This is a genomic window from Duganella alba, from assembly GCF_009674495.1.
Taxonomy (GTDB): domain Bacteria; phylum Pseudomonadota; class Gammaproteobacteria; order Burkholderiales; family Burkholderiaceae_D; genus Rugamonas; species Rugamonas alba.
The window spans coordinates 113,182-168,485 of sequence record NZ_WKJN01000010.1 but is presented as its reverse complement, the minus strand read 5'-3'; the positions used below and the strand labels follow the sequence as shown (position 1 = coordinate 168,485).

Annotated in this window: 55 protein-coding genes (2 of these 55 only partly in view); 31 read left to right on the top strand and 24 right to left on the bottom strand. The window is 63.8% G+C overall.

Annotated features, from left to right (window positions below):
- Positions 1-611, top strand: partial view of a tRNA (guanosine(46)-N7)-methyltransferase TrmB gene (trmB, locus tag GJ695_RS12725; protein WP_154365309.1) — the 3' portion only. The gene continues 70 nt to the left of window position 1, outside the view; only the last 611 of its 681 coding nucleotides appear in the window; the start codon falls outside the window, past its left edge; its stop codon occupies positions 609-611.
- Between the two features lie 80 nt (positions 612-691).
- Here the strand turns inward: trmB and GJ695_RS12720 are convergent, their stop codons facing one another.
- The 3 genes from GJ695_RS12720 to GJ695_RS12710 are packed head-to-tail and all read right to left on the bottom strand — an operon-like array spanning position 692 to position 3,393.
- A complete protein-coding gene (locus GJ695_RS12720; protein WP_154365236.1) occupies positions 692-1,075 on the bottom strand; it encodes a hypothetical protein in 384 nt (127 codons plus the stop codon).
- Positions 1,072-1,581, bottom strand: coding sequence for a hypothetical protein (locus GJ695_RS12715; protein ID WP_154365234.1), 510 nt, complete (start codon positions 1,579-1,581; stop codon positions 1,072-1,074). Before GJ695_RS12715 ends, GJ695_RS12720 begins: the two co-directional genes overlap by 4 nt.
- 30 nt (positions 1,582-1,611) lie before the next feature.
- Positions 1,612-3,393 carry an amidohydrolase gene (locus GJ695_RS12710; RefSeq protein ID WP_154365232.1) on the bottom strand — a complete coding sequence of 594 codons (1,782 nt, stop codon included), beginning with the start codon at positions 3,391-3,393 and terminating at the stop codon, positions 1,612-1,614.
- 108 nt (positions 3,394-3,501) lie between these two features.
- Here GJ695_RS12710 and GJ695_RS30090 point away from each other — a divergent pair, with 108 nt between their 5' ends.
- Positions 3,502-4,317: an FKBP-type peptidyl-prolyl cis-trans isomerase gene (locus GJ695_RS30090; RefSeq protein ID WP_154365230.1), complete on the top strand. Its 816-nt coding sequence runs from the start codon at positions 3,502-3,504 to the stop codon at positions 4,315-4,317.
- Here GJ695_RS30090 and GJ695_RS12700 read toward each other — a convergent pair.
- A complete protein-coding gene (locus GJ695_RS12700; protein WP_154365228.1) occupies positions 4,311-5,213 on the bottom strand; it encodes a DMT family transporter in 903 nt (300 codons plus the stop codon). The genes GJ695_RS30090 and GJ695_RS12700 overlap by 7 nt on opposite strands.
- A 100-nt stretch (positions 5,214-5,313) precedes the next feature.
- On the opposite strand from GJ695_RS12700, the gene GJ695_RS12695 reads away from it, so the two are divergent.
- From GJ695_RS12695 to GJ695_RS12685, 3 genes are all read left to right on the top strand, one after another.
- Entirely contained in the window at positions 5,314-6,240 is a 927-nt protein-coding gene (locus GJ695_RS12695; protein WP_154365226.1) for a helix-turn-helix domain-containing protein, read from the top strand.
- Positions 6,241-6,327: 87 nt separating this feature from the next.
- Positions 6,328-6,717 (top strand): BPSL0067 family protein, encoded by a 390-nt coding sequence (locus GJ695_RS12690; RefSeq protein ID WP_154365224.1) that lies wholly within the window; start codon positions 6,328-6,330, stop codon positions 6,715-6,717.
- Positions 6,718-6,719: 2 nt separating this feature from the next.
- Positions 6,720-7,163, top strand: coding sequence for an STY0301 family protein (locus GJ695_RS12685; protein ID WP_154365222.1), 444 nt, complete (start codon positions 6,720-6,722; stop codon positions 7,161-7,163).
- Here GJ695_RS12685 and recQ read toward each other — a convergent pair whose 3' ends face one another.
- From recQ to GJ695_RS12660, 5 genes are all read right to left on the bottom strand, one after another.
- Positions 7,164-8,984 (bottom strand): DNA helicase RecQ, encoded by a 1,821-nt coding sequence (recQ, locus tag GJ695_RS12680; RefSeq protein ID WP_154365220.1) that lies wholly within the window; start codon positions 8,982-8,984, stop codon positions 7,164-7,166. It abuts the gene before it with no gap.
- Positions 8,985-9,012: 28 nt separating this feature from the next.
- Positions 9,013-9,849, bottom strand: a complete 837-nt coding sequence (locus GJ695_RS12675) for an undecaprenyl-diphosphate phosphatase (protein ID WP_154365218.1) — start codon at positions 9,847-9,849, stop codon at positions 9,013-9,015.
- A gap of 209 nt (positions 9,850-10,058) precedes the next feature.
- Positions 10,059-12,446 (bottom strand): TonB-dependent receptor, encoded by a 2,388-nt coding sequence (locus GJ695_RS12670; protein ID WP_154365216.1) that lies wholly within the window; start codon positions 12,444-12,446, stop codon positions 10,059-10,061.
- A 110-nt stretch (positions 12,447-12,556) separates the two neighbouring features.
- The gene (locus GJ695_RS12665) at positions 12,557-14,749 is read right to left on the bottom strand and encodes a glycoside hydrolase family 88 protein (RefSeq protein WP_154365214.1); all 2,193 of its coding nucleotides are present in this window, start codon (positions 14,747-14,749) and stop codon (positions 12,557-12,559) included.
- 31 nt (positions 14,750-14,780) lie between these two features.
- Entirely contained in the window at positions 14,781-15,602 is an 822-nt protein-coding gene (locus GJ695_RS12660; RefSeq protein ID WP_154365212.1) for an NAD-dependent epimerase/dehydratase family protein, read from the bottom strand.
- 170 nt (positions 15,603-15,772) lie between these two features.
- Here GJ695_RS12660 and GJ695_RS12655 point away from each other — a divergent pair, with 170 nt between their 5' ends.
- The 4 genes from GJ695_RS12655 to GJ695_RS12640 are packed head-to-tail and all read left to right on the top strand — an operon-like array spanning position 15,773 to position 22,184.
- Positions 15,773-17,656 carry a hypothetical protein gene (locus GJ695_RS12655; RefSeq protein WP_154365210.1) on the top strand — a complete coding sequence of 628 codons (1,884 nt, stop codon included), beginning with the start codon at positions 15,773-15,775 and terminating at the stop codon, positions 17,654-17,656.
- Between the two features lie 9 nt (positions 17,657-17,665).
- A complete protein-coding gene (locus GJ695_RS12650) occupies positions 17,666-18,046 on the top strand; it encodes a 5-carboxymethyl-2-hydroxymuconate isomerase (protein ID WP_154365208.1) in 381 nt (126 codons plus the stop codon).
- Positions 18,047-18,066: 20 nt separating this feature from the next.
- Positions 18,067-19,968 carry a glycoside hydrolase family 2 protein gene (locus GJ695_RS12645; RefSeq protein ID WP_154365206.1) on the top strand — a complete coding sequence of 634 codons (1,902 nt, stop codon included), beginning with the start codon at positions 18,067-18,069 and terminating at the stop codon, positions 19,966-19,968.
- Positions 19,965-22,184: a glycoside hydrolase family 3 N-terminal domain-containing protein gene (locus tag GJ695_RS12640; RefSeq protein ID WP_154365205.1), complete on the top strand. Its 2,220-nt coding sequence runs from the start codon at positions 19,965-19,967 to the stop codon at positions 22,182-22,184. Before GJ695_RS12645 ends, GJ695_RS12640 begins: the two co-directional genes overlap by 4 nt.
- Here the strand turns inward: GJ695_RS12640 and GJ695_RS12635 are convergent.
- Entirely contained in the window at positions 22,181-22,879 is a 699-nt protein-coding gene (locus tag GJ695_RS12635; protein WP_166455121.1) for a substrate-binding periplasmic protein, read from the bottom strand. The two genes, GJ695_RS12640 and GJ695_RS12635, sit on opposite strands and share 4 nt — an antisense overlap.
- A gap of 5 nt (positions 22,880-22,884) precedes the next feature.
- The gene (locus tag GJ695_RS12630) at positions 22,885-23,781 is read right to left on the bottom strand and encodes a LysR substrate-binding domain-containing protein (protein WP_154365200.1); all 897 of its coding nucleotides are present in this window, start codon (positions 23,779-23,781) and stop codon (positions 22,885-22,887) included.
- Between the two features lie 123 nt (positions 23,782-23,904).
- Here GJ695_RS12630 and GJ695_RS30390 point away from each other — a divergent pair, with 123 nt between their 5' ends.
- Positions 23,905-24,027: a hypothetical protein gene (locus tag GJ695_RS30390; RefSeq protein WP_267874264.1), complete on the top strand. Its 123-nt coding sequence runs from the start codon at positions 23,905-23,907 to the stop codon at positions 24,025-24,027.
- 6 nt (positions 24,028-24,033) lie between these two features.
- Here the strand turns inward: GJ695_RS30390 and GJ695_RS12625 are convergent, their stop codons facing one another.
- The 3 genes from GJ695_RS12625 to GJ695_RS12615 are packed head-to-tail and all read right to left on the bottom strand — an operon-like array spanning position 24,034 to position 25,785.
- The gene (locus GJ695_RS12625) at positions 24,034-24,309 is read right to left on the bottom strand and encodes a YkgJ family cysteine cluster protein (RefSeq protein WP_154365199.1); all 276 of its coding nucleotides are present in this window, start codon (positions 24,307-24,309) and stop codon (positions 24,034-24,036) included.
- A gap of 12 nt (positions 24,310-24,321) precedes the next feature.
- Positions 24,322-25,032, bottom strand: a complete 711-nt coding sequence (locus tag GJ695_RS12620) for a pirin family protein (RefSeq protein ID WP_154365197.1) — start codon at positions 25,030-25,032, stop codon at positions 24,322-24,324.
- Between the two features lie 3 nt (positions 25,033-25,035).
- Positions 25,036-25,785: an SDR family oxidoreductase gene (locus GJ695_RS12615; RefSeq protein WP_154365195.1), complete on the bottom strand. Its 750-nt coding sequence runs from the start codon at positions 25,783-25,785 to the stop codon at positions 25,036-25,038.
- Between the two features lie 111 nt (positions 25,786-25,896).
- On the opposite strand from GJ695_RS12615, the gene GJ695_RS12610 reads away from it, so the two are divergent.
- Complete coding sequence (locus GJ695_RS12610) at positions 25,897-26,820, top strand: LysR family transcriptional regulator (protein WP_166455134.1); 924 nt, start codon at positions 25,897-25,899, stop codon at positions 26,818-26,820.
- Here the strand turns inward: GJ695_RS12610 and GJ695_RS12605 are convergent.
- Genes GJ695_RS12605 through GJ695_RS12595 form a run of 3 tightly spaced genes read right to left on the bottom strand, consistent with a single transcriptional unit; the run spans position 26,762 to position 29,535 of the window.
- Positions 26,762-27,577 (bottom strand): alpha/beta fold hydrolase, encoded by an 816-nt coding sequence (locus GJ695_RS12605; RefSeq protein ID WP_154365191.1) that lies wholly within the window; start codon positions 27,575-27,577, stop codon positions 26,762-26,764. The two genes, GJ695_RS12610 and GJ695_RS12605, sit on opposite strands and share 59 nt — an antisense overlap.
- Complete coding sequence (locus tag GJ695_RS12600; RefSeq protein ID WP_154365189.1) at positions 27,574-28,590, bottom strand: M14 family zinc carboxypeptidase; 1,017 nt, start codon at positions 28,588-28,590, stop codon at positions 27,574-27,576. Before GJ695_RS12600 ends, GJ695_RS12605 begins: the two co-directional genes overlap by 4 nt.
- 45 nt (positions 28,591-28,635) lie before the next feature.
- Positions 28,636-29,535 carry a LysR family transcriptional regulator gene (locus GJ695_RS12595; protein WP_154365187.1) on the bottom strand — a complete coding sequence of 300 codons (900 nt, stop codon included), beginning with the start codon at positions 29,533-29,535 and terminating at the stop codon, positions 28,636-28,638.
- 102 nt (positions 29,536-29,637) lie between these two features.
- Between GJ695_RS12595 and GJ695_RS12590 the strand changes: the two genes are divergently transcribed.
- Genes GJ695_RS12590 through dkgB form a run of 3 tightly spaced genes read left to right on the top strand, consistent with a single transcriptional unit; the run spans position 29,638 to position 31,865 of the window.
- Entirely contained in the window at positions 29,638-30,654 is a 1,017-nt protein-coding gene (locus GJ695_RS12590) for an aldo/keto reductase (protein WP_154365185.1), read from the top strand.
- Positions 30,655-30,657: 3 nt separating this feature from the next.
- Complete coding sequence (locus GJ695_RS12585) at positions 30,658-31,065, top strand: SRPBCC family protein (protein WP_154365183.1); 408 nt, start codon at positions 30,658-30,660, stop codon at positions 31,063-31,065.
- On the top strand, positions 31,062-31,865 hold the full coding sequence (dkgB, locus tag GJ695_RS12580; protein WP_154365181.1) for a 2,5-didehydrogluconate reductase DkgB: 804 nt from the start codon (positions 31,062-31,064) through the stop codon (positions 31,863-31,865). The genes GJ695_RS12585 and dkgB overlap by 4 nt, the downstream gene beginning before the upstream one ends.
- Here dkgB and GJ695_RS12575 read toward each other — a convergent pair.
- On the bottom strand, positions 31,862-32,779 hold the full coding sequence (locus tag GJ695_RS12575; protein ID WP_154365179.1) for a LysR family transcriptional regulator: 918 nt from the start codon (positions 32,777-32,779) through the stop codon (positions 31,862-31,864). The genes dkgB and GJ695_RS12575 overlap by 4 nt on opposite strands.
- A 93-nt stretch (positions 32,780-32,872) precedes the next feature.
- Here GJ695_RS12575 and GJ695_RS12570 point away from each other — a divergent pair, with 93 nt between their 5' ends.
- Positions 32,873-33,307: an ester cyclase gene (locus GJ695_RS12570; RefSeq protein ID WP_154365177.1), complete on the top strand. Its 435-nt coding sequence runs from the start codon at positions 32,873-32,875 to the stop codon at positions 33,305-33,307.
- A 22-nt stretch (positions 33,308-33,329) separates the two neighbouring features.
- On the opposite strand, the gene GJ695_RS12565 is transcribed toward GJ695_RS12570, so the two are convergent.
- Positions 33,330-35,309 carry a glycoside hydrolase family 97 protein gene (locus GJ695_RS12565; RefSeq protein ID WP_154365175.1) on the bottom strand — a complete coding sequence of 660 codons (1,980 nt, stop codon included), beginning with the start codon at positions 35,307-35,309 and terminating at the stop codon, positions 33,330-33,332.
- A gap of 106 nt (positions 35,310-35,415) precedes the next feature.
- Positions 35,416-36,252 carry a hypothetical protein gene (locus tag GJ695_RS12560; RefSeq protein WP_154365173.1) on the bottom strand — a complete coding sequence of 279 codons (837 nt, stop codon included), beginning with the start codon at positions 36,250-36,252 and terminating at the stop codon, positions 35,416-35,418.
- A gap of 53 nt (positions 36,253-36,305) precedes the next feature.
- On the opposite strand from GJ695_RS12560, the gene GJ695_RS12555 reads away from it, so the two are divergent.
- Positions 36,306-37,430 carry a serine hydrolase domain-containing protein gene (locus tag GJ695_RS12555; protein WP_208023388.1) on the top strand — a complete coding sequence of 375 codons (1,125 nt, stop codon included), beginning with the start codon at positions 36,306-36,308 and terminating at the stop codon, positions 37,428-37,430.
- 23 nt (positions 37,431-37,453) lie between these two features.
- Here GJ695_RS12555 and GJ695_RS12550 read toward each other — a convergent pair whose 3' ends face one another.
- Entirely contained in the window at positions 37,454-38,350 is an 897-nt protein-coding gene (locus tag GJ695_RS12550) for a LysR family transcriptional regulator (protein ID WP_154365170.1), read from the bottom strand.
- A 95-nt stretch (positions 38,351-38,445) separates the two neighbouring features.
- Between GJ695_RS12550 and GJ695_RS12545 the strand changes: the two genes are divergently transcribed.
- From GJ695_RS12545 to GJ695_RS12515, 7 genes are all read left to right on the top strand, one after another.
- Positions 38,446-39,321: a hypothetical protein gene (locus tag GJ695_RS12545; RefSeq protein WP_154365169.1), complete on the top strand. Its 876-nt coding sequence runs from the start codon at positions 38,446-38,448 to the stop codon at positions 39,319-39,321.
- A 95-nt stretch (positions 39,322-39,416) separates the two neighbouring features.
- Positions 39,417-40,061, top strand: a complete 645-nt coding sequence (locus tag GJ695_RS12540; protein WP_154365167.1) for a TetR/AcrR family transcriptional regulator — start codon at positions 39,417-39,419, stop codon at positions 40,059-40,061.
- A gap of 168 nt (positions 40,062-40,229) precedes the next feature.
- The gene (locus tag GJ695_RS12535; RefSeq protein WP_154365165.1) at positions 40,230-40,883 is read left to right on the top strand and encodes a protein-L-isoaspartate O-methyltransferase family protein; all 654 of its coding nucleotides are present in this window, start codon (positions 40,230-40,232) and stop codon (positions 40,881-40,883) included.
- Positions 40,884-40,892: 9 nt separating this feature from the next.
- Positions 40,893-41,216 carry a rhodanese-like domain-containing protein gene (locus GJ695_RS12530; RefSeq protein ID WP_154365163.1) on the top strand — a complete coding sequence of 108 codons (324 nt, stop codon included), beginning with the start codon at positions 40,893-40,895 and terminating at the stop codon, positions 41,214-41,216.
- An 87-nt stretch (positions 41,217-41,303) separates the two neighbouring features.
- Entirely contained in the window at positions 41,304-42,647 is a 1,344-nt protein-coding gene (locus GJ695_RS12525; protein WP_154365161.1) for a TolC family outer membrane protein, read from the top strand.
- Between the two features lie 144 nt (positions 42,648-42,791).
- Positions 42,792-43,526, top strand: a complete 735-nt coding sequence (locus GJ695_RS12520) for an SDR family oxidoreductase (protein WP_154365159.1) — start codon at positions 42,792-42,794, stop codon at positions 43,524-43,526.
- 11 nt (positions 43,527-43,537) lie between these two features.
- Positions 43,538-44,434, top strand: coding sequence for an SDR family oxidoreductase (locus tag GJ695_RS12515; protein ID WP_154365157.1), 897 nt, complete (start codon positions 43,538-43,540; stop codon positions 44,432-44,434).
- Here the strand turns inward: GJ695_RS12515 and gloA are convergent.
- From gloA to GJ695_RS12500, 3 genes are read right to left on the bottom strand one after another with little or no spacing between them, the layout of a single operon-like run.
- Positions 44,431-44,838: a lactoylglutathione lyase gene (gene gloA / locus GJ695_RS12510; RefSeq protein WP_154359362.1), complete on the bottom strand. Its 408-nt coding sequence runs from the start codon at positions 44,836-44,838 to the stop codon at positions 44,431-44,433. The genes GJ695_RS12515 and gloA overlap by 4 nt on opposite strands.
- A gap of 38 nt (positions 44,839-44,876) precedes the next feature.
- Entirely contained in the window at positions 44,877-46,202 is a 1,326-nt protein-coding gene (locus GJ695_RS12505; RefSeq protein WP_154365155.1) for a PQQ-dependent sugar dehydrogenase, read from the bottom strand.
- Between the two features lie 19 nt (positions 46,203-46,221).
- Positions 46,222-46,458 (bottom strand): hypothetical protein, encoded by a 237-nt coding sequence (locus tag GJ695_RS12500; RefSeq protein ID WP_154365153.1) that lies wholly within the window; start codon positions 46,456-46,458, stop codon positions 46,222-46,224.
- A gap of 132 nt (positions 46,459-46,590) precedes the next feature.
- On the opposite strand from GJ695_RS12500, the gene GJ695_RS12495 reads away from it, so the two are divergent.
- The 8 genes from GJ695_RS12495 to dnaJ form a co-directional block, all read left to right on the top strand.
- Positions 46,591-47,631: a DUF3667 domain-containing protein gene (locus GJ695_RS12495; protein WP_154365152.1), complete on the top strand. Its 1,041-nt coding sequence runs from the start codon at positions 46,591-46,593 to the stop codon at positions 47,629-47,631.
- 129 nt (positions 47,632-47,760) lie between these two features.
- Complete coding sequence (locus GJ695_RS12490) at positions 47,761-48,669, top strand: NAD kinase (RefSeq protein WP_154365150.1); 909 nt, start codon at positions 47,761-47,763, stop codon at positions 48,667-48,669.
- A 17-nt stretch (positions 48,670-48,686) separates the two neighbouring features.
- Positions 48,687-50,339 (top strand): DNA repair protein RecN, encoded by a 1,653-nt coding sequence (recN, locus tag GJ695_RS12485; RefSeq protein WP_154365148.1) that lies wholly within the window; start codon positions 48,687-48,689, stop codon positions 50,337-50,339.
- Between the two features lie 67 nt (positions 50,340-50,406).
- Positions 50,407-50,643 carry a hypothetical protein gene (locus GJ695_RS12480; RefSeq protein ID WP_154365146.1) on the top strand — a complete coding sequence of 79 codons (237 nt, stop codon included), beginning with the start codon at positions 50,407-50,409 and terminating at the stop codon, positions 50,641-50,643.
- 44 nt (positions 50,644-50,687) lie between these two features.
- Entirely contained in the window at positions 50,688-51,797 is a 1,110-nt protein-coding gene (gene hemH / locus GJ695_RS12475; RefSeq protein WP_154365144.1) for a ferrochelatase, read from the top strand.
- A 211-nt stretch (positions 51,798-52,008) separates the two neighbouring features.
- On the top strand, positions 52,009-52,560 hold the full coding sequence (gene grpE, locus GJ695_RS12470; RefSeq protein WP_154359369.1) for a nucleotide exchange factor GrpE: 552 nt from the start codon (positions 52,009-52,011) through the stop codon (positions 52,558-52,560).
- A gap of 76 nt (positions 52,561-52,636) precedes the next feature.
- Positions 52,637-54,583 carry a molecular chaperone DnaK gene (gene dnaK, locus GJ695_RS12465; protein WP_154365142.1) on the top strand — a complete coding sequence of 649 codons (1,947 nt, stop codon included), beginning with the start codon at positions 52,637-52,639 and terminating at the stop codon, positions 54,581-54,583.
- A gap of 116 nt (positions 54,584-54,699) precedes the next feature.
- Positions 54,700-55,304, top strand: partial view of a molecular chaperone DnaJ gene (gene dnaJ / locus GJ695_RS12460; RefSeq protein ID WP_154365141.1) — the 5' portion only. Its footprint extends 517 nt past the window's final position; 605 of the gene's 1,122 nt are visible here — the first part of the coding sequence; it begins with the start codon at positions 54,700-54,702; its stop codon lies beyond the right edge, outside the window.

The window sequence follows — 55,304 nt, the reverse complement described above, 5'->3', positions numbered from 1 at the left end:
AGGCACGCTCGCTGGAAGAACTGGGTCCGAAGTTCCTGATCGAGTACAGCAAGGCGCCGCTGGACTATGAACAGACCTTCGGCCGCAAGGCGCCGGTGGTGCTGGAAATCGGCTTCGGCATGGGCGGCACCACGGCGCACATCGCCGGCGTGATGCCGGAGAAGGATTTCATCGGCGTGGAAGTGCATACGCCGGGTGTGGGCAGCCTGCTGAAGCTGATCGGCGAGCAGGAGCTGACCAACCTGAAGGCGATCCAGCACGATGCGGTGGAAGTGCTGAACCATATGATTCCGGATGGCTCGCTGCATGGCGTGCATATCTACTTCCCGGACCCGTGGCACAAGGCGCGCCATAACAAGCGCCGCTTGATTCAGTCGCCGTTCGTCAAGCATCTGGTGCAGAAGCTGGAAGTGGGCGGTTATCTCCACCTGGCCACCGACTGGGAAGACTATGCGGTGCAGATGCTGGAAGTGTTGAGCGCGGAAGAGGGCTTGCAGAATACCGCCGACGGCTACGCGCCGCAGCCGGCCTATCGTCCGCTGACCAAGTTTGAGAACCGCGGCCTGAAGCTGGGGCATGGGGTGTGGGATCTGGTCTTCACCAAGAAGTAGTTGGCGCTTACCCCAGTGCGCCGCAGTGCGGGGCTAAACGGTTTCCGCGTGCAGTGTAGGGAGCTGAATCGAAGCCGCCTTCAGGGGTTCCTGAGCAGGACCCCGTTGAAGCGCTTTATTGTCTCATCCGGCGTCGCCAAGGTGCACCACAGGCGACGGTCGTCGTAGATCACTTCCGAAAATTTCCCCGTTCGTTCGCGTCCCGGCAGGTCGACCCAGGCCAGCATGCAGGCCGGCTGTTCGTTCGCCTTCAGCAGCACCAGCTGACGCTTGGCCGGCGTGTTGCGCAGCTCATACGGAATGTTGGCCGCCTTCAGCGCGACAGTCACCTTGGCGATGGCGTCGCCCTGCGGCACGCCTTGCTTGGTGTAGTGATGCGGCGCGCGGTCGTTGTAGTGCACGATCAGCGGCGGCTCGGCGGCAGCCGCCGTGAGCGAGATCAGCGCGGCCGCAAGCAGTTTCATTTTTCCAGCGGCTCCAGGTCCAGCACCACCACATACGACAGGCGCTTGCCTTGCCACAGCGTGCCGCCGCGTACTTGCGCATCGACTGTGCTCAACTGGCCGCTGGCTTCCTTCTTGCGCAGCAGTTCGCGGAACTTGAGCGATGCCTTCTGCGACAGATAGCCCACCATGCGGCCTTCGATGAAGACGGCGACCGCCTCGTTCTCATAGGCGTTGCGGTCGTCCGGCATCAGCGTCGCCACATACGGCGCGGCGGCGGCGTTGTCGCCATGCTCGCCGGCCAGCGCGCGCAGCGTCGGCTGGTAGCGCGATTCGTTCATCACCTCCACCATGAAGCGGCCGCCGTCGGACCAGTGCAGCACCGGCGCGCTGTCCGGCAGCACTGGCTCATACGGCACGCCGGACGGCAGCGGCAAGGCCTTCGGCTTGTTCGGATTGGTCTTGATGATGGCATAGACCACCGCCGCCGTGGCGACGATGATCAGCAGGGAAATGAAGAGCTGCATGGCGTGCTTAGTTAAACAAAGGCCGTCATCTTACCGCATGCCCTTGGACTGGTAGACGATTTTCCCGCCCACCACCGTTTGCAGTACCTTGATGTTGGCGATGTCCTCGGCCGGTATGGTGAAGAAGTTGCGGTCCAAAACAATCATGTCGGCCAGCTTGCCCACTTCCAGCGAGCCGGTCTGCGTTTCCTGGCGCAGCGTGTAGGCGGCGTTCAGCGTGATGGCGCGCAGCACCTCGGCGCGCGGCATGCCCGGTTGCGCGGTCAGGCGGCCGGCGTATTCCTTGCCGGCGTCCGGCGCGGCGGTGCGGGTCACGCCGACCTTCAGCGCGAACCATTCGTCCAGCGGATCGACCGGCCAGTCGCTGCCATAGGCGATACGCGCGCCGGCGTTGAGCAGCAGTACCTGCGGTTCGACGGTGGCGTAGCGCTGCGGTCCCATGTAGTCCTTCAATGCGCCCAGCGTGTCGGGCGCCGGCTTCGCCCACTGGAACGACAGCACCGGCGTCACATCCAGTTGTGCAAAGCGCGGGTAGTCGGCCGGATCGACGATTTCGTCGTGCGCCAGCGCCGGCCGCACGCGCTTTCCTTCCGGCGTGGCGCGCAGGGCTTCGATGGCGTCCAGCGATTCGCGCACGGCGCGGTCGCCATCGACGTGGATGTGCGGATCGATGTGTGCGTGCGCCAGTTCCTTGAGCGTGGTGCGCAAGGCGTCTTGCGAGAAGTAGCTGGCCGGTCCGGTGTTGGCGCCCGGCTGCCAGTCCGGTTTCTCCGGCGTGCCTTTGTTGACAAGGTAGGGTTCCAGCATGGCGCCGGTGAAGGCGGGCGCCGAGATCACGCCGTCCATGAACAGCTTGGCGTGCCGCACCTGCATCGACGGCGCCACCCTGGTCGGTCCCTGGTCGAACTGTTTCTGCTGTTTGAGCAGCTCGGCCACCGCGCTTTGCGGCGTCGCGCCTTTATCCAGATCGATCAGCACCGCGAAGTGCGCGCGTGCCGTCAGCTTGCCCTGCTTTTGCAGGTCGGTGAAGGCCGTCATGGTTTCCGGATCGGTGTAGGCGTCGAGGAAACTGGTGATGCCTTGCTGGCGCATCGCCGCCAGTGCGGCCTTGGAGGCCGCCAGGTTCTCGGCCACCGTCAGCGGCGGCAGCAGGTTCATCGCCATGTCCTGCGCAGCGTCTTCCAGCAGGCCGGTAACGTTGCCCTTGTCGTCGCGGGTGATCTTGCCGCCGGCGGGATCGGGCGTGTCGCGCTCCACCTTCGCTACCTTGACGCCCTTGGAGTTCAGCAGCGACGAGTGGCCGAAGGACGAGCGGACGATGATCGGCCGGTCGGTCTTGAGCGCATCGAGCATGGCGGCGGTGGTTTCCACGCCGTCCGGCAGCATCCCTTGCTGGAACCAGTTGACCACCACCAGCCAGCGGTCGGCGCCGGATTTCTTGTCGCGGTCGAGGCAGGCCTGGATGCGCGACTGGAACTGCGGCACCGTCAGCGATTCGTAATTCAGGCTGCAATTGAGCAGGCGGCTGCCGCCCGATTGCGGATGCATATGGCCGTCGATCAGGCCGGGCATCAGCATGCGGGCCTGCAGGTCAATGACTTCGGTCTTCTTGCCGGTGAGGGCCTTGGCGCCGTCGTTGTCGCCGACGTAGACGATGCGGCCGCCGCGCACGGCCAGCGCCTGCTGCACGCTGTCCCTGGCGTCCACCGTGTAGACGTAGCCGTTGCGGTAGACCGTGTCGGCCGGCTTGTCGGCAGCGTGGGCAACCGACAACAACAGGGCGAATGCTGCAAAACTGCCGATTCTGGTCATGCGACTCTCCAAGATACAAACAATTACAAATTTTCAGCGCGCGTTTACATTCCTTGCGGTATTGTCTGGCGTCTTGATATTTTGCCACCTTATAAGGATAAACGCGCCATGAAATTGAAGTCGTCTTTGATCGCCGCCTGTGTTGTTTTGTCGACTCTCACCGCTTGCGGCGGCGGCGGCGGTTCTTCCGGCTCGAATGGCAGCGTGACCACGCCTGCCGATAATCCAGGCAGCTTCAGTCAGACCGATAGCGCGGTGGGCACCGGCATGCTGGCCAGCACCACCAATATCGTCGGCATCCGCTACTCCGCCTGGCTGTATAGCGCATCGGCGGCGGACCACAAGGGCGCCAAGATCGACACCAACCTGACCAGCGCCACGCCGTATGTGTTCACGCTGGGTGGCGGTGTTGTGATCAAGGGCCTGGAGCAGGGCGTGACCGGCATGAAGGTCGGCGGCCAGCGCACGTTGATCATTCCGGCCAGCCTGGCGCTGGGCGCGAGCGGTTCGACGACGGTGCCGCCTAACGCCGGCATGGTGTTCGACGTGCAGCTGACGGACGTGCAGGCGCTGGCCGAAGCACCGGCCTTCGGCGTTACCGATACCGTGGTCGGCACCGGCGCCACCGCCGCCGTCGGCGCCACCGCGAACGTCAAGTACAGCGCCTACCTGTACAGCAGCGTCGCCACTGACCACAAGGGCATCCTGGTCGACACCAACGCCACCGCGACCACCAACTTCTCGTTCAAACTCGGCGCCGGCAATGTGATCAAGGGCTTCGACCAGGGCGTGACGGGCATGAAGGTGGGCGGCAAGCGCAGCATCATCATGCCGTCCACGCTGGCCTATGGTTCAACCGGTTCGGGCGCCATCCCTGCCAATTCGGGCATGGTCTTCGCCATCGAGCTGATCTCGATTCAGTAAGTCTTCACCGGAATGGCGCGGCGCAGCGGCGGCAGGAACGCCAGCAGGTTGCCCGCCAGGACCAGCGCCAGGCCCGCCAGGGCCAGCGCTGTCCAGTGATAGCCTTCGTAGACGGTTGAAATGGTCAGCGCGACGATGGGGAACAATACCGTGGAATAGGCCGCGCGGTCCGGACCGATGCGGCCTACCAGCATCAGGTAGGCGGTGAAGCCGATCACCGAACCCGGTATCGCCAGATACAGCAGGGCGCCCAGATAGCGCGGCGCCGGATCGAGCGCGAACGGCATGCCCAATGCCAGCGCGGCCACGCCCAGCGTGGTGGAGCCGATCAGCATAGCCCAGGTATTGGTCAGCCATGGCGTCAGGCCCAGGCCCATGGCCTGCATGCGGCTCGACAGCAGATTCCCACATGAGAAGCACAAGGTGCCGCCCAGCGTCAGCGCCAGGCCCCACAGCGTATGGCTGTCGTGCCAGTGGCCGGCCATCTGCGGCGCGAACAGCAGCACGATGCCGCCCAGGCCGAACAGCGCGCCGACCATCACCTGCGGCTTGATCGGTTTGCCGAGGAAGAGACGGCCGTTGATGGCGTTCCACAGCGGCGCGGTGGAGAATACCACCGCTTCGAGGCCGCTGGTGATCCACTGGCTGGCGTAGTAGAAGCACAGGAAGTTCACGCAGAACAGCGCGATGCCCTGGGCGAACAGGTAGGGCCAGGCTTTGCGCGGCGGCCACCATGGCTTGCGCGCGATGAGCAGGAAGGCCAGCAGCACGGCGGCGGCGATCCAGAAGCGGTAGGCGATCGACACGGGCGCGGGAACCACGCCCAGTTGAAAGCTGATGGCGATCCAGGTGGTGCCCCAGATCAGGACGGTGAGGAGGTAGAGGAAGATATTCATGCCGCCAGCATGCCGTCCGCACGGCGCGGCGACTTGTCTGAAATTGCGCATATCGCGGCGGCGGCCGGCGGCGCGGCAGGCGCCGTGCTAGACTTTATCCATGTCTTCCCGCGCCCACAACCTGCCTGCCACGCTGCTGTCCTCCCTGCCGGACGGGCAGTTGTCACATTCCGTCTTCAAGACCATGTCGGAGACCGATGCGCAGCTGGAGCGCTTCGCCTGGCTGGGTGACGAGCTGGCGGTGGCCATCTGGCGGCGCGACACGCCGGTGGCGGAAACCAGCTACAACCGGCCGGGCCACCACACCTTGTCCTATTATCTAGATGGCGGCCACCGCACCGAGCGTTCCGAACTGCCCGGCCTGTACGGCGCGCCCAAGCGCCTGTGCACCTTGCCGGATTGGCACGAGTCCAGCTGGACGGTGCGCGGCGCCATGCATTTCATGCATGTCTACTTTTTGCCCGAGCACTTCACGCGCCGCGCCGTGGTGGAGCTGGACCGCGAGCCGCGCGAGCTGACGCTGTCCGACCGCACCTACTTTGAACATGAGCGCATCGGCCACCTGTGCGCGTCGCTGGCCGGCATGTCGTGGGAAGGCGCGGACGCGCAGCTGCGCGCCAACGAAATTACGCACGACGCGCTGAGTCATCTGCTGCATGCGCAGTCGGTGCCGCAGCATCAGGGCCGGGTGCGCGGCGGCCTGGCGCCGGCGGTGCGCCGCAAGCTGGCCGATTACATCGAAGCGCATCTGGCGAAGAGCATCACGCTGGGCATGTTGGCCGAGCTGGCGTGTCTGTCGGAGTATCACCTGGTGCGGATGTTCAAGGTGTCGTTCGGCATGCCGCCGTCGACCTGGATCGCCGCACGCCGCATCGAGCGCGCGCGCATGCTGCTGAAAACCAGCGACCAGCCCTTGCAGCAAATCGCCGACGCCTGCGGCTACGCGGACCTGAGCCACTTCAGCCACCGCTTCCGCGACGCCGTCGGCGCCCCGCCAAGCCGCTACCGCAGCATCGTCACCGCTTAGTCGCTCCCGCGCTGAGCCTGATCAAATTCCTCTCGCCCGCAATGGGCGATAGTTTGCCTTCGCTTGCGCATTCAATGGGGAGTTTTCATGTCTTACGTCTATTCCAAAGTCGATGATCTTGAAGGTGAAAAGAAAGTAGGAACGCACCAATGCGTTGCATTGGTCCAGCACTATACCAATGCAGGTCCTGCCAGCGGGTGGCGCCAGGGTGAGGCTGTATTTGGCAATCATTTGATCAGAAAGGGCACGGCGATTGCGACCTTTAACAAGGGGCGTTATCCCAATCAAAAACATGGGAATCATGCCGCATTTTTTGTACGACAAGCAGTGGATGGCATTTATGTCATGGACCAATGGAAGGACGGGAGAAAAACCAGCATCTCAGAGCGTTTCCTTGAGTCTTTAGGGAAGAACAAAGATGGAAGCTTCAAAGATCCAAGCAATAACGCCGATGCTTTTTATGTGATTGAGCATTGATTATGAAAACCAATCCGCGATATGACTTATACGGAATCCTGGTTGCGTTGGCTTTTATGCCGGCGCTGACAATGGGTGCCGAATCGGCGTCATTAGTTTGCCCGGATGTCGTCAGTGCTGCCGCCATCACGGTCGCTTCGTCGGATTGGGCCGCCAGACCGTCCGGAAATTTCAGGTTGAGTTCTGCCGGTTTTAGCAATGGTCCGCCGGAGAAGCGTGCGGATCTCAAGCCTGCTTCCGTGGAGCGCAAAGGCGCGCAAACCGTTGAAACCTGGCGGTTCGACGTTGAATTCAGGGATGGCCTGTGGCTGGTGTGCGGCTATGGCGGAGCGGCTGGCGAGATCACGCTGGCGAAACAGATATTGCCGCAATACGCCACCTGCTCGGTGAGCTACAAGCCAAGCTCCAAAGTCGGCGCGCGGACGATCAATATCGCCTGCCGCTGACTATTCCAGCTCGCTGATCAGGTTGACGATTTCGTCGCCGTAGGAGGCCAGCTTTTTCTCGCCGACGCCGGAGATGCCGCGCAGGTCGTCCAGCGCCGTCGGGCGGGCCTTGGCGATTTCGCGCAGCGTGGCGTCGTTGAAGATGATGTAGGCGGCGACGTTGTGTTCGCGCGCCGTGCCCATGCGCCACGAGCGCAGGCGGTCGAAGATGCGCTGCTCCTCGCCCGACAGATCGCTTTCGACGTAACCCTTGGCCGCGCGGCTCGGCTTGGCCTTGACCGGTTTCTGGTACTGGCGCAGCTGCACCTTCTGGCCGCCCTTGAGCACCGGACGCGCGGCGTCGGTCAGCTTCAGCGAGCTGTATTGTTCATGGTCGACCGTCAACAGGCCGAGCGCGATCACCTGGCGCAGGATGGCGCGCCATTCCTGTTCGCTGCGATCGGCGCCGATGCCGAACACCGACAGGGAATCGTGGTGCCAGGTCTTGATCCGTTCCGTTTCCTGCCCGCGCAGCACGTCGATCACGTGGCCGGCGGCGAAGCGCTGGTCGACGCGGTACACGGTCGACAGAATCTTCTGCACCGGCACCGTGCCGTCGAAGGACACCGGCGGAATCAGACAGGTATCGCAATTGCCGCACGGGCCGGCCTGCTCGCCGAAGTAGTCCAGCAGGCGCACGCGCCGGCAGCTCAGGGTCTCGCACAGGCCCAGCATCGCATCGAGCTTGTTGCCCAGCACGCGCTTGAAGGTTTCGTCGGCCTCGGATTCGTCGATCATCCGCCGTTGCAGCACCACGTCCTGCAGGCCGTAGGCCATCCAGGCGTCGGCCGGACCGCCGTCACGGCCGGCGCGGCCGGTCTCCTGGTAATAGCCTTCGATACTTTTCGGCAGATCCAGGTGGCAGACGAAGCGCACGTCCGGCTTGTCGATGCCCATGCCGAAGGCGATGGTGGCGCACATGACGATGTTCTCTTCGCGCAGGAACTTGGCCTGGTTGGCCGCGCGCTTGGCGTGGTCCATGCCGGCGTGGTAGGCCAGCGCACGCACGCCGTTCTCGTTGAGGAATTCGGCCGTCTCTTCGACCTTCTTGCGCGACAGGCAGTAGACGATGCCGCAGTCGCCGCCATGTTCGGCGGTGATGAAGTCCAGCAGCTGCTTGCGGCCATTGCCCTTTTCCACGATCGAATAGCGGATGTTGGGGCGGTCGAAGGAGGAGACGAATTGCGCCGCGTCGCCCAGTTGCAGGCGGTGGACGATCTCGGCGCGGGTCTGCGGATCGGCGGTGGCGGTCAGCGCGATGCGCGGCACGTTGGGGAACTGCTCGTGCAGGATCGACAGCTTGATGTACTCGGGCCGGAAGTCGTGGCCCCATTGCGACACGCAGTGCGCCTCGTCGATGGCGAACAGCGCGATGTTCGAGTTCTGGAACAGGTTCAGGCAGCGTTCCGTCATCAAGCGTTCGGGCGCCACGTAGACCAGGTCGATCTCGCCGGTGCGCACCAGGCGCTCGATGCGGCTGGCCTCTTCATAGGTTTGCGTGGAATTCAGGAAGGCCGCGCGCACGCCGACTTCCTCCAGCGCGTCGACCTGGTCCTGCATCAGCGCGATCAGCGGCGACACCACCACGCCGACGCCGTCGCGCAGCAGCGCCGGAATCTGATAGCACAGCGACTTGCCGCCGCCGGTGGGCATCAGGACCAGCGCGTCCCCGCCGCCGGCGACATGGCCGACAATCTCCCCCTGCTGTCCGCGGAAGGCCGGATAGCCAAACACAGTTTGCAGCAAATGAAGTGCGCGTTCGTTGTTGTCCTGATGAATCATGATACTGCTACTGCTTTACGGAAAAGTGTTATTCGGCCCAGACGATGGCGCCAGTATACGCGGTCACGAGCACCAGCAGGCCAAAAGCGATGCGATACCACGCAAATACCGTAAAGGTGTGCGAGCTGATATAGCGCAGCAGCCAGCGCACGCACAGGAAAGCCGAGATGAACGCCGATACGGTGCCGATGGTAAACAGCGGCAGGTCGGCGGCCGACAGCAGCGCGCGTTCCTTGTACAGCGAGTAGATGGTGGCGCCCATCAGGGTCGGAATCGCCAGGAAGAACGAGAATTCGGTGGCGACCTGGCGCGACAGGCCGAAGATCATGCTGCCCATGATGGTGGCGCCGGAGCGGCTGGTGCCGGGGATCAGGGCAAAGGCCTGGGCGATGCCGATTTTCAGCGCATCGAGCGGCTTGAGGTCGTCGACCGAGGTGATGCGGGCCGAAGTTGGCTTGTCCTTGGCGCGTTTTTCCACCCACAGGATGATGAAGCCGCCGATGATGAAGGCCAGCGCCACCGGCACCGGCGCGAACAGCACGCGCTTGATGGCCTTGTCGAACAGCACGCCGAGCACGGCGGCCGGGATGAAGGCGATCACCACGTTGGTGGCGAAGCGTTGTTGTTTTGGATCACCGAGACCGGTCAGCACGGCGATGATGCGGGCGCGGAACTCCCAGATCACGGCCAGCATGGCGCCGGCCTGGATGACGATCTCGAACACTTTCATTTTTTCTTCCATGCCGTGGAAACCCAGCAGGTGCTCAGTCAGGATCAGGTGACCTGTGGAGGAAATCGGCAAAAACTCCGTAAAACCTTCAACCAGGCCCATGATGAGGGCTTTCAGCGCGAGTACGATGTCCATGAATTAAGTATTTACACGTGGAAGATTGAGAAAAAGGAACGGCAAGCAGGGCGCCGGGGTCGAAGCTTACCATGCCGGACACGCAATTTTGCCAATGTGACTCAAGCGTAATCGACCCTCCCTTAACGCTGAATGAAAAAAAAGCCCCCGCAGCAAGCTGCGAGGGCGAAATAGCGACCGGTAGAGCGGAGTCGCGAGGGAGATGCTCTTTAGAACGTTACGTCGAGGCGGGCGCCGAAGTAGCGTTGGAAGTCGCGCGGCGGCATCCATTCGGTGGTGTTGACCGCCACCGGCGTGTTCGGCGCTTTCGGGCTCCAGGTGCCGTTGGCGATGGCGTTGTTCAGGCCGGTCGCGTAGCGCTTGTCGAACAGGTTGTTGACCAGGAAGCTGACCTTGTAGCGGTCCTGCTTGTCCTTGACGCCAAAACTCAGGTTGGTGATGCTGTAGGCGCCCTGGATGGTGCCCGGGTCCTGGTTCAGCGAGAACTGCGTGCGGCTCTGGTAGCGCGTCGAGCCAGAGACAAAGCCGTTGAAGCTGTACGAAGGCAGCATCAAATCATATTGACCGCCCAGGTTGACCTTGACCTTGGGCGCGTTCGGCAGGGTCTTGCCGGCCAGGTTCTGCACGAAGGTGTTGTTGAACTTGGGATTCTGCGCGCAGCCCGGTCCCGGCACGCCGGCGGTGCCGGCAGCGTTGATGACGTTGTAGCACGGACCGTTCTCGAACGACTGGATCGTGGCTTCCGTATAAGCGAAGCTGCCGTTGAGCTGCAGTTCGCGCGTCACGCGGACGTTGCCTTCGACTTCCAGACCCTGGGTGCGCAGGCCGCCGATGCTGTTCAGGCCGGTGCGGAAGGTGCCGTCGTCGTCAAAGAAGCTCGACGATTGCTGGAAGTGCTTGAAGTTCGTCCGGAACAGCGCCACGCTGAACATCGCGCGGTTGTCCCACAGGCTCTGCTTCCAGCCCAGCTCGTAGCTCTTGGCGGTTTCCGGCGCTACCGCCGGCAGGGCGGCGGTAGCGGCCGTGAAGCCCGAGGTCAGGTCGTAGGCCTTGCCCTTGTGGCCGGTCGAGGCCATCGCGTACACCATGCCGTCCTTGCTCAGGCGGTGTTCCAGGCCCAGCTTCCAGGTGCTGCTCTTGTCGGTGTCGGACTTGGTGTAGAACTCGGTGGTGGCGTGCGCCTGCGGCGGCACCGTGTAGCGGCGGAAGTTGTAGCCGGTGTCCTCGTCGTTGTAGCGGGCGCCGACGATCAGGCTGGTGTCCGGACGGAAGTCCCACGAGCCCTGGCCGTAGATGGCCTTGCTGGTGTTCCAGGCGTCGGCGCCATAGGCGGTGCCGTAGGCCTGGATCAGCGGCGCCTTGGTCAGCTCGCGCGTCAGGTCGTTCTTGCCGTACCACAGGCCGGCCACGTAGCGCAGCGCGCCCTTGTCCGGCGAGGTCAGGCGGAATTCCTGGGTGGTCGATTTGACGTCGAAGAAGCCGTACTGGTACAGGCCGCCATGCATGCCGGTCGGCTGGCCGTTCGGCAGCAGCAGGAACGGCAGGATATCGACGTCGGTGTTGTCGTTGTCCTGGTAGTCGTCCATATGGTACTTGCTGTACGACGAGATCGAGCTCAGCGTGTGGCCGGCCAGTGGGCTCTTGTCGTCGAAGGCCCAGTCCAGCTTGACGCCGGTGCCGGCGTCGTGGAACTTGCCGCCGGTCGGGTAGTCGTTGCGCACGTCGCGGTTGTCCGGGCTGATGGTGATGCCGGACAGCACCACTGACGGCGGCAGCTGCGGCGCATTGCGGTACAGCGCGCCCGGCGACATCGAGGTGAAGGCGGTCGAGCAGCAGAATTTTTCGGTGCGGTTGTAGTGCGGCGTCAGCGTCAGGGTCAGTTCCTCCAGCGGTTGCCATTCCAGCTTGCCGCTGATGTTGTCGCCCTTGCTGCCGTTGAGTTTTTTGCCGGTGGTCAGGTTGTTGAGCGTGCCGTCGAAGTTGGTCTTGCTGGCGGCCAGGCGCACGCGCAAGGTGTCGGACACCGAACCGCCGGTGCTGACGCCGACGCGCCATTCGTCGTCATTGGTGACGTAGGTGGTGGCGTTGGTCTTCCACGGTCCGCCGATCGGCTTGGTGGTGATGTTGATCGCGCCGGCAATCGAGCTCTTGCCGAACAGCGTGCTTTGCGGGCCTTTCAGCACCTCGATGCGGCCGACGTCGGCCAGGTCCTTGAAGGCGCCGGCCTGCATGCCCAGCGGCACGTCGTCGACGATGACCGCCACGTCGGCCTCGACGCCGATGCCCAGCGAGAAGGTGCCGATGCCGCGCATATTGATGCTGAAGTTGCCCGGCTGGGTGCCGTAGGACAGCGTCAGCGCCGGCGACAGCGAGGGGATGTCTTCCAGGTCGCGCACGTTGGCGCGTTGCAGGACGGCGTCGTTCAGCACGGTGATGGACGCGGGCACGTCCTGCAGGTTCTGCGCGCGCTTGTTGGCGGTGACGATGACGGATTCGAGCTTGCCGTTGTCGGCTTCCTGCGCGGCCGCGGCGCCGCCCAGCAGCGTGAGGGCCACAGCGGCGGTGATGCGCCGCAGTGTTGGTTGGTGCGAGTGCATGTGGTATCTCCTATAGTTTTTGATTTTGGTACTTCAACTAGATTGTGGTAGCGCTTCCATAGCAGGGTTGAAAAAATCCGCCGGCGTCTGGTGGACGACCGGCGGGACGGTTACTGGGTGGTGACTTTGAGCGGTGCTTTGAGCTTTTGCGCGTAGCTGCGGACGTAGGCGTCCCAGGCGGCGGCGTCGGCAAAGTCGCCGCTCTTGCTCCAGCCGGCGCCGAAGTAGTAGACAAAGGGCTGGCCTGGTGCGGTGTTGGCGATCGTCAGTTGCTGCTTGTCGATCACATCGAACTTGTCGGCGCCGGCGGGCAGGATCACGCCGCAGCCGATGTTGCCGTCATCGCCGTGGGGCGGCTGCCAGTAGCTGGTCAGATGCTGCTCGCCGTCGGCGGTGTAATGTCCCTGGCCGTCGCGCTGGGCGATGCCGACACCGACTGTCAGCGGGTCTTTGCCGGCGGCCTTGAAGCGGGTTTCCACGCGCGTCATGTTGGAACCGGCGTCAATCGAGAAGCGCTTGACCTCCGAGACCTTGCGGCCGTTGCCGGCGTCCCAGTCGGCATAGGTCAGCTCGAACACGGAGCGCAGCGGGCCGTCGGCAAGCACCTTCCACTTGCTGAAGTTCGAGGAATTATGCAGCTTGCCGTCCGCCAGGATGGTGGTGCCGCCGCAGCCGCGGCTCTGGCCCACGTCGTAGAAGTCCAGGCCTTCGCCGATGTCGTGGTGATACTCGCCGCGCTTATACCATTTGTCGACCACCGGCGTGCGCACCTTCTTGACCCATACGTCCACGCCGCTGCTGATCAGGTGTTCCTTCGGATCGTTGATGATGGCGGGGCCGTAGACGCGGTGCGCGGTGCGGTCGCTCTCCCAGGCGAAATCGTCCAGACGTTCCGGCACGAAGCGCGCATGCGTCTTGACGTCGGCCGGTGGCACGGCGGCCAGGCGCTCGGCCGGCAGCACCAGGTAGCGGCGCGTTTCGCCGGCCGCCAGGTTGACCGGGAACACGATCTGCTTGCCGATCACCTGCGAGTTGAGAATGGCCGAGGTGGCGGCATCCATCACCACCGGCTTGCTGATGCCCTTGCCGATGGTGGCTTCGGCCAGCTCGTCGCCGCGCACGCCGCCGGTGGGATTGGCCACGCTGACGGTCTGCGGTTTGGTTTTCTCCAGCACCGCCATGCGGTACACCTCGCTGCCGGCCAGCAGGAAGCCGCCGACGCCATAGACTTCGGTCAAGTTGTCATCGAAGACTTTCGGCGCCAGGCCGATGGGCTGCACGTGCGTCAGCTTGCCGTCCGGCTGGACGTTGGCCACCAGCGCGGTCCACGCCTTCTGCACCGCCGGCTTGAAGGACTTGGCATCCAGCAGGCCCTGGTTGACGCCCCAGGCGAAGGCATAGGCGTACAAGGCCGAGCCGCTCGACTCCTTCATCGGATAGGTATCGGGATCGAGCAGGCTGGCGCGCCACAGGCCGTCCGGCTGCTGCAGCGTCAGCAGCCTGGCCGCCATGTCCTGGTACTGCTGCACGAAGCGCGCGCGTTCCGGATGATTCTCCGGCAGGTATTGCAGCACGCGTACCAGGCCACCCATCACCCAGCCGTTGCCGCGTCCCCAGTAGACCTTCTTGCCGTTGGCTTCGCGCTTGTCGAAGTAGTTGGAGTCGCGGAAGTACAGGTGTTCTTCCTTGTCGTACAGGTAGTCGGAGGTCACCCACCATTCGCTGATGGCGAAGTCCAGGTAGCGCTGGTCGCCGGTGATGGCCCACAGGCGCAGCCAGGCCGGCGGCGCCATGTACAGCGCGTCGCACCACGACCAGCGGTCCTGGTTGCCCTTGACGGTGAATTCCAGCGTGCCGTTGCGGCGGTTGGCCAGGATGTCGTCGAAGCCGGCGCGCATCGGCGCGATCATCTTCGGATCGTGCGTTTGCAGATACAGCTCGGCGTAGGTCTGGCCGACGATGTGGTCGTCCGCGTGGTAGTGATTCGGGCCGAGGTTCCAGTTGTTCTTTTCGCCCATGGCGATCATCGCATCGCGGTACTTGCTGCTGCCCGAGATGTTCGCCAGCGCCATGATGCCGTTGTAGCCCACCGCCTGCGTCCAGTCGTCCGGGCGGTGCTTGCTGGGATTGGCCAGCTGCCAGTCGGCCACGCGCTCCATGGTGGACAGCACGGCCTTGGGATTGATGGCCGCCGACGGTAAAGCCGCCTGCACGGCAGGCGTGTCGGCGGCCCAGGCGGGAACGGTGTGGCACATGGCCGCCACGGCGGCCAGTACTGCAATACGCAGATGCGATGAGGTCATGCGGTTTGTCTCCGTGATGGCTATGTATTTTTTATTTGTAGATCGGGCCGGCCGTCACGAACGGCCCGCCCTGGTAAATCGTTGGCGCATCGCCGGCGGCCGGGTAGTCGGCGCTGTCGGGGAAGTTGCCGGCGTAGTCGGCGGAGCTGTGCTGCGGCACGTAGCCCAGGTGCGAGGCGTGCTTGTTGTCCCACCATTTGACGGCGTTGTCCGAGGTGCCGAAGGTGATGGTGTGGCCGACGCGCGGCGTGAACAGCGAGCAGCGGATCAGTTCAACCAGGTCTTCGTAGGCCAGGTAGGTGACCATCATGCGCGGATTCTTCGGTTCCGGGAACGAGGAGCCGATGCGCAGGCAAACGGTCTCGGTGCCGAAGCGGTCGTAGTAGTAGCGCGACAGCGCTTCGCCGAAGGCTTTCGACACGCCGTAGAAACCGTCCGGGCGCAGCGGCATGCTGGCGTCCACCAGGTCGGTGGTCTTGTAGTAGCCCACCACGTGGCTGGAGCTGGCGTAGATCACGCGCTTGACGCCGCACTTGTGGATCGCCTCGTACAGGTGGTGCAGGCCGAGGATGTTGGCGTTCATGATCGGTTCGAACTTGTCTTCCACCGAAATGCCGCCGAAGTGCAGCACGGCGTCCACGCCTTCCATCATTGCCATGACCTTGTCGCGGTCGGCCAGGTCGCCGATAACGATTTCCTCGCCTGCGCGCGCCGGGCCCAGGTCCCTGACGTCATTCAGGCGGACGACATCCGCCCAGGCCTTGGCGCTCTCGCGCAGAATGGTTCCCAGGCCGCCGCCGGCGCCGGTCAGCAGGATGCGTTTGAAAGGTTTTGCGCTTGAAGTAGTGGTCATGTTTTTGGTCTGTGTTTGGCTTGTTGGTTAAACGTTTAATCGCAAGTATAACCATTTTCGTTCTGAGGTCAATCTAATCGTTTAACTTCGTTGCGCCAGTCCACGCTTTACCTCGACAAAAAAATCACATACCATCCGTAAAACGTTTTCCATAAAAATTGAGACACCACATGACATCCTTGAATTCCACCGCGCTGGCGGTGCTGCTGGCCTTCGCTCCCGCCTCCGCCGCTGTCGCCCAGATTCCCACCCAGGTCACGCCCGCCAACTACGTGCCGCCGCTGGCGACCACACCGATGAACCGCATCGTGCAGGACAACGCATACAAGCAGTTGGACTATTTCTTCAAGAAGCTGGCGACGGAAAAAGAGGGCATCGTCATGGACGGCACCTCGCCGTTCAAGAGCGGCGACAAATTCCTGCCGGGGAAAGTGGCGGCGGGCCTGGGCCATGTGCTGCTCAACACGCCGAAGGACGATCCGACGCTGGAACAGAAGCTGAAGGATTACCGCGACATCGCCGACATGACCGTCGGCATGGACAACCACACCTGGGGCATCTACTACTACATCGGCACGCTGGTGAAGCTGAAGCAGGCCGGCCTGCTGGAACGCGCCGTCAGCCCGGCCACGCTGGAGAAGCTGCGCAAGCAGCTGGACTGGCGAACCTTCGTCACGCCGCAGTGGGATCTGATCTCGCTGCCGACCAATTACTACGGCGTCGCCTTCAGCATCGCGCGCCTGCGCATGCTGATGGGATGGGAGGACGACAGCGCCGGCAAGGTGCTGCTGGAGAAAATGCTCACGCATTACAAGACCTACTCCGGCAAATTCGGCTTCTCCGACGAGACCGACGGCGAAGGGCGCTTCGACCGTTACAGCATTCTGCTGATCGCCGAGATCTGCGAGCGCTTCCTGGAAACCGGCCTGCAACCGACCGATGAGCTGAAAGGCTTGCTGCGCAAGGCGGCCGACATCGCGCTGAACGTCTCCAACACCGCCGGCGATGGCTTCAGCTTTGGCCGCAGCCTGGGACCGTATGGCGAGACGGCGCTGGTGGAGATCCTGTCGGTATCCGCCTACCTGAACGTACTGACGCCGGAAGAGAAGCAGTACGCCTACGCCTTCTCCTCGCGCGTGGCGGCGCGCTACATGGACTTCTGGTACGACCCGTCCATGCATTCGCTGGACATGTGGGGCAAGGGTCGCCGCACCGATACCTATCGCGGCAAGCACCGCATCCTCGGCGAGAACTTCTCGCTGCTGCACCAGCTGCTGTCCACCAACGAGATGTGGAACGAGGCCGGCTTCAAGGACGTGTCGCCGAAAGCCGACCTGCAGGCGTGGCTGGACAAGACCCGTCCGCAGTTCAGCGTGACCACCTTCGCGCAGGGCGAGTACGACCGCGCGCTGGCGATTTTCCGCGACGGCAAACACGTGGTCAGCCTGAACATGATCAACGGCGGCATCAGCCAGCATGACAACAGCCCTTACTACCCGCTGCCGTTCGCGCAGGGCATCGTGTCCGGCGTGTCGGACAGCGGCAGCGCGCATCCGCAGCTGCTGCCGAAGTTCACCATGGCCGACGGCTCGCAACTGATAGCCGCCGCCTGGCTGAAGGACATCAAGACCGCCAGGGATGGTGAGCGCTACACCATCACCTATCGCCAGGATGAACTGGACAAGCTGGGCAAGCGCTCGCCGGTGAAGGACGCGCGCATCAAGCTGCACACCACCTACAAGCTGGAACACGGCATGATGACCCGCACCGATGTCTACACGCCGGTGGGCGCGCAGGAAGTGGAGAAGATTTCACTGGAATTCGCGTCGTTCTCGGATCAGGCTACTATTCAGGGTAATACCGTCACGTTCGCGCAAGGCGATGTGAAGGAATACAGTGTCAGCGGCTTGCAGCAATGCCAGTCCGCGCCGACCAATGGCAGCAAGGACTTCATGGCGCCGTATGGCGCGATGAAAACGCTGGTGACCTGCAGCACCGGCAAGCTGACCTTGAAGGAGCCGCTGACGATCAAGTGGAGCATCAAGTATCAATAAGGGAGTGGTATGCCGCATCTGAAAATCGAATACACCGCCAATCTGGATGCGCATGCGGACATCGGCGAATTGTGCAAGACGCTGTCGCACACGCTGGTCACGTTGAAAGACGCGGCCGGCGCGCTGGTGTTTCCACTGTACGGCACGCGCGTGCTGGCCTATCCGGCCGCGCAGTATGCGGTGGCGGACGGCGAGCAGGGACGGGCTTTCGTCTATCTCAATATGCGCATCACGCCGGGCCGCAGTCCGGAGCTGGTGCAGGTGATCGGGGACACCTTGCTGGCGTCGGCGCGCGACTACCTGGCGCCGGTGCTGGACAAGCTGCCGCTCAGGCTCACGCTGCACATCGACGCCACGCCGCCCGGCTACGAAGGCAAGTTCACCAATTAAAAAAACTTCAGGAGACATGAATGCATAAAGTGTGGAAGCTGCTGCTGTTATCAAGCTGTCTTGCCGTCGGCTTTACGGCCGGCGCGCAGGACGACCAGGCGCCTGGACAGGCGCAGGCCAACAAGGGCTCCGGCGCACGCGCCGAACTGGCCAGGCAGCCGCCCACGCTGCAGAACATCTACGGCCGCCAGCACGTGCTGCTGGACGGCCGCTGGAATTACATCATCGATCCTTACGAGACCGGCTTCTACAACTATCGCCGCCAGCCGTTCGATCAGTCGCCGAGCGGCGCCGGTGGTTTCTATGACGACCGCAAGCCGAAGGACAAGGACGACGCGGTCGAATACGATTTCGACAGCTCGCCGACGCTGGCGGTGCCGGGCGACTGGAATTCGCAGAACGCCAAGCTGGAATTCTACGAAGGCACGCTGTGGATGCGCCAGAAGTTCGTCGCCGCGCCGAAGGCGGGCAAGCGCTACTTCCTGTACTTCGGCGCCGTCAATTACGAGGCGCACGTCTACCTGAACGGCAAGAAGATCGGCAGTCACAAGGGCGGTTTCACGCCGTTCCAGTTCGAGGTGACGGGCAAGCTGCTGAAAGGCCAGAACGCCGTCGTCGTCAAGGCCGACAACACGCGCCACCAGGACGATATCCCGACCGTGAACACCGACTGGTGGAACTACGGCGGCATCACGCGCGACGTGCTGCTGGCCGAAACGCCGGACACCTATATCGAGGACTACCAGATCCAGCTGGCCAAGGGCGACATGGGCCGCATCGAAGGCTATGTGCAGCTGGCCGGCGCCAAGCGTGCGCAGGACGTGAGCATCTCGATTGCGGAACTGGGCATCAAGACCAGCGTGCGCACCGACGCCAATGGCCGCGCCGCCGTCAGCATCGCGCTGCCGAAGAACAAGGTGCGCTACTGGTCGCCGGAAGATCCGAAGCTGTATACGGTGTCCATCGCCGGCGCCACCGACAAGCTGGATGACCGCATCGGCCTGCGCACCATCGAAACGCGTGGCCACGATATTCTGCTGAACGGTAAATCCGTATTCCTGCGCGGTATCTCGCTGCACGACGAAAATCCGCTGATCCCCGGCCGCCTGCGCGGCGAAGGCGATATGCGCATGATGCTGCAATGGGCCAAGGAGATGGACTGCAACTACGTCCGTCTGGCGCACTATCCGCACAGTGAAGAGATGATCAAGCTGGCCGACGAAATGGGCATCCTGGTGTGGGCCGAGGTGCCGGTGTACTGGACCATCTCGTGGGAAAAGCCGGAAGTCTACGCCAACGCGCAGCAGCAGCTGACCGACCTCGTTGTGCGAGACAAGAACCGCGCCAGCGTCATCATCTGGTCCATCGGCAACGAGACGCCGGTCAGCCCGGTGCGCACGGAATTCATGGGCAAGCTGGCCGACACCGTGCGTTCGCTGGACCGCACCCGTTTGGTGGGCGCTGCGCTGGAAGTGCATCGCAGCGGTGACGTGGTGACGGTGGAGGATCCGCTCGCCGAGAAGATCGACCTGGCCAGCTTTAACCAGTACGCCGGCTGGTACTGGTCCAACAACAAGGAGATGCTGAAGTTCTCCTTCAAGGTCAATTACAACAAGCCGGTGATCGTGACCGAGTTCGGCGCCGATGCGCTGGGCGGCTACCACGCCGACAGCGACACCAAGTGGAGCGAGGAATATCAGGACCAGCTGTACAAGAACACCTTCAAGCTGCTTGATGCGATTCCCGGCCTGCGCGGCATGACGCCGTGGGTGCTGGCGGACTTCCGTTCGCCGCGCCGTCCGCATCCTTACTACCAGGACTACTGGAATCGCAAGGGCCTGATCTCGGAGACCGGCAAGAAGAAGCAAGCCTTCTACACGCTGAAGTCCTACTACGAACAAAAACAACAACAGTACAAATGAAGACACCACACATTGCTGCCGCCGTCAGTGCGGCCCTGCTGGCGCTGACCGCCAGTGCGCAGGATGCGCAGATCGACCGCAAGGTCGCGGACCTGATGAAGCAGATGACCGTGACCGAAAAGGTCGGCCAGCTGCACCAGCTGTCCGGCCGCCAGTTCACCGGCCCGACCAGCAGCGAGTACGCGGCCAAGCTGGCCGATATCCGCGCCGGCAAAGTCGGCTCGATGCTGAACGTGATCGGCGTCGCCGACACGCGCGAGATCCAGGCGCTGGCGCTGCAATCGCGCCTGAAGATCCCGCTGCTGTTCAGCCTTGACGTCATCCATGGTTACAAGACCGTGTTCCCGGTGCCGCTGGGCGAAGCCGCTTCGTGGGATATGGACGCGATCGAACTGTCCGCGCACATCGCCGCCAGGGAAGCCGCTGCCGCCGGCATCCACTGGACCTTTGCGCCGATGGTTGACGTGGCGCGCGATCCGCGCTGGGGCCGCGTGATGGAAGGCGCCGGCGAGGATACTTACCTTGGTTCGCAGATCGCCACCGCGCGCGTGCACGGCTTCCAGGGCAGGAAGCTGGGCGCCACGGACTCTGTGATGGCAACCGCCAAGCACTTCGCCGCCTACGGCGCCGCGATTGCGGGCCGCGACTACAACGCGGTCGACATGAGCACGCAGCAGCTGTACGAAGTGTATCTGCCGCCGTTCAAGGCCGCCGCCGATGCCGGCGCCGCGACCTTCATGAATTCCTTCAACACGCTGAACGGCGTGCCGGCCACCGGCAACAGCATGCTTCAGCGTGACATCCTGAAGGGCGCCTGGAAGTACAAGGGCTTTGTGGTCAGCGACTGGGGCTCGGTGCGCGAGATGGTGCCGCACGGGTATGCGGCCGACTTGTCCGACGCCGCCGTGAAAGCCATCAACGCTGGCAGCGACATGGACATGGAAGGTTATGCCTACAGCCAGCATCTGGAAGCCGCCGTCAAAGCCGGCAAGGTGAAGATGGCGACGCTGGACGATGCCGTGCGCCGCGTGCTGACCAAGAAATTTGAACTCGGCCTGTTCGACGATCCTTACCGCTACTCCGACGCCGCGCGCGAGAAAGCGGTGCTGGGCGACGCCTCGCACCGCGCCGCGACGCTGGACGTGGCGCAGAAATCCATCGTGCTGCTGAAGAACGAAGGCAAGCTGCTGCCGCTGTCGCGTGACGCCAAACGCATCGCGGTGATCGGCCCGCTGGCCGACGCGCAGCGCGACCTGGAAGGTGGCTGGGTGGTGCAGGGCGAACGCGCCAAGGTGGTCAGCATCCTCGAAGGCATGCGCGGCCACGCCGGCAAGGCGGAGATCAGCTACGCCCAGGCCTGCGCGCCCGGCTGCGCGTCGGCCGAAGGCTTTGAGGCCGCTGTCGCCACCGCGTCGCAATCGGATGTCATCGTGCTGGCCGTTGGCGAAACCTGGGACATGAGCGGCGAAGCCAAGTCGCGCACCGACATCTCGCTGCCAGGCCAGCAGGAAGCGCTGTTCAAGGCGCTGAAGGCCACCGGCAAGCCGATCGTGGTGGTGATGCTGGCCGGTCGCCCGCTGGTGTTCAACACCATTGCCGAACAGGCGGACGCCATTGTGTATGCATGGTTCCCCGGCAGTGAAGGCGGCAATGCCGTCGCCAACGTGCTGTTCGGCGACTACAACCCGTCCGGCAAGTTGCCGATCACCTTCCCGCGCAGTGTGGGGCAGATTCCGCTGTCCTACGCGCAGTACAGCACCGGGCGTCCGGTTACGGATGAAAAGAACGTGGTCTACAAATCGGCCTACATCGATTCCGTCAACACGCCGCGCTATGCATTCGGCCACGGCTTGAGCTATACCGATTTCAATTACACCGGCCTGAGGTTGAGCAGTCCGGCCATGTCGGGCACGCAGAAGGTGACGCTGTCGTTTGACCTGACCAACAGCGGCAAAGTGGAGGGCACGGAGATTGTGCAGCTTTATCTGCGCGACATGGTGTCGTCCGTGGTGCGGCCGCTGAAGGAGCTGAAGGGCTTCCAGAAGGTGCATCTGAAGCCGGGCGAAACACGCCGCATCAGCTTTACCATCGACCGCGACACGCTGTCCTTCTTCAATAGCCAATTGAAGTGGGGCGCGGAAGCGGGCGAGTTCAAGCTGATGGTCGGCAGCGCGTCCGACGACATCCGCCTGGAAAGCACGCTGACGCTGCGCTAGCGCAGCTTGAGGATGCCGGGCAGTTCGCCGTTCTTCTCCAGCGCATTGATCGCCGCGTCGACTTCCTCGACGGTGATCTTGCTCTTGCGGGAGACGGCGCACTTGGTCTTCACCTCGGAGATCGTCAGGCTGTGATACCCCGGCGGCAGCATGCCGTCGTTGAGGTGCTGGGTGATGACGTTGCGCGGCGTGAGCAGGTAGTCGAAGCGGCCGGCCGTCCATTTTTTCAGCGACAGCGTGCTGGTTGGCGCGTCGTCGCGGATGAAGTCCTTGCCCAGCGCCTTCTCCATTGTCGGATAACGGAAACCCAGCACCGTGCCGATGCGCTTGCCGCGCAATTCTTCCATCGACTCCGGCGCTTTCACGTGCGGTAGCGTCAGCAGCACTTCCACCACGGGGATGAAGGCGCGCGTCCAATCGACGTCACCGGGCGTCCACTCGGGCAGGTAACTGCACAACACATCGCCATCACCGCTTTCCAGCGCCGCCATGATGCGCGTGCGCGGCAGCGACACGAACTGCACCTGGCGGCCCAGCTGGCGCGCCAGCGCGGCGCCCATCTTTTGCTGGAAGGGACTGGGCTTCTGCTGATCGGGGCCGAGCATGGCGTCGATTTTTTCGACGTAGCGCAGCGGCGGCTTTTCAGCCGCGTGCGTGGGCGCCGCGGCCAGCAGCATGACCAACATCATTGGCATGGATTTCATTGGAGGCCTTTCTGCATCTCGGCTACTTCTTCTTGCAGCCAGGCGCGGAAGTGGGTGATCTTGCTCATGCCGCGCTTGTCGCGGGCGACGATGACGCGGTAGCCGCGCTCATATGGCGCGCTTTCGCAATCTACCATCTTCAGCGCGCCGCTGCGCAGATCGTCGCTGGCAATCGCGTGCGACACCAAGGCGATGCCTTGGCCCGCCAGCGCCGACTGCACCATCACCGCGAAATTGGTGAAGCTGCGAGAAAAATTGTAATTCCCCTTCAGTGCATTGTTCTGCCGCAGCAGCGCGATCCAGGTGTCGGTGGTGAATTCGTGCAGCAGCGGATAGCGTTCCAGGTCGGCCAGCGTGATCTCGGTTTCACCGGGCAGCACCAGCGACGGGCTGTAGACCGCGACCAGGCGGTCGTGGAACAGCAGGTCGGGATCGGTGCGGACCACGTCATAGGTACGCAGCGCGATGTCGGTGCTGCCGTCCTCCATGTTGGCGATGGTGTCGCTGGAATCGATGCGGATGTCCAGTTCCGGATGCAGCTTGGTGAACCGGGCGATGCGCGGCACCAGCCATTTGATCGCCAGCGAATGCGTGGTCGACAGCCGCAGGATTTTTTCCTCGTCGCCGCCTTGCAGCGCCGCGACCTTGGTGTTCAGGTCGCCCAGCATGCGGCGCACGGTGGCCGAGAATTCCTGGCCTTTTTCGGTGAGCGAGATGTGGCGCGGGTGGCGCGAGAACAGATCGAAGCCGAGCGCCTCCTCCAGCTGCTTGACCTGCAGGCTGATCGCCGCCGGCGTCTTGTGCAGTTCCTGGGCGGCCAGCTTGAAACTGCCCCAACGCGCCGCGCAATCGAAATCGAGCAGGCCGGACAGCGAGCGCAGCGGTTTGTTCATGGCTAAGATTTTCTTATGCAGGAGACGAAAATAACTCGTTTGATAACACTTTGAGTGCGATGGAAAATATACCCTATAAACCGCTAAAACTCCATGCACAAGTATTTCTTACAGGAGGTTGCCATGTCCCAACCCGCCATACCCGTATCCAAGACCGCCTGCAAGATGCCGCCGCAGGAGCCGCTGACGCCCAAATTTTCGGCGGAATTGATGAAAATGCTGGCGCAGCTGGTGATGATGCGCTGAGTCGTTTCAGTGTGGCGCCGTGGCGCGCTCCAGCTCGCCCAGCCACTGGATCGCATGTTCGCGCGAGTCGCCGCACATGTCTGTGGCCGGTTGCAAGCCGCCGCAGAAGGCCGGCCGTTCCGGGAGGCCGAAGATCAGGCAGCGGTTGTCGTCCGCCAGCTGCACGCAGCGCACACCCGCCGGTTTGCCGTTCGGCATACCGGGGATGGGGCTGGTGATGGAGGGGGCCGTGCAGCAGGCGCCGCAGTTCGGCCGGCACTCCAGGGCGGTCGTATTTTGCATAGGGCCGCTATTTTACGCCGTTTTTCGCGGCGCCTCGATCATCACCACTTCGGTGTCTTCCAGCGCATGCAGCACCACCTGTGTTTCGCCGGTGACCGCAGCGCCGTCGCGCGCCGCCAGTTCCATCTCGTTGAGCTGCAGCCGGCCATCCACCGCCACCAGATAGGCATCGCCGTTCATGGTGTGCGTGACGCGGTCGCCGGCGCGCAGCTTGGCCACCAGCAGGCGGGCGTCGGCCTTCAGCGGCAGCGCGCCGTGTTGCTGGTCGTCGGCGTACCCGCTGGCCAGCACGGTCAGCTTGCCGCTGCGGTCGGCCTGCGGAAAGCGCCGTGTTTGCCATGACGGCGTGCCGCCGGTTTCCCTTGGCTTGAGCCAGATCTGGTACAGCAAGGTCGGCTCGGCTTCATTGTTGTGTTCCGAGTGGACGATACCGTCGCCGGCGCTCATCACCTGCACGTCGCCGGCTACCACGCGGCTCTGGTTATCCAGGCTGTCCGCATGGGTGATGGCGCCGCGCCGCACGTAGGTGATGATTTCGACGTCGCGGTGCGCGTGCATCGGGAAGCCCGAATCCGGCGCGAATTCGTCGTCGTTCCACACGTGCAGCGGACCGACCGGACCATATTCCAGCTTGCCCATGCCGGCGAAGCGGAAGTGCAGCCGGGCCTTGAGCCAGCCGGCGTCGCGGCCGGCCAGCGTTGCGTAGGGACGGAGCGCGATCATGGCTTACACCTGCGCCTGGCCGCCGTCGACAAACAGCTCGGCGCCGTTGACGAAGCTGGCGTCGTCCGATGCCAGGAAGGTGACGGCGCTGGCGATTTCGCTCGCTTCGCCGACGCGGCCCATCGGCACCTGGGTTGCCAGGTAATCCAGCAGGCCTTGCTGCTGGGCGGCGTCCGGGCCGGCCAGGTCCACCAGGCCGGGCGTGCGGACCGGACCGGGAACGATGGTGTTGACGCGCACGCCGCGGTCTTTCAGGTCGAGGATCCAGTTGCGGGCGAAGGAGCGCACGGCGGCTTTGGAGGCGGCGTAGACGCTGAAGGCCGGCGTGCCCATGGTGGCGGCGGTGGAGCCGGTCAGGATCACGGAAGCGCCTTTCGACAGCAGCGGGATGGCTTTCTGCACCGTGAACAGCAGGGCTTTGACGTTGCGGTCGAAAGTGTCGTGATAGTGCTCTTCGGTGATGGCGCCCAGCGGCAGCATGGTGCCGCCGCCGGCGTTGGCGAACAGGACGTCCAGGCGGCCGTGACGCTGCTCGATGGTGGCGTACAGGCGGTCCAGGTCCGCCATGCTGGTCGAGTCGATGCGCAGGCCGGTGGCGCCGTGGCCGATCGCTTCGGCGGCGGCTTGCAGTTCCGCTTCGCGGCGGCCGGTGATGATGACGGTGGCGCCTTCCGCGGCGAAGCGTTGGGCGGTGGCGAAGCCGATGCCAGTGGTGCCGCCGGTAACCAGTGCGATTTTGTTTGCGAGTTTCATGATGTCGTTTCCTTGTCGTGGTTGAGAAGTGCTGCTCGATGTAGACATGGTACGCAGGGATCGGATGTTTTAAAATAGAAGCAATCGCAAACTATCATTGCAAATATGTCGATATCAAAAATTCCAGATTTTGAAGGTCTGGCGATGTTCGCCAAGGTGGCCGAGGAGCGGTCGTTCGCGGCGGCGGCGCGCGCCATGGGCGTGTCGGTGGCGACGGTGTCGCGCGGCGTCAGCCGGTTGGAGGAGCGCCTGGGCGCGCGCCTGCTCAACCGCAGTTCGCGCCAGCTGGCGTTGACCGAGTTCGGCATCACCGTGGCGGAGAGCGCCAGCCGCATGTACCGCGACGCCGAGGCCACCGAAAGCGCGGCGCGCGAGATGTCGGTGCAGCCGCGCGGCCTGATCAAGTTCGCGGCGCCGATGTCGTTTGGCCTGCGCTGGGTGGCGCCGCTGTTGCCGGCGTTTTTCGCGCGCTATCCGGAAGTGTCGGTGGACCTGCACCTGTCCGATGCGTCGGTCGACCTGGTCGGCGAAGGCTTCGACGCCGCGCTGCGGATCGCCGTGCTGCCCGATTCGGCGCTGGTGGCGCGCAAGCTGTGTTCCGTGTCGCAGGTGCTGCTGGCGGCGCCGTCCTACCTGGCGAAGCATGGCGCGCCGGCGCATCCGTCGGAACTCGGCGCGCATGCCTGCCTGGCTTACGCCTACCGCGCGCGCAGCGCGGCCTGGCGCTTCACCAGTGCGGATGGCGAGGAAGTCAGCATCACGCCGAACGGTCCGCTGCGGGTGAACAATGCGGATGCACTGGTGCCGGCGGTGCTGGCCGGCCTGGCGATCTGCGAACTGCCGGAATTCATGGCGGCCGAGTATGTGCGCAGCGGCCAGTTGCAGCCGCTATTGCCGGAGTGGTCGATGGCCACCGGCGGCCTGTATTTCGTGCGGCCGTCGGCGCGCGCCAAGCCGGCCAAGGTGGAGGCGCTGGCTAACTTCCTCGCCGAACACCTGTCGGACCCGGCGTGGCAACTGGCCGGCCGCCGCTAGCGCCATCCATGGCCAGCCAGTCGGCCACCGTTTGCGCCACCCATTCACCGGCGTCCAGCGGCAGGTCGTGGCCGGCGTTCAGGTGCACGGCGTGATCGGCCTGCCAGGCGCTGGCCAGGTTGGCGGAGCAGCGCGGATCGACCAGCTGGTCGCCGGCGCTGCTCAACACCAGCAGCGGCACCTGCGGCCGCACCGGCGGCGCGCGGAAGCGGGCGGCGGACCACAACTGGCGCAGCGCGTTGTTGCGCGTGACCGGGCATTCGCGCTGATAACCCAGCCAGCGCTTCAGCAGACCTTCGCGTTCGGCCGCATCGCCTTCGCGGCTGGTCAGGCGCAGGATCAGGCGTTCCTGGTTTTCCACGCCGCCTTGCCACAGCTGCTTCAGGATCGAGGGATAGTTTTGCCAGCGCAGCCGCTGGTGAAAGCGGCTGTAGGGGCGCATGCTGGTGTTGATCAGCACACAGCGCGCGATCTCCTGCGGATAGCGGCTGGCCCATTCCACCGCCACCATGCCGCCCAGCGACAGCGCCAGCAGCGAGTAGGGCGCCGGCACGCCGCGCGCGCGCAATTCGGCGCGGCAGAATTCCACCGTTTCCGCCACCGTGGTGGCGCTGCGCAGTGCGTGGTGCTGGCCGTTGCCCGGCAGGTCAGGCGTGACGATGACGGCGTCCTTCAGCGCTTCCGACAGCTGGCCAGGAAAGCGTCCCCAGTGCCGCTGCTCGCGCATCAGGCCGCGCAGCAGTACCCAGGTGTTCATGTGTGATACCACTGTGTCAGGGCGCGGCGGTGCTGGACGGTGCGCGCCATGCCTTCCGGTAGCCAGCGGCCGTGGCTGTTGGCGGCGCGCATCAGGAAATCGAACAGCACCAGGTGCCGGCGCAGCACGCGCTGCAAGCGGTGGCGCGCGGTCGGGTTGAACATGGCGATGCGGTCGAAGATCTGGCGCGGATTTTTCTTCACCCACAGCCACGATCCCATCTCCAACGTCAACGGCAGGAACACGCGGTCGCTGTCGCTGGTGCCGTTCAGGTACAGGTAGTCCCACAGGTCGCCATGGGTGCGGTACTGGCGGCTCTGCGGTTCAAAAACGTAGTTGTGATTCGGGTAGCTCTGGCTGAACAGCTGTTCCAGCGCGCCGATGTCGGCCAGGTGCGGAATCGGCGTCGCGGTGTGCGCATGCGGGAACCAGACGCGGTCGCGCAGGCCGAAGCCGGAGTGGCAATCAAGCGCCATGCTGAATTGGCGCGTCAGCAGTTCACGTTCGACGAATTCGCACACGGCCTGGCTTTCCGGTTCCATCGGCGCGCCCTCGGCGCCGCGATACCACGGCAGGTGGTGGCTGAAGCGCTGCCCGCCCAGCATGAACGGCACTTTCTCGATGGCGCTCAACGGCGCGTTGCGCATCAAATCCACGCCTTGCGGATTGCAGCGCGTGGCCTGCCACATGCCGCCCGGATTCACCAGCGGCATGAACACCAGCCGCATCGATTCCAGTTGCTGGTGCAGCGTGCTGTCCCAGCGCAGCCGCGCCAGCAGGCTCTCGAGGAACGACAGCACCACCTGGGTGCCGATGCGTTCCAGTCCGTGGATGCCGCCGAAGAAGCCGAGCGCCGGCACGTCCGGACTCGGATTGCCCAGCGCGATGGTGTAGACAGGAAACTGGCGGCCGTCCATCGCCACCGTGCACGAGGTGCCGACTTCAAGATGCTTCCCGCCTTCGTCGATCAGACGTTTCAGGGTGATCAGTTCGGGCAGGTTCTTCTCAGGCATACGGGACGGCGCAGAAAGATATGACCGACAGTGTAGCCGATATTGTCAGCGTTTCGTCGCCAGTTCCAGCAGTGTTTCGCGGAAGGTGGCGACCAGCGGCCGCAGGTTGACGCGGTGCCACGCCGCCCACAGCGGCGCGCGGTAACCGAACCACGGCAGCTCGCGCAGCACCACCCCCGGCGGCGCCTGGTGGCGCAAGCCTTGCTGCACCAGCGCCACGCCCAGGCCGGCCGCCACCAGGCCGAGCGCGGTGGTCGGCTCGCTGGCTTCCATCTTGATCTGCGGCGTGAAGCCGGCGCGCACGCAGGTGGCGACGAAGTTGTGGTGATGCTCGCCGGTTTCCTGATGGCGGACGGCGATCCATTCCTGGCCGGCCAGGTCGGCCGGCGTCACTTCCTTCAGCGCCGCCAGCGGATGGCCTTCGGGCATGGCCAGGATCATCGGATCGCTGAGCACCTGCATGCTCTCCAGGTCCGGATCGTCGGGCGGCGTCGCATCGCACACCAGCGCGATGTCCAGGCTGCGCTGGCGCAGGCCTTCGAGCTGCTCGGACGAGTGCAGGCTGTAGAGCGCGACGTGGACATTGGGCCGTTCGGCGCGCAGTTCGCGCAGGCCGGCCGGCAGCACGCCGGCGTGCATGGCGTTTTCGATGTAGCCGATGCACAGGCCGCCTTCATCGCCGCGTCCGAGGCGCTTGGCCAGTCCCTCCAGGCGCGAGGCGTGGGTCAGGAAGGCCTGGGTCTCGGCCAGGAAGGTGCGGCCGTCGCGGGTCAGGCGGATGCGCTGCTGGCTGCGCTCGAACAGCGTCAGCCCCAGCTTTTCTTCCAACTGGGCGATCTGCCGGCTCAACGGCGACTGCGAGATGTGCAGCCGTTCGGCCGCGCGGCCCACGTGTTCTTCTTCGGCGACGGTGACAAAGTATTGGAGTTGGCGAATGTCTAACATATCAGACCTTGGTGGACTTAAGTTGTGCAAATTATGTCTTGGACAGTCTTACCTAGTCAATCTAAACTTGCCTCACTTTCTTCATCACTTAAAGGAATCAAGATGAGTATCCGTCAAAAACTGAATGGCAAGCTGGGCTTCGGCACCGCGCCGCTGGGTAATATGTTCCGCAACATTCCGGAGGCCGAAGCGCTGGCCACGGTGGACGCGGCCTGGGAACAGGGCATCCGCCACTTCGACACCGCGCCGCTGTACGGCGCCGGCCTGGCCGAGCTGCGCCTGGGTGAAGCGCTGGCCAAGCGCAAGCGCGAAGACTATGTACTGAGCACCAAGGTCGGCCGCCTGATCCTCGACGAGATCGAAGATCCGGCCAAGCGTGAAATGGGCGAGAAGGGCGGCGTGTTCGAGTTCGGCCGTCCGAACAAAATCGTCAACGACTACAGCGCTGACGCCACGCTGCGCTCGATCGAAGACAGCCTGAAGCGCCTGAAGACCGACCACCTGGACATCGTCTATGTGCACGACGTGGCGCAGGATTTCTACGGCGATGAATGGATCGGCCAATTCGAAATCGCCCGCACCGGCGCCTTCCGCGTGCTGGACCGCTTGCGCAACGAAGGCGTGATCAAGGCCTGGGGGCTGGGCGTAAACCGCGTGGAATCGCTGGAACTGCTGCTGGACCTGAACGAGCCGCAGCCCAACGCCACGCTGCTGGCCGGCCGCTACACGCTGCTGGACCACGAACGCGCGCTGCAACGCGCACTGCCGGCGGCGCTCAAGCGCGGCGTCGACATCGTGGTCGGCGGCCCTTACAGCTCCGGCATTCTGGCCGGCGGCGCACACTTCGAATACCAGAAGGCGCCGGCGGACATCATCGCCAAGGTGGAGCGCATCAAGGCCATCGCGCAGAAGCACGGCGTCAGCGTCAAGGCGGCGGCCTTGCAGTTCTCGCTGGCCCATCCCGCGGTGGCGGCGGTGATTCCTGGCGCCAGCCGTCCGGAACGTATCGCGGAAGATCACGCCGCGCTGAACGAAGTCATTCCGTCGGCGTTCTGGCAGGAGATGCGCGCCCAAAAGCTGGTGGCAGCCGACGCGCCGCTGCCTGGCGATAAGGAGTAAGACATGGCCAGCACCATAGCCAGCATTACGCTTCCTGTGGCTGCGGACCGTGTGTGGCAACTGATCGGCGGCTTCAATGCGCTGCCCGATTGGTTGCCTTACATCCCGCGGAGCGAATTGAGCGAGGGTGGCCGCGTGCGCACCCTGGCCAATCCGGCAGGTGAAGCGATCGTCGAACGGCTGGAACAGTTCAACGACAAGGAACGCTACTACAGCTATTCGATCCTGAAGGCGCCGTTCCCTTCCAGGGACTACCTGGCGACGCTGCGCGTGATACCGCAAGGCGATGCATCTTCGGTGGTCGAGTGGTCCGGCAGCTTTACGCCGGTCGGCGTCAGCGAGGAAGAAATCACGCAGCTGTTCCACGGTATTTACACCGATGGCCTGCAAGCACTCAAGGAGAGTTTATGAGCATCCCAAAACTGGGTATCGGCACCTTCCGCCTGCAAGGCGACGTGGTGATCGATTCGGTGCGTAACGGCCTGGAAGCGGGCTACCGCGTCATCGACACCGCGCAGATCTATGGTAACGAAGCGGAAGTCGGCGCAGCGATTGCCGCCAGCGGCGTGCCGCGTTCGGAGCTGTTCATCACCACCAAGATCTGGATCGCCAACCTGTCGCGCGACAAGCTGATTCCAAGCCTGAAGGAGAGCCTGGCCAAGCTGCGCACCGACTATGTCGATTTGACCTTGATTCACTGGCCATCGCCGGGTGGCGAAGTGCCGGTGGCCGAGTTCATGGCGGCGCTGGCGGAAGCCAGGGCGCAAGGCTTGACGCGCCAGATCGGCGTCTCCAACTTTACGGTGGAGCTGATGCAGCAGGCGATCGATGCGGTGGGCGCGGAAGCGATTGCCACCAACCAGATCGAGCTGCATCCGTATCTGCAAAACCGCAAGGTGGTTGAGTTCGCGCGCGAGCATGGCATCCACATCACGTCCTACATGACGCTGGCCTACGGCAAAGTGCTGGGCGATCCGGTGATCCAGAAAATCGCCGACCGCCACAACGCCACGCCGGCGCAGGTGGCGCTGGCCTGGGCGATCAAGCTGGGTTATGCGGTGATTCCATCGTCGACCAAGCGCGCCAACCTGGATGGCAACCTGAAGGCGCTGGACCTGCGCTTGAGCGACGACGACATGGCGCAGATCGCCGCGCTGGATCGCAACGAGCGCCTGACCAGCCCACAAGGTCTGGCGCCGGCCTGGGACTAAGCTTTAGCCCTGCACACCAGCGCGATCTGCTCCCGCAGCCAGCGCTGGGCCGGATGTGCATCATTACGCCGGTGCCAATGCAGTACGAACGGCACCGGCGTCAATGCGATTTCCCTGGGCAGCGACAGCAGCGCAAGGTCGTCGCGCAGGCCGCTGGTTTTGATCACGCCCGTCATCATGGTCGCCAGCAGGTCGCTGTTGGCAATGATGGAGGGCGCCACATAAAACTGCGGCAGCATGATGGCGACGTCGCGCTTGCGCCCCAGCTTGGCCAGCTGCGTATCGACCAGGCCGACGCCATCGCCCTCCGGCGACACCAGCAGGTGGCGGTACGCCAGGAAGGCGTCCAGCGTCATTTTCTTTTTCGTCAGCGGGTGATTCCTGCGCGCGATGCAGACGAAATTTTCCTCGAACAGCGGCATGGTGGGAATGCGCGGCGTCTTGCTGGCCGGGACGCTGATGGCGGCATCGGCCTCGCCTGCGTCGAGCAGCGTCAGCGCATCTTCCCGCGCCGTGTAGGCCTTGATGCGCAACGTGACGCCCGGCGCCTGCTGCGCCAGCCGCTGCTGCAATGCCGGCAGCACCTTGAAAGCGGGATGTTCCGATAGCGCCAGTGTGAAGCGCATGACCGCGCGCGACGGATCGAATGCCTGCGTGAAGTCCAGCGTGCTGCGGATGCTGGCCAGCGCTTCGCCCAGCGGCCCGGCGAGTTCCACCGCGCGCGGCGTCGGCTGCAAGCCGGTGGCGCTGCGCACGAACAGTTCATCTTTCAGCAGCAGGCGCAGGCGCGACAGGGCCGCGCTCATGGCCGGCTGGGTGCGGCCGATGCGCACGCCCGCACGCGTGACGTTCCGCTCGCACATCAGCGCGTCGAAGGCCACCAGCAGGTTGAGGTCGATTCCATGTAAATCCATGGCATGGATAATACTGCATATCCATTATCGATTGGACGATGGTGTGGCGCGTTGCTAAAGTGGGCAGGTCGCTCACTTAAAGAAAGCTCCATCATGACCATGCAGGACAACGGCCTGACCACGGCCCAGCAGCAAGCCATTGAAAATCTCTACCGCGCCTTCAACGAGCAGAATACCGATCTGCTCGAACTGGCGGTGGTGCAGGACTGGCAGGACATTCCGCTCGGCCCCGGCCAGCAGCCGGGCCGCGAGGGCATGAAGCCGATCATCGCCATGTTTGCCGCCGCCTTCCCGGATGTGAAGATCACGGTGCAGGACATATTTGGCCACAACGGCCGCGCGGCGGTACGCGCGCAGATCACCGGCACGCATCGCGGCGAATTCTTCGGCATTCCCGCCACCGGCAAGCCGATCGCGATCGCCATCCACGAATTCCACGCGCTGACCGAGGACCGCATCACGCATACCTGGCACCTGGAGGACTGGTTCGGCATGCTGCACCAGGTGGACGCCTGGCCGAAGGCCTGATGTTCAGCGCCTGCGCCAGGTCTTACGGCTTGATGATTGCCACCGCGCCGCCGGATGGCGCCAGCTTCAGCGTGATGATCTGCGTGGCCGTCACCTTGCTGTCGCTGGCCGACAGGTGGCTGGCGTCGTCGCCGTCCTGCAGCAGGTGTGCGTGATAAGCGCCCTTGCCGAGGAAGGACAGCGGCACCTTCAGCGTGCGTCCCGATTCGTTGGTCATGGCGCCGATGTACCAGACGTCGCCCTTGCGGCGGGCGGAGACGATGTACTCGCCGATGTCGCCCGCGACGATGCGCGTTTCGTCCCATGACGTCGGCACGGCCTGGATGAATTCCGCGCCGTCGGCCCATTTGCCATCGGCGTTCTTGTAGGCGGCGGGGCTGTCGGACACCATCTGGAACGGGCTGTCGTAGACCACATACATGGCGACGGCCTGGCCGCGCGTGGTCATCACCATCGGCTCGTGGTTGCGCTGCACGAAGGTGGAAGGCGTGGCGTTGTGGAAGCCCCCCGGCGTGTAGTCCATCGGTCCCAGGATCATGCGCGTGAACGGCAGCGTGACGTTGTGGGTGGCGGTGATGCGCGCGCTCCACTTGTTGTTTTCCGCGCCCAGCACGCCCTCCTGCGTGACGTAGTTGGGCCAGGTGCGGTTCAGTCCATTCGGCGGATAGGCGCCGTGCAGGTCCACCATCAGATGGTGCGCGGCGGCCTTGCTCAACACCTTGTGATACCAGTCCACCATCTCCTGGTCGTTGCGGTTCATGAAGTCGACCTTGACGCCCTTGATGCCCCAGTCTTCATACTGCGCGAAGGCGGCGTCCATCTGGCTGTCCAGCTGCTGCCACTGCACCCACAGCCACACGCCCACGCCTTGCGACCTGGCGTAACGGAGCAGGTCCGGCATGTCCATCGCCGGCTTGGCCTTGGTGACGTCGGCCTGTGGATTCGGCTCGACGTCGCTGCCCACCGACCAGCCTTCGTCGATCAGGATGTCGTCCAGCTTCATCTCCTTGGAAAAATCGACGAAGGCTTTGTAGGTGGCGGTGTTGATGCCGGCGTTGGGCACGTTCACGGCCCAGTCGTTCCACCAGTCCCAGGAGGTCTTGGCGGGCTTGATCCAGCTGGTGTCCTGGATCTGCGACGGCGCGGCCAGCGTCGGGATCAGCGACGATGCCGCCAGGTCGCCCGGCGCGTCGCCCAGCATCAGCACGCGCCATGGCGTCTGGAAGCCCTGTCCTTTTAACTGCACGCTGGCGGAGACGGTTTTGCGGAAGCGGTAGTCGCGGCTGTTGTCGAAGCGCGGCGGCAGCGTGACCATCACGCCCAGGCCGGCGTCGCCGCGGCCGGAGAGGTAGAAGCCGGGATAGTCCTTGACGTCCGATTCGGCGATGGCGAAGGTGGTGGCGCCGGCGCCGGTCTTGCACACCAGCGGCGCGATGAAGTTGTGGAAGTTGCGGATCTTCGACGCCCTGGTCAGGTCGTATTCGGCCTCGAAGCTGGTGTCGAAGCGGCCCATGTTGGCGCCCCAGCAGTCGTAGTCTTTGGCGAAGTTGAACTGCGTGGCTTCGTTCATCACCTTGAACGCCGACAGGCCGGCCTGCTCCGGCACCGCGTAGCGGAAGGCCACGCCGTTGTCGTAGGCGCGCACCAGCAGCTGGAACTGCGGCGCCTTGCCGTTGGCGGCGAAGGCGATGTCGGACTGGTTGTAATGATCCGGCGCGCTGCGCGCCTTGCCCAGCACGATCTCGTAGGTGTCCTGGACGCTGGTCTCGGCGTGGCCGCGCAGCCTGGCGCCGGCGGCGAGGGCGCCGATGTCCAGGTTAAGGCCCAGCGGCGATGGCTCGATGATGCGCTTGCCGTCGCGGCTGACGGAGTAGCTGAACTTGTCGCTGTCGACGCTGATCGCGTTGCGGCCGTCGGGCGACTTGACGGTCACGATGTCGGCCCACGCGGGCGCGGCGAAGGCGAGGGCCAGCAGGCTGGCGGCGCGGATATGGTCTGCCATGGGGATTGTCTCCTGTCGTTTTCCCCATTCTGCAATCAGCAGGCCCGTACCGCAATTGCGAAATTCACCAAGCGCTCGACTGTTTATTCATCCGCGCCGCGTTGCATCAGTGCTCCGCCTGTTTTTCCGCCCATGCGGTGAGCGTCAGCAGCCATGAGTCCTGAACCTGCGCGGCCATGGCGGCCAGGCCGGCATTGTCCGGATGGCGTCGATGCAGTGCGGCGATCTGGTTGACGATGTCGCCGGCCGGCCTGCTGCCGCGATAAATGCGCAGATCGATCAGCGCCGCATGCACCGGTCCCGCGTCGGCGCTGTTTTCAAGCTTGCGGACGGCGTGCTCCGCCAGCAGGAGCATGCCGTCAAGCGCGGGACTCGCTTGCACCTCCGCCCAGCAACGGTCGCTCAGGACGCAGCGGTAGGCCAGTTCGGCGCCGGCCACCACTTCCGCCTTGTTGAGTTTGAGGATGCGCTTGCCGGTGATGGCGGGCAGTCCGCCGTGGATGGCATGTCCCATCTGCTGTAGCCCGAAGTCCGGCTCGCCGGGCGGCAGGCGGTAATCCGCAAGCTTCCATTCCAGCAGCGCGCGGCCGACGCCGCCATGGAGCGGATCGCGCTCGGCGGCGATGCGGTTGGCGTTCACGGCCAGCACGCCGCCGCAGGCCAGCAGGCCAAGCGCCATGCCGCACAACAGCGCCAGGCCGATGAATTTGAAGAAGCGCCTGAGCGCCGCATCCAGGGCCAGCGAGGCCGCGCTGGGCGGGCCGGAATAGTTTAGATTCTGCCGGCGATATTCGTCCGCCCGCTGGCTGCTGAGGTAGTCGTCTACCTTGACCTGCGTGGTGTACTGGGTGTCGGTCGACAGGACGCCCGCGCTGAAGCGTTCCGTGAAAGTGTAGTTGGGACTGTATCCATTCAGGGCGTCATAGCCATTATCGTCGCTCATGGAAGCCTCGATTTGTGAGAGGATATTACTTTACCATGCTGAGGAGTATGATTTTGAATCGCCGTCAATGCATTGCGCTGGCCGGAGCGGCTGCCCTGAGCCGTGTGATCCCTGCCGCTTTTGCCGCCGATGTGGGATCGCGCTACGACGCGGCGCTGGCCGGTCATCCGGATTTCGTCGGCACCGTGGCGGTGGGGCTGGGCCCGGAAGTGTGGTACACCAATGCGATCGGCCTGGCCAATCCGCAGACCAATACGCCGATGGGCGTGAATACGCGCTTCGAAACCGGCTCGGTGTCGAAGTGGATCGCCGCCATGGTGGTGATGAAGCTGGTCGACCTGGGCAAGCTGGCGCTGGACCAGCCGATCACGCGCTACCTGCCGGACTACCGCGCCGACACCGGCGCGCGCCTGACGCTGCGCCATCTGATGAGCCATTCGAGCGGCGTGCCGAACGAGATATTGGAGGCGCGCAAGAACCATCCGGAAATGCGCGCCGCGCCGCTGGAGCAGATGGAGGCGGTGCGCCGCTACGCCAGCGGCGTGCTGCGCTTCGAGCCCGGCAGCGACTGGGACTATTCGCATTCCAACTGGCTGATCGTCAAGGCCATCGTCGAACAGGTCAGCGGCCAGTCGTACCGCGAGTGCGTGACGGCGTGGCTGGTGGAGCCGCTCCAGCTGCGCAACAGCGGCATCTTCAGCGGCGAATCGGACAAGGTGCCCGGCATGGCGCTGGGCTACACGCCGTCGGCGCAGACGCCGTCGTGGATGCGCAACGTCAGTCCGGTGCCGGACTACATGGCGATGGCCGGCGGCTTTTACAGCAGCGCGCCGGACATGCTGTTCCTGATGCAGGGCGTGCTGGGCGGCGCCATCCTGACGCCCGAGTCGCGCGCCACGCTGCTGCGCGTGATCCGGCCGGACCAGCACTACGCGCTGGGCGGGCGCACGCAGCGCGCCAGCATCGCCGGCCAGGTGCGCGAGGCGGCCTGGGAAGACGGCTCCAACGGCGGCTTCCGGCTGGTGGCGCGGCGCGTGCTGGCGGAGGACGTCATGGTGGTGGTGTTCAACAACAGCAGCTACGACCATCAGAAACTCGGCCTGCTGGCCGGTTCGCTGATGGAGGCGGCCTATGCCGGCCTGAATCCGATGCGTTACCGGAAAGCGCCAGGCGCCTGAGCAAGCGGATAGGCAGGGAACCGTCAGGCCTGCTGGCTGCGGTTCAGTTCACGCGTCAGCTGCATGAGATTGTTGATGGTGGCGGTCTGCTCCCGAGGCCGGGTCAGCAGGGCGATGCTGGTTTCCAACGGCGTGCCCTCCAAGGCATGATAGGAAACCCCTTTGCCCTGAACTTGCCGCAATGATTCCGGGATGAGCGAGACGCCGAAGCCCGCCGCCACCAGATTGGTGGTCGATGAGAGCTGGGGCGACTCCAAACCCAGGGTTGGTGTAAAGCCCGCTTCCCTGCATGCCTCAAGAATCGTATCGTACAACTCCGGCCCCAGCGACCTCGGCGGCAGCACGAAGTTGTCGGCGGCCAGGGCCGAGAGGGCGATTTTCCGCCGCCGATGCAGTGGATGCGATGCCGGCAAGACGCCCAATATCTCTTCCTTGGCCAGTTGCGTCATATGCAGATCATGGCAGGCCAAAGGCAGGCGCACGATGGCCGCATCGATCTGCCCATCCAGCAGCTTGTCCATCAACGCGACGCTGTTGCTTTCCTCGCAGCGCATGACGACATCCGGATAACGGGCCCGATAGCATTGCAATAATTCAGGCACCCGTGGATGGAATACGGTGGAGGCGGCAAAACCCAGCGCCAGGCGTCCGACCACGCCGCGCGCGGCTTGCTTGACTTCGTTCAGTGCCAGTTCCGCCTCGCCGAGGATGCGGCGGGCGCGCTCGCGGAACAACAGGCCGGCCGCCGTCAGCTCAACGCGGCGCGGATGGCGGATGAACAGGCGCGTGCCGACCTCGCGCTCCAGTTTGAGTATCTGCTGGCTCAACGGCGGTTGTGCCATGCCCAGGTGTGCGGCGGCCTCGGTGAATTGCAGATAATCGGCCACCGCCAGAAAGTAGCGCAGCTGTCGGAATTCCATATGATTCTCGTCTGAAAATTGCCGGTGACTCGTGTTGGATGTATGGATAGCGAATGATAACCTAACAGCATTCGAAACTTCCCTCCTTCAAAATCATGAAACAGATACGCGTCCCCGGGCTGATCGACGTGATCAAGCTGGACAACCCTCACGACATCCTCCAACTGACTTCGAGCGACATGGTCGATCGCCAATTCCAGCCTGGCGGCCCGCTGCTGAATCGCCTGATGCTGGGCGGCATACTCCGCACCTTGTCCTGGCGTGGCCAGCGCTTTCCAACCATGCGGGCGCGCGCGGCCGACAGCCGTGCCACGGCACAGGATCAACTGTGGCAACGATTGAATGCCCAGGCGCCGCAATTGCGTGGCGGGCCCGAGCGCCTGGAACCGTTGGCGAACTGGTTGCGTGGCAAGAACGAGGGTGTCCATGTCGGCCAATTGCTGCAGCAGGTGATTGGCGACGCGGTTGTGCCGGGATACGTCGCCAGCCCTGAAAGCTGGGCCGCGGCCATGACCATGGCCATGGCGCTGGCTCCCGGCAACACGCTGACCAAGCTGCGCTGGATGCTCAGCGGCCGGGTGCGGCGCGCCAAGACCTTGCTGGCCCATCTGGCCAATAACGACACGTCGGCCATGCATGCCACCGGCGTCGCGATCCACAACATCGTCAAGGGCATGCAGCAGATGCGCGCCATCTATCAGTCTGAACCGGCGACCGATGCGGCGACAGCGGCCCGCCGTTGCCTGTTTGCGCCGGCCGCCGTGCTGCGCCAGGCGGCCAGCGAGGGCAGCATCAGCGGCTGTCCCTTCTCGCGCCGAACGCTGCTGGTACTGGAACTGGAAAAGGCCCGGCAGGCGGCAAACGATGAGGCGATGGTATTTTTGGCGCAAACGTGGAGCCGCTGTCCTGCCGACGGCTGGGTGCCGGCCCTGTTTGAAGGCGTATGGAAACGCGCTTCGCCTCCGCATTGAGCTGTTAATCTGGGGCAGATACCGCAGCTTGCTTGACTGCTAGTCACCTTGCGCTTATATTAATGACTTACAAGTAAGTTACGCTCAACATACCGATGCAAGCCCCTCAAGATACCAAGCCACGCTGGGAGCGGCGCAAGGATGCGCGGCCGCAGGAGTTGCTGGCGGCGGCGCTGGAGCAGTTCGTCGAACGCGGCTATGCCGCCACCCGCCTGGAGGACGTGGCCAGGCGCGCCGGCGTCTCCAAGGGCACCCTATACCTGTATTTCGCCAATAAGGAAGAACTGTTCAAGGCCGTGGTGCGCGACAACATCGTCGCCACCATCGGCGAGGCCGAACAGGACGCCGCCACCTTCGACGGCCCCAGCGGCGAGCTGCTCGGCGCGCTGCTGATGAAGTGGTGGGAGGAGATCTGCGCCACGCCGCTGGGCGGCATCACCAAGCTGATGCTCGCGGAAGGCAACAACTTCCCCGAACTTGCGCAGTTTTACAACGATGAAGTGGTGGCGCGCGGCAGCAGCCTGTTTACCCGCGTGCTGACGCGCGGCATCGAACGCGGCGAATTCCGCCCGGTCGATCCGGTCGTCATGACCCAGGTGCTGATCGCCCCGGTGATCATGCTGATGATGTGGACCCACTCGTTCATGCCCACCTGCGACATGCCGCAGATCCCGCCGCAGGAGTTCATGGACGTGTTTATCGCCACCACCTTGCGCGGCCTGAAGGCCGATACGCCGTGAAGCGCAGCGCCATTTTTCCATCCAGCTTGCCATTTTGGTAGGTTCACCCCCCGGAAATTGCATCCTGTCGCAATTTCCCGCGATTCGGCCGTCTAATCGTTAATATGTGCCTCGATGCCAGTTCAACGATAAAATGACGGATTATTTAATCCCGACATGAGTCATAAGATGAATATCGAACAAGCCCGCTTCAACATGATCGAACAGCAAATCCGTCCTTGGGACGTTCTGGACCCCGAAGTCCTGGAGCTGCTGCACGTAGTCAAACGCGAGAATTTCGTGCCAGCCGCGCACAAAGCGCTGGCGTTTGCCGACATCGAAATCCCGCTGCCGGGCGGCGAGGCGATGCTGGCGCCGAAGATCGAAGCCCGTCTGCTGCAGGACCTGGGCCTGAAGAAGCATGAATCGGTGCTGGAAATCGGCACCGGCGCCGGCTACCTGACCGCGCTGCTGGCGCACAAGGCGCGTCACGTGACGACGGTGGAAGTGTCGCCGGAACTGAAGGCCCTGGCCGACAAGAACCTGGCCGACAACGGCGTCACCAACGTCACCGCCGAACTGGGCAATGGCGCCCAGGGCTGGACCAGCGGCGCGCCGTTCGACGTGATCGTGGTGGGCGGTTCGCTGCCGGTGCTGCCGGAGGAACTGTTGCAACAACTGAAAGTGGGCGGCCGTCTGGCGGTCATCATCGGCCAGGCGCCGGCGATGAAAGCGCAGCTGATCACCCGTACCGGCGAAGCCGGCTACGACACCCGCACGCTGTTCGAAACCAACGTCAAGGCGCTGGCATCGGCAGTCGAGCCGTCGAAGTTCCAGTTCTAAGGCGGCGCCATGCAGCAGATCACCGCGCAGGCGCTGGCCGACTGGCTGGCGGACGAAGCACGGCCCAGCCCGGTTTTGCTGGACGTGCGCGAGAACTGGGAGTTTGAAACCTGCCGCATCGACGGCTCGGTGCAGATTCCCATGAATACCATACCGGCGCGCATCGACGACCTGGATGAGGACGCGGAAATCGTCTGCATCTGTCACCACGGTGCGCGCAGTATGCAGGTGGCCGCCTTCCTGGAGCGCAACGGCTTCGGCAAGATGGTCAACCTGACCGGCGGCATCCACGCCTGGGCGCTGCAAGTCGATAGCACGATGGCCAAGTATTAAGCGGGCCCGCGCTGTCGGCGGCGCGGGGCCGAGGTAGCAGTGTTTTTGATTTGTTTAACTTTTTTGATGACTCCAACGGAGATTGCAATGCAGAGACCCCTTATCGCCGTGCTGATCGCCAGCGCCTTCCTGACGCTCAACGCACAGGCGGCCGACCTGATCCAGGTGTACCAGCAAGCACTGGCCAATGACGCGACTTACGCCAGCGCCCGCTCGTCGCTGGCCGCCGGTCAGGAACGCATCACCCAGGGCCGCGCGGGTCTGCTGCCGAACATCAGCGCCAGCGGGACGAATCTGCGCAACAACGGTGAGTTCATCCCCTTCAACGAAGGCGTGCTGGACGTGGTCAACGGCCAACTGGTGCTGCCGAAGCGCTCGGACGTGGACAACCACACCAACACCTACACCGTCTCGCTGAGCCAGCCGCTGTTCAACTGGAGCCTGTGGCAGAGCTACCAGCAGAGCAAGCTGGCCCAGGCCGTGGCCGAAGCCACCTTCGCCCAGGCCCGCCAGGACCTGATCACCCGCGTGGCGCAAGCCTATTTCGACGTGCTGACGGCGCAGGACAACCTGACCTCGACCCAGGCGCAGAAAGTGGCGACCACCGAGCAGCTGGCTTCCGCCAAGCGCAACTTTGAAGTGGGCACCCAGACCATCACCGATACCCACGAGGCGCAGGCCGCCTACGATCTGGTGGTGGCGCAGGAGTTTGCCGCCATCAACGATCTGGACAACAAGCGCACCGCGCTGCAAGTCATCGTCGGCAAGGCGCCCGGCGAGCTGGCGCCGCTGCGCACCGGCGTGACCATCGATCCGCCGTCGCCGGCCGTGGTCGATCCGTGGGTCGGCTCGGCGGAAGACCAGAACTTTGCCGTGATCTCGGCGCAGCTGCAGCTGGAAATCGCCAAGCGTGAAATCGCCCGCAACCGCGGCAACCACATGCCGACCCTGAACCTGACGGCGGCGGCCCAGCACACCAACCAGACCGCTTACGGCGCCAACAACAACAAGGCGATCGGCGTCACCTGGACGGTGCCGATCTTCAGCGGTTTCGCCGTCACCAGCCAGGTGCGCGAATCGATCGCGCTGGAAGACAAGGCCCGCAACGATCTGGAGGCCACCAAGCGCAACGCCTCGCAGACCGCGCGCCAGGCCTTCCTCGGCATGACCAGCGGCCTGGCCCAGGTCAAGGCGCTGGAAGCGGCCGAAGTGTCGAGCAAATCGTCGCTCGATTCCAACAAGCTGGGCTACCAGGTCGGCGTGCGTATCAATATCGACGTGCTGAATGCCCAGAAGCTGCTGTACTCGACCCAGAAGGACCTGTCGAAAGCGCGTTACGACACCATCATGAACGGCCTGCGCCTGAAATCGGCGGCCGGCACGCTCAAGGAAGAGGATCTGGCGCCGGTCAACGCGCTGTTGGCACACTAATGCAAACGCCGGCGGATGCCGGCGTTTTTTTTGCCCTGATTATTAGTGAAAACTGCATAGTCATAGCAAGTTTCAAGGATTTATTCCATTCGTATGTGGGCGGATACTACGGTCATCCCCATCACATACCGAAGGAGCAAGACCATGAAACAAGTCGCCATCATTACTGGTGCATCCCGCGGCATCGGCGCCGCCATCGCGCAACGCCTGGCCCGGGATGGCTTCGCGGTCGTCGTCAACTACGCCGGCAATGTCGTTGAAGCCGACAAGGTGGTCGGCGCCATCACCGCCGCCGGTGGCGCCGCCATCGCGCTGCAGGCCGACGTGGCCGACTCCACCGCCGTGCGCGGCCTGTTCGACCAGACCATCGCCCAGCTGGGCCGCGTGGACGTGCTGGTGAATAACGCCGGCATCATGCCGTCCAACCTGCCGCAGCTGTCGGCCACCGACGACGACACCTTCGACCGCCTGGTCGCGGTCAACCTCAAGGGCAGCTTCAACACCATGCGCGAGGCGTCGACGCGGCTGGAGCACGGCGGCCGCATCATCAACTTCTCGTCCAGCCTGGTCGGCACGCTGATGCCGGGCTACGCGGCCTATGTCGCCACCAAGGCCGGCGTGGAAGGCATGACCATGATCCTGGCCAGGGAGCTGCGCGGCAAGAACATCACGGTCAACGCCGTCGCGCCGGGCCCGACCGCCACCGCGCTGTTCCTCGATGGCAAAACGCCGGAGCTGATCGAGCGCCTGGCCAAGATGCCGCCGCTGGAGCGCCTGGGCACGCCGGAAGACATCGCCAACGCCGTGTCCTTCCTGGCCGGCCCGGACGGCGGCTGGATCAACGGCCAGACGCTGCGCGCCAACGGCGGCATGGTCTGAGGAGAACGGTCATGAGCAAATCGATTGTTCTGGTCACCGGCGCCGGCACCGGTATCGGCCACCTGTCGGTCAAGGCGCTGGCGCTGGCCGGCCACACGGTGTACGCCTCGATGCGTGACATCGGCGGCCGCAACGCCGCCAGGGTGCGCGAGCTGCGCGACTGGGCCTTTGCCAACGGCGCCGACGTGCGGGCGGTGGAGCTGGATGTGCTGTCGCAGGAATCCGCCAACGCGGCGGTGGAAACCATCGTGGCCGAACGCGGCCGGCTGGATGTGGTGGTGCATAACGCCGGCCACCTGGTGATCGGTCCGACCGAGGCCTTCACGCCGGAGGAAATCAGCAAGGTGTTCGACACCAATTTCCTCGGCACGCAACGGGTCAACAAGGCGGTGCTGCCGGTGATGCGCCGGCAGCAGCAGGGGCTGGTGCTGTGGGTCAGCAGCAGCACCACGCGCGGCGGCTTCCCGCCGTTCCTCGGCCCGTATGCGGCGGCCAAGGCGGCCATGGATTCGATCGCGGTGACGATGGCCTACGAGCTGGCGCGCTTCAATATCGAAACCTCGATCGTGGTGCCGGGCGCGTTCACGGCAGGCACCGACCACTTCGCCAACGCCGGCCACCCGGCCGACGCCGCGACCAGCGCCGCCTATGACGCCCGCTACGAGGGGTTGATGGATCAGGTCGGCGCGCGACTGACCGAACTGATGCCGCCGGATGCCGATCCGGCGGCGGTGGCGGCCGACATCGCCTACATCGTCGGCCTGCCGCACGGCACGCGGCCGTTCCGCTCGATCACCGACTTTGTCGATGACGGCGCCACGGCGGTGACCGCAGTGGCCGAGCGGGTGCGCGAGGAGTTTGCCGAACGCATCGGCATCGCCGACCTGCTCAAGCCCAGCCTGGTTTAAAGGCCGCCGCCCTGGCCGTCGAAGCTGCGTTCGATCAGTTCGATCTTGTAGCCGTCCGGGTCGGTCACGAAGGCGATCACCGTGGTGCCGCCCTTGACCGGGCCCGGCTCGCGGGTCACCGTGCCGCCGTTGGCTTTCACGGCAGCGGCGGCGCTGTAGATGTCTTCCGCCGAAATGGCGATGTGGCCGTAGGCGGTGCCCATGTCGTAGCTGGTGGTGCCGTAGTTGTAGGTCAGCTCCAGCTCGGCGTGGTCAGGATTCGAGCCGTAGCCGAGGAAGGCCAGCGAGTACTGGTACTCCGGGTTGTCGCTGGTGCGCAGCAGCTTCATGCCCAGAACCTTGGTGTAGAAATCGATGGAACGCTGCAGGTCGCCGACCCGCAGCATGGTGTGCAAAATGCGCATGGTAAATCCTTGTAGATGAAAGCCAAACAAGGATTTTATCAGCGGCTGGCGGTTTTCGCCGAAGTCGGGGCCACGCGCCAGATGATGTTGCCGACGTCGTCCGCCACCAGCAGCGCGCCCTGCTTGTCCACCGCCACGCCGACCGGCCGGCCGCGCGCCTTGCCGTCGCTGTCGAGGAAGCCGGCCAGGAAGTCCTGCGGCGGACCGGCCGGCTTGCCGTTGGCGAACGGGATGAACACCACCTTGTAGCCGCTGTGCGGCTTGCGGTTCCACGAGCCGTGCTGGCCGATGAACACGCCGCCCTGGTAGGACTGCGGGAACAGCGCGCCTTCATAGAAGGTCAGCCCGAGCGAGGCGGTGTGTGCGCCCAGCGCATAGTCGGGTGCGATGGCCTTGGCCACCAGCGCCGGATTGGGCGGCGACACGCGCTTGTCGACGTGCTGGCCATAGTAGCTGTACGGCCAGCCGTAGAAGGCGCCTTCCTTCACCGAGGTCATGTAGTCCGGCACCAGATCGTTGCCCAGCTCGTCACGCTCGTTGACGGTGGTCCACAGCGTCTTGGTCTGCGGTTCCCAGCCCATGCCGTTGGCGTTGCGCAGGCCGGTGGCGTACAGCTTCGATTTGCTGGTGGCGATTTCCAGCTGCCAGATGGCGGCGCGGCCGGTTTCTTCCTCCATGCCGTTTTCCGCCACATTGCTGTTGGAGCCGACCGTCACGTACAGGAACTTGCCATCCGGGCTGGCGATGATGTTCTTGGTCCAGTGGTGGTTGCGGGTGCCGGCCGGCAGGTCCATCACCTTGACGCCGGCGGTGGCGATGCTGGTGGCGCCGTCCTGGTAGGGGAAGCGCAGCACGGCGTCGGTATCGGCCACGTACAGATCCTTGCCCACCAGGACCATACCGAACGGCGAGTTCAGGCCCTTGATGAAGACGTTGCGGCTCTGCGCCACGCCGTTGGCGTCCAGCCCGCGCAGCAGCGTGATGCGGTTGGCCGATTCGGACACCGCGCCGGCTTTCTTCTGCACCTGCTTCATCACCATGCCCTTGACGCCCTTGCTGTCGTCCGGCTTGGGCGGGGCGTTGGTTTCGGCCACCAGCACGTCGCCGTTGGGCAGCGTGTAGACCCAGCGTGGATGGTCGAGGCCGCTGGCATAGGCGGTCACGCCGAAGCCGGCCGCCGGCACCGGCTTCTGCTGCGCCGCCCACGGTTCGGCCGGCGCGATGTTTACCGTGGGCACCAGCGAGCGCTGCGGCTCCGGCAGTTGCGGATTGGGGCCGAAGCCGACCGGGTAGGATTGGGCGGCGGCAAAGTGCGGCGCGAAGGCGGCGGCGACAAGAAGGGCGAGGGCGGTGTGCTGACGCATGAATGGCAACTCCTGGTGATCAGTCGCGCTTGGTGTGCGCCTGTGGTTGGGCTTCGGCGCCGGCGCGCGGCTTCTGCACGCCGGGCTGGTTGTGGCGGTCGGTGTCGACCATGCCGCTGTCGACGTCCTTGGCGGCCTGCTGGATGATGCTGCGCGGCTTGGTGTCGGCCTCGGGCGCTTCGTCGCGCTCGTGCGGCATGCGCTTGACGCCGTCGTTCTTCACCTTGGCGTCGGTGTTGACGTGCTGGTCTTTCATGGCGGTCTCCGTGGCGTTAGGTTGAGGCCATCTTAACAAGTTGGTTTTCCGTCAGTCGCCACATTGAATTTCGACAACAGTGGGCGGAAGTCGTTTATCATTTAGACCATCTTTCATGATCGGGAATCTTGCATGAGCACTGCCGCCACGCCTGAAAACTGCGCCAACTGTGAAGCGCCGCTGGGCGGCCACTACTGCGCCAACTGCGGCCAGGAGGCGATCCTGCACCATGCCAGCACGCGCGAGTTCCTGCACGAGTTCATCGGCCATTACGTGGCGCTCGAGGGCAAGCTGTGGGGTTCGCTGGTGCGGCTGCTGTTCCGTCCCGGCCTGCTGACCAATGAATATATCCGTGGCCGCCGCGTGCGCTTCGTGCAGCCGCTGCGGCTGTACCTGTCGTTCAGCGTGCTGTTCTTCGCGCTGCTGAAATTCACCGGCGGCGCCGACGTCCATGTCGGCGGCAACGACGAGGACGACACGCAGGTGGCCCAGGTGGTGGCGCCGGTGCGCAAGATGGCCGAGACCGCCGCCGAGCAGCAGACCAGAATGGCGCCGCCGCTGGATGCGGAAGGCGCGCGCAGCAAGCTGGCGGCCGAGGCGGCGATCGCCGACATGGTCAAGGAAGTCGGTCCGAGCAAGAACAAGGCCCAGTCCGAGACGCCGAAAGTGATCCAGGACGACCATGGCGACAAGCCCAACGACCGCGATGAATTCTTCGACGACAAGCTGAGCGACTGGCCGACGCTGCGCCACCAGTGGCATGCGTTCAGCGAGCTGCCGGGCGACCAGCAGTGGAAGGCCGTGCAGAACGGGCTGTATCACTACGCGCCGTATGCGATTTTCTGCCTGATGCCGGTGTTCGCGATGATCCTCAAGGTGCTGTACCTGGGTTCGGGCCGGCGCTTCGGCGAGCATGTGCTGTTCGCGCTGCACACCAACGCCTTCGCCTTCTTCATCTTCTCGGTGATGCTGCTGGTGCATATCAGCCTGGCCCGGTTTGTCCTGTGGTGCTGGCTGATCGGCTACCTGCCGTGGGCGATGCGGCGCGTATACCACAGCGGTCGCGCCGGCACCTTCGCCCGCTGGATGGTGCTGATGCTGTTCTACCTGATGGCGCTGCTGTTCGCGCTCATGATCGCCGGCGGCATGGGCATCATGACGGTGGGGCACTGAACCATGGTGTGCGCTTGCATTAAATACTGTTTAAATGTACAGTGGCGACGCTAGAGGCCGATAGCAGAAGCCGGCGATATGGGTTACCCTGCTGCGTGTTCCCGCCCCTAGCCTAAAGCCGAGACTTTTATGACCGCCACGCACGCTGTTTTTCACACCATCGCACTGGTCGTGCGCCAGAATACCGACGGCATCGCCGAATCGGTGGGCAGCGTGGTCGACTTCCTGCAACAGGGCGGCCACGAGGTGGTGTTTGAAGAGCAGACCGCCGCCCACCTCGGCCTCCAGTTCGACAACATCCGCGTGATGGACGCCGCCGGCATCGGCGCCGACTGCGACGCCGCCATCGTCATGGGCGGCGACGGCACCATGCTGGGCATCGCGCGCCAGCTGGCGCCGTTCGATGTGCCGCTGATCGGCATCAACCAGGGCCGCCTGGGCTTCATGACCGATATTCCCCTCGACGGCATGCTGGACGTGCTGGCACGCATCCTGAGCGGCAGCTACAAGGCCGAGCGCCGCACGCTGCTGGAAGGCCACGTGATGCGCGCCGGCGAATCGATCCATGTCGGCATGGCCGTCAACGATGTGGTGGTGATGCGCGGCACCGGCGCCGGCATGGCCGAGCTGCGGGTCGAGGTGGATGGCCACTTCATGTACAACCAGCGCTCCGATGGCCTGATCATCTCGACGCCGACCGGCTCCACCGCCTACGCGCTGTCGGCCGGCGGACCGCTGCTGCACCCGTCGCTGGGTGGCATCGTGCTGGTGCCGATCGCGCCGCACGCGCTGTCGAACCGGCCGATCGTGCTGCCCGAATCGAGCGAGATCATTATTGAAATCGTGCGCGGGCGCGACATCAGCGTCAACTTCGACATGCAAACCTTCGCCAGCCTGCAGTCGCAGGACCGGATCGTGATCCAGCGCTCGCCGCATGCGATTACCTTCCTGCATCCGGAAGGCTGGAGCTACTACAACACCCTGCGCGAAAAGCTGCACTGGAACGAGTATCCGTCCGGTGAGGGCAAACTCAATTAACCACTCTACAGGTCTCCATGCTGCGTACCCTGTCCATCCGTGATTTCGTCATCGTCGATACGATCGAACTGGAATTCTCCGCCGGCTTTACCGTGTTCACCGGCGAGACCGGGGCCGGCAAATCGATCCTGATCGATGCGCTGACGCTGGCGCTGGGCGGCCGCGGCGACGCCAGCGTGGTGCGCGAAGGCGCGGCCAAGGCCGACATCACGGCCGACTTCGCGGTCAGCGAGCAGGCGCGCGGCTGGCTGGTGGCGCATGAATTCGCGGTGGAGGAGGGCGGCGCGCTGCTGCGCCGCGTGATCGACAACGCCGGCCGCAGCAAGGCCTACATCAATGGCGTGGCGGCGACGGCGGCGCAGTTGCGCGAGCTGGGCGACCTGCTGGTCGACATCCATGGCCAGCACGCGCACCAGTCGCTGATGAAGACCGAGGCCCAGCGCGTGCTGCTGGACGGCCAGGCCGGCGCCGAGGCGCAGGCGCGTTCGGTGGCGGCGGCCTACAAGGCGTGGCGCGCGCTGTCCAGGCAGCTGGAGGAATTCGAGAGCAACGCGGCCAATGTGCTGTATGAGCGCGAGCGGCTGGAGTGGCAGGTCAACGAGCTGGAAAAGCTGGCGGTCAAGCCGGGCGAGTGGGCGGAGGTCAGCAATGAGCAAAGCCGTTTGTCGCACGCGGCCAGCCTGCTGGAAGGCGCGCAGGAGGCGCTGGCGGTGATTTCGGAAGCCGAGGATCATCCCATCCTGTCGCAGCTGTCGTCGCTGAACCAGAAGCTGGGCAAGCTGGCGGACATCGACACCGGCTTGCAGGCGATCGTCGACCTGATCGAGCCGGCGCGCATCCAGTTGCAGGAAGCCGTGTATGCGCTGAACGATTACCTGGACCGCGTGGATCTCGATCCGTCGCGTTTGCGCACGGTGGAGGCGCGCATGGACGCGATCCACTCGGCGGCGCGCAAGTTCCGCGTGCCGGAAGAGCAGCTGCCGGAAGAGCATACGCGGCTGGCCGAGCGCCTGTCGCAGATCGCCGTGGCCAGCGACATGGAAGGCTTGCGCAAGCAGGAGGAAAAGCTGAAGGCGGCCTACATGGCCGAGGCGCAGCGCCTGTCGGCCACGCGCGTCAAGGCGGCTTCGCAACTGGGCGAGGCCGTCACCAGGGCGATGCAGGAATTGAACATGACCGGCGGCCGTTTCGAGGTGGCGCTGAATGCGGGCGAGCCGGCGGCGTATGGCCTGGAGCAGGTGGAGTTCCTGGTGGCCGGTCACGCCGGCGTGGCGGCGCGGCCGCTGGCCAAGGTGGCGTCGGGCGGCGAGCTGGCGCGCATTTCGCTGGCGATTTCGGTGATCACCTCCAACGCGACCACGGTGCCGACCTTGATCTTCGATGAGGTGGATAGCGGCATCGGTGGTGGCGTGGCGGAAGTGGTGGGACGCTTGCTGCGGCGCCTGGGTCAGGGGCGCCAGGTGTTGTGCGTGACGCACTTGCCGCAGGTGGCCAGCCAGGCCGGCCAGCACTTCCAGGTGGCCAAGGGCACGCTGGACAACGGCAAGACCGCTTCGCGCATCGACGTGCTGGATTCGAAATCGCGCGTGGAAGAAATCGCCCGCATGCTGGGCGGGCTGGAAATCACCGCCACCACCCGCAAGCACGCCCGCGAGCTGCTGGCCTCTTGATATAGCTCAGGCCCGCACGCGCAAAAGAGACTAAGATTGATCATTGCCCTTTACAAGGGAGGCGATCGTGGATACGGAGCAACGCATTGAGCGGCTGGAAGTCTTTGCTGATGACGTGAAGACGCGATTGACGCGCATCGAGGAGCAGTTGAAATACACCGCGACCAAAGAGGATGTCGCCAATTTGCGAGCGGATATTGGCGCTCTGGAAGTCAGAATGGTGAAGTGGTTTATTTTCGCCTCATTCGGAATGACCACGGTCATGGGCAGTGTCGCTGTCGCTGCGATTCGATTTATGCATTAAGATAGTAAGATAGCGGTTGACGACAATCGACCTCATCCGCCTTCATGACCTTTCTAAAAGAACCGCCGCACAAGCACGGCACCCTCGGCCGCAGCGCCATCGTCCTGGTGAACCTGGGCACGCCCGATGAGCCGACCCGTTCCGCCGTCCGCCGCTACCTGAAGGAATTCCTGTCCGACCCGCGCGTGGTCGAGATTCCCAAGGCCGTCTGGTGGTTCATCCTCAACCTGATCATCCTGCCGTTCCGCTCCGGCCAGTCGGCCAAGAAGTACGCCACCATCTGGACCCGCGAAGGCTCGCCGCTGCGCACCCACACCGCCGCCCAGGCGCTCGGCCTGCGTGCCGCCCTCGGCGAGCGTGGTCACGAAGACCTGACCGTCGCCATGGCCATGCGCTACGGCTCGCCGTCGCTGCCGGAAGTGCTGACCAAGCTGAAAGCCGACGGCGCCGAGCGCGTCCTGGTGCTGCCCGCCTACCCGCAATACTCCGGCACCACCACCGGCTCGATCTACGACGCCGTGTTCCAGCACTACGGCAGCGTGCGCAACATCCCGGAGATGCGCTTCATCCGCAACTACCACGACCACGACGGCTATATCCGCGCGCTCAAGCAGTCGGTGCTGGCGCACTGGGAACAGCACGGCCGGCCGGAAAAGCTGGTGATGAGCTTCCACGGCGTGCCGAAGCGCACGCTGATGCTGGGCGATCCCTATCATTGCGAATGCCTGAAAACCGCGCGCCTGCTGGCCGCCGCGCTGAAGCTGACGCCGGAGCAGTATATCGTCACCTTCCAGTCGCGCTTCGGCAAGGCCGAGTGGCTGCAGCCGTACACGGCGCCCACCGTGGCCCAGCTGGCGCGCGACGGCGTCAAGCGGCTGGACGTGATCTGCCCGGGTTTCATCAGCGACTGCCTGGAGACGCTGGAAGAAATCTCGATGGAGGTGCGGCACGACTTTGAATCCAATGGCGGCAAAGAGTTTCACTACATCCCCTGCCTGAACGAATCGCCGGCCTGGATCGCCGCGCTGGCCGAAATCGCCGAGCAGCACATCATCGGCTGGCCGACGCAGATGGCGCCGGCCGAACGCGAGCTGCTGAAAAAAGAAGCGGAGGCCGCCCGCGCCACCGCACTGGAACGCGGCGCCGCCGACTGAAAAGCAACATTACCCGCCTCACCACACCGTCACCCGACAATCAGCACTTGCGGGTGACGAGTGCCAGCCTGTTAAAATAGCCGCCTGATGCAGGATTCCGTTGTTGAAATGGCAGGTGAAATAACCCTTGAAAACGTAGGTTATCGCCCCATTTGCTGCCACAGCGGTAACAACGGTAATGTCAAACAAATACGATTGTAGGAGTCTCTAGATGCAAGATCAGGAAAACCAAGCCGTACCACCTAATCCAGAGGCGGCAGCAGCCGCTGCGTCGGCCCAACCATCGACCCCGGAAGCTGGTCTGTCCTCGCTGGAACAGCAGCTGGCCGACACCGAAGCCAAGCTGGCCGAGATGCATGACGCGTTCATGCGCGCCAAGGCCGACGGTGAAAACATCCGTCGCCGCGCCCAGGAAGATGTCTCCAAGGCCCACAAGTTCGCGGTAGAAAGCTTTGCCGAGGCGCTGGTGCCCGTGAAAGACAGCCTTGAAATGGCGCTGAAAGTCGAAGCGCCAACGCTGGAATCGCTGAAGGAAGGCGTTGAAATGACGCTCAAGCAACTGTCCGCAGCCTTCGAGCGCAACCGCCTGATCGCCATCGAACCGGCGCAGGGCGAGAAACTGGACCCGAACAAGCACCAGGCCGTTGCCGTGGTGCCTGCCGACCAGGAAGCCAACACGGTCGTTTCCGTACTGCAAAAAGGTTACATGATCGCGGATCGCCTGTTGCGTCCGGCCATCGTCACCGCAGCGCAAGCGAAATAAATATCAAGCTCTTGAAAAGACAGAGCTTTTCCACATATTAGTACCATCTGAACTCTAGCAAATAAGGAAGAAAATCATGGGTAGAATTATCGGTATCGATCTGGGAACCACGAATTCCTGCGTTTCCGTCATGGAAAATGGTCAGCCAAAGGTAATCGAAAACGCCGAAGGCGCACGTACGACGCCATCGATCATTGCTTACCAAGAAGATGGTGAAATCCTGGTCGGCGCACCGGCCAAACGCCAGGCTGTGACCAACCCGAAAAACACGCTGTTCGCCGTCAAGCGCCTGATCGGTCGTAAATTCGACGAGAAGGAAGTGCAGAAGGACATCGGCCTGATGCCTTACTCGATCACCAAAGCCGACAACGGCGATGCATGGATCGGCGTGCGCGACAAGAAACTGGCCCCGCCACAAATCTCGGCGGAAGTGTTGCGCAAGATGAAGAAAACCGCGGAAGACTACCTGGGTGAAGAAGTCACCGAGGCCGTCATCACCGTACCGGCGTACTTCAACGACTCGCAGCGTCAGGCCACCAAGGACGCCGGCCGTATCGCTGGTCTGGACGTCAAGCGCATCATCAACGAACCTACCGCGGCCGCGCTGGCTTTCGGCCTGGACAAGACCGAAAAGGGCGACCGCAAGATCGCCGTGTACGACTTGGGCGGCGGTACTTTCGACGTATCGATCATTGAAATCGCCGACGTGGATGGCGAGAAGCAGTTCGAAGTGCTGTCGACCAACGGCGACACCTTCCTGGGCGGCGAAGACTTCGACCAGCGCATCATCGATTACATCATCGAAGAGTTCAAGAAGATCAACGGCCTGGACCTGAAAAAAGATCCGATCGCCCTGCAGCGCATCAAGGCTTCGGCCGAGCGCGCGAAGATCGAACTGTCGTCGTCGCAGCAGACCGAAATCAACGAGCCGTACATCGCCATGGCGAATGGCGCGCCGGTCCACCTGACGCTGAAAATGACCCGCGCCAAGCTGGAATCGCTGGTGGAAGAGCTGATCATCGCCACCATCGAGCCATGCAAAACCGCGATCAAGGACGCTGGCGTCAAAGTGTCGGACATCGATGACATCATCCTGGTCGGCGGCATGACCCGTATGCCGAAGGTGCAAGAGAAAGTTAAAGAGTTCTTCGGCAAAGATCCACGCAAAGACGTGAATCCGGACGAAGCGGTTGCGGTGGGCGCGGCGATCCAGGGTTCGGTGCTGTCGGGCGAACGCAAGGACTTGCTGCTGCTGGACGTGACGCCTCTGTCGCTGGGTATCGAAACCCTGGGCGGCGTGATGACCAAGATGATCCACAAGAACACCACGATTCCGACCAAGTTCTCGCAAGTGTTCTCGACCGCCGACGACAACCAGCCTGCGGTGACCATCAAGGTGTATCAAGGTGAGCGCGAAATTGCGGCCGGCAACAAGGGCCTGGGCGAGTTCAATCTGGAAGGCATCCCGCCGGCAGCACGCGGCACGCCACAGATCGAAGTGACCTTCGACATCGACGCCAACGGCATTCTGCACGTCGGCGCCAAAGACAAGGCCACCGGCAAAGAGAACAAGATCACGATCAAGGCCAACTCCGGTCTGACCGAAGCGGAAATCCAGAAAATGGTGAAAGACGCTGAAGTCAACGCTGAGGAAGACAAGAAAGTGAAGGAACTGGCCGAGTCGCGCAATCAGGCCGACGCGCTGGTCCACTCGACCCGCAAGTCGCTGACCGAATACGGCGACAAGCTGGAAGCCGGCGAGAAAGAGAAGATCGAAGCTGCGATCACCGACCTGGAAGCCTCGATCAAATCGGGCGACAAGGCCGAGATCGACGCCAAGGTGGCTTCGCTGTCGACCGCTTCGCAGAAGCTGGGCGAGAAGATGTACGCCGACATGCAGGCGCAGCAGGCAGCCGGCGGTGCGGAAGGTGCGGCACCAGGCGCAGGCGCAGGCGCCGAGCAGGCCAAGCCACAGGACGACGTGGTGGACGCCGACTTCAAAGAAGTCAAAGACAGCAAGTAATCACGTCATTCCCGCTCCGGCGGGAATGGCCAGCCGAGTCGTGTGGCCGTGTCAAACGGCGCCGGCTCGGCTTTTTCGCATAAATCAGTACAGAATATAAGCAAGGTCCCGACAATATGGCAAAGCGTGATTTCTACGAGATACTCGGTGTCGCAAAGAGCGCATCGGAAGACGAGATCAAGAAGGCCTATCGCAAACTGGCTATGAAGTACCATCCGGACCGCAATCCGGACAGCAAAGACGCGGAAGAGAAATTCAAGGAAGTCAAAGAAGCCTACGAAATGCTGACCAATCCGGAGAAGCGCGAAGCGTATGACCGTTATGGTCACGCCGGCGTCGATCCGAATGCGGGCGGCGGCTTCGGCGGCGGCGCCGGCGGTTTCGGCGACGCCTTTGGCGACATCTTCGGCGACATCTTCGGCGGCGGCCGCGGCCGCAGCCAGGGCCCGCAGGTGTACCGCGGCGCCGACCTGCGCTACAACCTGGAAATCACGCTGGAACAGGCGGCGCACGGCTTCGACACCACCATCCGCGTGCCGTCGTGGGACAAGTGCGACACCTGCCACGGCACCGGCGCCAAGCCGGGCACCTCGCCGGTGACCTGCTCGACCTGCGCCGGCCACGGCCAGGTGCGCATGCAGCAGGGCTTCTTCAGCATCCAGCAGACCTGCCCGAAATGCCACGGCACCGGCAAGATCATTCCCGAGCCATGCGCCGCCTG

Bases quoted from the DNA above. Each gene is read 5' to 3' on its own strand.
- GJ695_RS30090 (WP_154365230.1), top strand. From the start codon at position 3,502: ATGAAATTGAAGTCGTCTTTGATCGCCGCCTGTGTTGTTTTGTCGACT.
- GJ695_RS12620 (WP_154365197.1), bottom strand. From the start codon at position 25,032: ATGATCGCGCTCCGTCCCTACGCAACGCTGGCCGGCCGCGACGCCGGC.
- GJ695_RS12530 (WP_154365163.1), top strand. From the start codon at position 40,893: ATGCAGCAGATCACCGCGCAGGCGCTGGCCGACTGGCTGGCGGACGAA.
- GJ695_RS12650 (WP_154365208.1), top strand. From the start codon at position 17,666: ATGCCGCATCTGAAAATCGAATACACCGCCAATCTGGATGCGCATGCG.
- GJ695_RS12625 (WP_154365199.1), bottom strand. From the start codon at position 24,309: ATGCAAAATACGACCGCCCTGGAGTGCCGGCCGAACTGCGGCGCCTGC.
- GJ695_RS12495 (WP_154365152.1), top strand. From the start codon at position 46,591: ATGAGCACTGCCGCCACGCCTGAAAACTGCGCCAACTGTGAAGCGCCG.
- GJ695_RS12720 (WP_154365236.1), bottom strand. From the start codon at position 1,075: ATGAAACTGCTTGCGGCCGCGCTGATCTCGCTCACGGCGGCTGCCGCC.
- GJ695_RS12545 (WP_154365169.1), top strand. From the start codon at position 38,446: ATGAAACAGATACGCGTCCCCGGGCTGATCGACGTGATCAAGCTGGAC.
- GJ695_RS12490 (WP_154365150.1), top strand. From the start codon at position 47,761: ATGACCGCCACGCACGCTGTTTTTCACACCATCGCACTGGTCGTGCGC.
- GJ695_RS12595 (WP_154365187.1), bottom strand. From the start codon at position 29,535: ATGTTAGACATTCGCCAACTCCAATACTTTGTCACCGTCGCCGAAGAA.
- recQ (WP_154365220.1), bottom strand. From the start codon at position 8,984: ATGATTCATCAGGACAACAACGAACGCGCACTTCATTTGCTGCAAACT.
- GJ695_RS12690 (WP_154365224.1), top strand. From the start codon at position 6,328: ATGTCTTACGTCTATTCCAAAGTCGATGATCTTGAAGGTGAAAAGAAA.
- GJ695_RS12660 (WP_154365212.1), bottom strand. From the start codon at position 15,602: ATGACCACTACTTCAAGCGCAAAACCTTTCAAACGCATCCTGCTGACC.
- dkgB (WP_154365181.1), top strand. From the start codon at position 31,062: ATGAGCATCCCAAAACTGGGTATCGGCACCTTCCGCCTGCAAGGCGAC.
- GJ695_RS12615 (WP_154365195.1), bottom strand. From the start codon at position 25,785: ATGAAACTCGCAAACAAAATCGCACTGGTTACCGGCGGCACCACTGGC.
- gloA (WP_154359362.1), bottom strand. From the start codon at position 44,838: ATGCGCATTTTGCACACCATGCTGCGGGTCGGCGACCTGCAGCGTTCC.
- GJ695_RS12565 (WP_154365175.1), bottom strand. From the start codon at position 35,309: ATGGCAGACCATATCCGCGCCGCCAGCCTGCTGGCCCTCGCCTTCGCC.
- recN (WP_154365148.1), top strand. From the start codon at position 48,687: ATGCTGCGTACCCTGTCCATCCGTGATTTCGTCATCGTCGATACGATC.
- GJ695_RS12505 (WP_154365155.1), bottom strand. From the start codon at position 46,202: ATGCGTCAGCACACCGCCCTCGCCCTTCTTGTCGCCGCCGCCTTCGCG.
- GJ695_RS12695 (WP_154365226.1), top strand. From the start codon at position 5,314: ATGTCTTCCCGCGCCCACAACCTGCCTGCCACGCTGCTGTCCTCCCTG.
- GJ695_RS12645 (WP_154365206.1), top strand. From the start codon at position 18,067: ATGCATAAAGTGTGGAAGCTGCTGCTGTTATCAAGCTGTCTTGCCGTC.
- GJ695_RS12670 (WP_154365216.1), bottom strand. From the start codon at position 12,446: ATGCACTCGCACCAACCAACACTGCGGCGCATCACCGCCGCTGTGGCC.
- GJ695_RS12535 (WP_154365165.1), top strand. From the start codon at position 40,230: ATGAATATCGAACAAGCCCGCTTCAACATGATCGAACAGCAAATCCGT.
- GJ695_RS12630 (WP_154365200.1), bottom strand. From the start codon at position 23,781: ATGAACAAACCGCTGCGCTCGCTGTCCGGCCTGCTCGATTTCGATTGC.
- grpE (WP_154359369.1), top strand. From the start codon at position 52,009: ATGCAAGATCAGGAAAACCAAGCCGTACCACCTAATCCAGAGGCGGCA.
- GJ695_RS12600 (WP_154365189.1), bottom strand. From the start codon at position 28,590: ATGCCTGAGAAGAACCTGCCCGAACTGATCACCCTGAAACGTCTGATC.
- GJ695_RS12655 (WP_154365210.1), top strand. From the start codon at position 15,773: ATGACATCCTTGAATTCCACCGCGCTGGCGGTGCTGCTGGCCTTCGCT.
- GJ695_RS12635 (WP_166455121.1), bottom strand. From the start codon at position 22,879: ATGCCAATGATGTTGGTCATGCTGCTGGCCGCGGCGCCCACGCACGCG.
- GJ695_RS12515 (WP_154365157.1), top strand. From the start codon at position 43,538: ATGAGCAAATCGATTGTTCTGGTCACCGGCGCCGGCACCGGTATCGGC.
- dnaK (WP_154365142.1), top strand. From the start codon at position 52,637: ATGGGTAGAATTATCGGTATCGATCTGGGAACCACGAATTCCTGCGTT.
- GJ695_RS12560 (WP_154365173.1), bottom strand. From the start codon at position 36,252: ATGAGCGACGATAATGGCTATGACGCCCTGAATGGATACAGTCCCAAC.
- GJ695_RS12540 (WP_154365167.1), top strand. From the start codon at position 39,417: ATGCAAGCCCCTCAAGATACCAAGCCACGCTGGGAGCGGCGCAAGGAT.
- GJ695_RS12665 (WP_154365214.1), bottom strand. From the start codon at position 14,749: ATGACCTCATCGCATCTGCGTATTGCAGTACTGGCCGCCGTGGCGGCC.
- GJ695_RS12585 (WP_154365183.1), top strand. From the start codon at position 30,658: ATGGCCAGCACCATAGCCAGCATTACGCTTCCTGTGGCTGCGGACCGT.
- GJ695_RS12685 (WP_154365222.1), top strand. From the start codon at position 6,720: ATGAAAACCAATCCGCGATATGACTTATACGGAATCCTGGTTGCGTTG.
- GJ695_RS12605 (WP_154365191.1), bottom strand. From the start codon at position 27,577: ATGAACACCTGGGTACTGCTGCGCGGCCTGATGCGCGAGCAGCGGCAC.
- GJ695_RS12675 (WP_154365218.1), bottom strand. From the start codon at position 9,849: ATGGACATCGTACTCGCGCTGAAAGCCCTCATCATGGGCCTGGTTGAA.
- GJ695_RS30390 (WP_267874264.1), top strand. From the start codon at position 23,905: ATGTCCCAACCCGCCATACCCGTATCCAAGACCGCCTGCAAGATGCCG.
- GJ695_RS12700 (WP_154365228.1), bottom strand. From the start codon at position 5,213: ATGAATATCTTCCTCTACCTCCTCACCGTCCTGATCTGGGGCACCACC.
- GJ695_RS12520 (WP_154365159.1), top strand. From the start codon at position 42,792: ATGAAACAAGTCGCCATCATTACTGGTGCATCCCGCGGCATCGGCGCC.
- GJ695_RS12575 (WP_154365179.1), bottom strand. From the start codon at position 32,779: ATGGATTTACATGGAATCGACCTCAACCTGCTGGTGGCCTTCGACGCG.
- GJ695_RS12710 (WP_154365232.1), bottom strand. From the start codon at position 3,393: ATGACCAGAATCGGCAGTTTTGCAGCATTCGCCCTGTTGTTGTCGGTT.
- GJ695_RS12550 (WP_154365170.1), bottom strand. From the start codon at position 38,350: ATGGAATTCCGACAGCTGCGCTACTTTCTGGCGGTGGCCGATTATCTG.
- GJ695_RS12570 (WP_154365177.1), top strand. From the start codon at position 32,873: ATGACCATGCAGGACAACGGCCTGACCACGGCCCAGCAGCAAGCCATT.
- GJ695_RS12640 (WP_154365205.1), top strand. From the start codon at position 19,965: ATGAAGACACCACACATTGCTGCCGCCGTCAGTGCGGCCCTGCTGGCG.
- GJ695_RS12525 (WP_154365161.1), top strand. From the start codon at position 41,304: ATGCAGAGACCCCTTATCGCCGTGCTGATCGCCAGCGCCTTCCTGACG.
- GJ695_RS12500 (WP_154365153.1), bottom strand. From the start codon at position 46,458: ATGAAAGACCAGCACGTCAACACCGACGCCAAGGTGAAGAACGACGGC.
- GJ695_RS12715 (WP_154365234.1), bottom strand. From the start codon at position 1,581: ATGCAGCTCTTCATTTCCCTGCTGATCATCGTCGCCACGGCGGCGGTG.
- GJ695_RS12590 (WP_154365185.1), top strand. From the start codon at position 29,638: ATGAGTATCCGTCAAAAACTGAATGGCAAGCTGGGCTTCGGCACCGCG.
- hemH (WP_154365144.1), top strand. From the start codon at position 50,688: ATGACCTTTCTAAAAGAACCGCCGCACAAGCACGGCACCCTCGGCCGC.